The 57671-nt window shown below is 38.9% G+C and carries 55 protein-coding genes and 2 pseudogenes (1 of these 57 cut by a window edge); 52 read left to right on the forward strand and 5 right to left on the reverse strand.

Going from position 1 to position 57671, the window contains the following annotated elements; genetic code table 11:
* Positions 1 to 56 precede the first annotated feature (56 nt).
* The 7 genes from OCV72_RS07815 (at position 57) to OCV72_RS07845 (ending at position 6694) form a co-directional block, all read left to right on the forward strand.
* The gene (locus tag OCV72_RS07815) at positions 57 to 935 is read left to right on the forward strand and encodes a LysR family transcriptional regulator (protein WP_055282944.1); all 879 of its coding nucleotides are present in this window, start codon (positions 57 to 59) and stop codon (positions 933 to 935) included.
* Between the two features lie 125 nt (positions 936 to 1060).
* Positions 1061 to 1531, forward strand: coding sequence for a flavodoxin (locus OCV72_RS07820; protein WP_055282946.1), 471 nt, complete (start codon positions 1061 to 1063; stop codon positions 1529 to 1531).
* A 28-nt stretch (positions 1532 to 1559) separates the two neighbouring features.
* Positions 1560 to 2327: a carboxymuconolactone decarboxylase family protein gene (locus OCV72_RS07825; protein ID WP_055282950.1), complete on the forward strand. Its 768-nt coding sequence runs from the start codon at positions 1560 to 1562 to the stop codon at positions 2325 to 2327.
* 139 nt (positions 2328 to 2466) lie between these two features.
* Positions 2467 to 2949 (forward strand): P-loop nucleotide/nucleoside kinase family protein, encoded by a 483-nt coding sequence (locus OCV72_RS07830; protein ID WP_055282952.1) that lies wholly within the window; start codon positions 2467 to 2469, stop codon positions 2947 to 2949.
* A 951-nt stretch (positions 2950 to 3900) separates the two neighbouring features.
* Positions 3901 to 4278, forward strand: coding sequence for a hypothetical protein (locus tag OCV72_RS07835; RefSeq protein WP_015529293.1), 378 nt, complete (start codon positions 3901 to 3903; stop codon positions 4276 to 4278).
* A gap of 22 nt (positions 4279 to 4300) precedes the next feature.
* The gene (locus tag OCV72_RS07840; RefSeq protein ID WP_055282955.1) at positions 4301 to 4864 is read left to right on the forward strand and encodes a DUF4393 domain-containing protein; all 564 of its coding nucleotides are present in this window, start codon (positions 4301 to 4303) and stop codon (positions 4862 to 4864) included.
* 720 nt (positions 4865 to 5584) lie between these two features.
* Entirely contained in the window at positions 5585 to 6694 is a 1110-nt protein-coding gene (locus OCV72_RS07845) for an AbiH family protein (RefSeq protein WP_055282958.1), read from the forward strand.
* Between the two features lie 52 nt (positions 6695 to 6746).
* On the opposite strand, the gene mcrC is transcribed toward OCV72_RS07845, so the two are convergent.
* Together mcrC and OCV72_RS07855 are read right to left on the reverse strand one after the other, a co-directional pair.
* Positions 6747 to 7775, reverse strand: a complete 1029-nt coding sequence (mcrC, locus tag OCV72_RS07850; RefSeq protein ID WP_055282960.1) for a 5-methylcytosine-specific restriction endonuclease system specificity protein McrC — start codon at positions 7773 to 7775, stop codon at positions 6747 to 6749.
* On the reverse strand, positions 7772 to 9889 hold the full coding sequence (locus OCV72_RS07855; protein WP_055282962.1) for an AAA family ATPase: 2118 nt from the start codon (positions 9887 to 9889) through the stop codon (positions 7772 to 7774). Before OCV72_RS07855 ends, mcrC begins: the two co-directional genes overlap by 4 nt.
* Before the next feature lie 556 nt (positions 9890 to 10445).
* On the opposite strand from OCV72_RS07855, the gene OCV72_RS07860 reads away from it, so the two are divergent.
* The 25 genes and pseudogenes from OCV72_RS07860 (at position 10446) to OCV72_RS07980 (ending at position 35100) form a co-directional block, all read left to right on the forward strand.
* Positions 10446 to 10973, forward strand: coding sequence for a replication initiator protein A (locus OCV72_RS07860; protein WP_055282964.1), 528 nt, complete (start codon positions 10446 to 10448; stop codon positions 10971 to 10973).
* Positions 10973 to 11785 (forward strand): ATP-binding protein, encoded by an 813-nt coding sequence (locus tag OCV72_RS07865; protein WP_055282968.1) that lies wholly within the window; start codon positions 10973 to 10975, stop codon positions 11783 to 11785. Before OCV72_RS07860 ends, OCV72_RS07865 begins: the two co-directional genes overlap by 1 nt.
* A complete protein-coding gene (locus tag OCV72_RS07870) occupies positions 11782 to 11991 on the forward strand; it encodes a MerR family transcriptional regulator (protein WP_004844954.1) in 210 nt (69 codons plus the stop codon). The genes OCV72_RS07865 and OCV72_RS07870 overlap by 4 nt, the downstream gene beginning before the upstream one ends.
* Positions 11992 to 12126: 135 nt before the next feature.
* Entirely contained in the window at positions 12127 to 13326 is a 1200-nt protein-coding gene (locus OCV72_RS07875; RefSeq protein ID WP_055282971.1) for a site-specific integrase, read from the forward strand.
* A gap of 179 nt (positions 13327 to 13505) precedes the next feature.
* Positions 13506 to 13973: a low molecular weight protein-tyrosine-phosphatase gene (locus OCV72_RS07880; RefSeq protein WP_055283049.1), complete on the forward strand. Its 468-nt coding sequence runs from the start codon at positions 13506 to 13508 to the stop codon at positions 13971 to 13973.
* 280 nt (positions 13974 to 14253) lie between these two features.
* Complete coding sequence (locus OCV72_RS07885; protein ID WP_055283051.1) at positions 14254 to 15936, forward strand: Na/Pi cotransporter family protein; 1683 nt, start codon at positions 14254 to 14256, stop codon at positions 15934 to 15936.
* Positions 15937 to 16109: 173 nt separating this feature from the next.
* Positions 16110 to 16541, forward strand: a complete 432-nt coding sequence (locus OCV72_RS07890; protein WP_055282973.1) for a hypothetical protein — start codon at positions 16110 to 16112, stop codon at positions 16539 to 16541.
* 77 nt (positions 16542 to 16618) lie between these two features.
* A complete protein-coding gene (locus OCV72_RS07895; protein ID WP_028086823.1) occupies positions 16619 to 17224 on the forward strand; it encodes a GntR family transcriptional regulator in 606 nt (201 codons plus the stop codon).
* The gene (locus OCV72_RS07900; RefSeq protein WP_055282975.1) at positions 17221 to 17865 is read left to right on the forward strand and encodes a GntR family transcriptional regulator; all 645 of its coding nucleotides are present in this window, start codon (positions 17221 to 17223) and stop codon (positions 17863 to 17865) included. The genes OCV72_RS07895 and OCV72_RS07900 overlap by 4 nt, the downstream gene beginning before the upstream one ends.
* Before the next feature lie 424 nt (positions 17866 to 18289).
* Positions 18290 to 20533: a vWA domain-containing protein gene (locus OCV72_RS07905; RefSeq protein WP_055282977.1), complete on the forward strand. Its 2244-nt coding sequence runs from the start codon at positions 18290 to 18292 to the stop codon at positions 20531 to 20533.
* A gap of 19 nt (positions 20534 to 20552) precedes the next feature.
* A complete protein-coding gene (gene lepB / locus OCV72_RS07910) occupies positions 20553 to 21047 on the forward strand; it encodes a signal peptidase I (protein ID WP_055282979.1) in 495 nt (164 codons plus the stop codon).
* Positions 21048 to 21092: 45 nt separating this feature from the next.
* Positions 21093 to 22190 carry a DUF7601 domain-containing protein gene (locus OCV72_RS07915; RefSeq protein ID WP_155515214.1) on the forward strand — a complete coding sequence of 366 codons (1098 nt, stop codon included), beginning with the start codon at positions 21093 to 21095 and terminating at the stop codon, positions 22188 to 22190.
* A 60-nt stretch (positions 22191 to 22250) separates the two neighbouring features.
* Positions 22251 to 23006: a class B sortase gene (gene srtB, locus OCV72_RS07920; RefSeq protein WP_055282983.1), complete on the forward strand. Its 756-nt coding sequence runs from the start codon at positions 22251 to 22253 to the stop codon at positions 23004 to 23006.
* Positions 23003 to 23620 carry a Spy0128 family protein gene (locus tag OCV72_RS07925; protein WP_055282985.1) on the forward strand — a complete coding sequence of 206 codons (618 nt, stop codon included), beginning with the start codon at positions 23003 to 23005 and terminating at the stop codon, positions 23618 to 23620. The genes srtB and OCV72_RS07925 overlap by 4 nt, the downstream gene beginning before the upstream one ends.
* A gap of 317 nt (positions 23621 to 23937) precedes the next feature.
* A complete protein-coding gene (locus OCV72_RS07930; RefSeq protein ID WP_055215451.1) occupies positions 23938 to 25206 on the forward strand; it encodes an SLC13 family permease in 1269 nt (422 codons plus the stop codon).
* A 170-nt stretch (positions 25207 to 25376) separates the two neighbouring features.
* Positions 25377 to 26276, forward strand: coding sequence for a L(+)-tartrate dehydratase subunit alpha (ttdA, locus tag OCV72_RS07935; RefSeq protein ID WP_022416354.1), 900 nt, complete (start codon positions 25377 to 25379; stop codon positions 26274 to 26276).
* Positions 26276 to 26902, forward strand: a complete 627-nt coding sequence (ttdB, locus tag OCV72_RS07940) for a L(+)-tartrate dehydratase subunit beta (RefSeq protein WP_055282987.1) — start codon at positions 26276 to 26278, stop codon at positions 26900 to 26902. Before ttdA ends, ttdB begins: the two co-directional genes overlap by 1 nt.
* 209 nt (positions 26903 to 27111) lie before the next feature.
* A complete protein-coding gene (gene fliB, locus OCV72_RS07945) occupies positions 27112 to 28278 on the forward strand; it encodes a flagellin lysine-N-methylase (RefSeq protein ID WP_055282989.1) in 1167 nt (388 codons plus the stop codon).
* 12 nt (positions 28279 to 28290) lie between these two features.
* Positions 28291 to 29472, forward strand: a complete 1182-nt coding sequence (locus OCV72_RS07950) for a cation:proton antiporter (protein WP_055282991.1) — start codon at positions 28291 to 28293, stop codon at positions 29470 to 29472.
* 163 nt (positions 29473 to 29635) lie between these two features.
* Positions 29636 to 29905, forward strand: a pseudogene (locus OCV72_RS07955) (hydrolase); the annotation flags it as partial.
* 191 nt (positions 29906 to 30096) lie between these two features.
* Complete coding sequence (locus OCV72_RS07960; protein ID WP_022416350.1) at positions 30097 to 30531, forward strand: RrF2 family transcriptional regulator; 435 nt, start codon at positions 30097 to 30099, stop codon at positions 30529 to 30531.
* A gap of 174 nt (positions 30532 to 30705) precedes the next feature.
* Positions 30706 to 31581 (forward strand): pyridoxal 5'-phosphate synthase lyase subunit PdxS, encoded by an 876-nt coding sequence (gene pdxS / locus OCV72_RS07965; protein WP_055283053.1) that lies wholly within the window; start codon positions 30706 to 30708, stop codon positions 31579 to 31581.
* A gap of 1 nt (position 31582) precedes the next feature.
* Positions 31583 to 32158, forward strand: a complete 576-nt coding sequence (gene pdxT, locus OCV72_RS07970) for a pyridoxal 5'-phosphate synthase glutaminase subunit PdxT (protein ID WP_055282993.1) — start codon at positions 31583 to 31585, stop codon at positions 32156 to 32158.
* Between the two features lie 94 nt (positions 32159 to 32252).
* The gene (locus OCV72_RS07975) at positions 32253 to 34415 is read left to right on the forward strand and encodes an ABC transporter permease (protein WP_055282995.1); all 2163 of its coding nucleotides are present in this window, start codon (positions 32253 to 32255) and stop codon (positions 34413 to 34415) included.
* The gene (locus OCV72_RS07980) at positions 34405 to 35100 is read left to right on the forward strand and encodes an ABC transporter ATP-binding protein (protein ID WP_055282997.1); all 696 of its coding nucleotides are present in this window, start codon (positions 34405 to 34407) and stop codon (positions 35098 to 35100) included. The genes OCV72_RS07975 and OCV72_RS07980 overlap by 11 nt, the downstream gene beginning before the upstream one ends.
* 202 nt (positions 35101 to 35302) lie before the next feature.
* Here the strand turns inward: OCV72_RS07980 and OCV72_RS07985 are convergent, their stop codons facing one another.
* Complete coding sequence (locus OCV72_RS07985; RefSeq protein ID WP_055282999.1) at positions 35303 to 35686, reverse strand: LacI family DNA-binding transcriptional regulator; 384 nt, start codon at positions 35684 to 35686, stop codon at positions 35303 to 35305.
* A 359-nt stretch (positions 35687 to 36045) separates the two neighbouring features.
* Between OCV72_RS07985 and OCV72_RS07990 the strand changes: the two genes are divergently transcribed.
* The 3 genes from OCV72_RS07990 to OCV72_RS16620 all read left to right on the forward strand — a co-directional run bounded on the left by OCV72_RS07990 (position 36046) and on the right by OCV72_RS16620 (position 38688).
* Positions 36046 to 36429, forward strand: a complete 384-nt coding sequence (locus OCV72_RS07990; RefSeq protein ID WP_055283001.1) for a DUF6483 family protein — start codon at positions 36046 to 36048, stop codon at positions 36427 to 36429.
* A gap of 495 nt (positions 36430 to 36924) precedes the next feature.
* On the forward strand, positions 36925 to 37932 hold the full coding sequence (locus OCV72_RS07995) for a sensor histidine kinase (protein WP_172677216.1): 1008 nt from the start codon (positions 36925 to 36927) through the stop codon (positions 37930 to 37932).
* A 12-nt stretch (positions 37933 to 37944) separates the two neighbouring features.
* A complete protein-coding gene (locus OCV72_RS16620; RefSeq protein ID WP_055283004.1) occupies positions 37945 to 38688 on the forward strand; it encodes a LytR/AlgR family response regulator transcription factor in 744 nt (247 codons plus the stop codon).
* Positions 38689 to 38844: 156 nt separating this feature from the next.
* On the opposite strand, the pseudogene OCV72_RS08005 reads toward OCV72_RS16620, so the two are convergent.
* Positions 38845 to 39372, reverse strand: a pseudogene (locus tag OCV72_RS08005) (transposase); the annotation flags it as partial.
* 527 nt (positions 39373 to 39899) lie between these two features.
* Between OCV72_RS08005 and OCV72_RS08010 the strand changes: the two are divergent.
* From OCV72_RS08010 to OCV72_RS08090, 17 genes are all read left to right on the forward strand, one after another.
* A complete protein-coding gene (locus OCV72_RS08010; protein ID WP_055283006.1) occupies positions 39900 to 41174 on the forward strand; it encodes a radical SAM/SPASM domain-containing protein in 1275 nt (424 codons plus the stop codon).
* Positions 41164 to 41934 carry an ABC transporter permease gene (locus tag OCV72_RS08015; RefSeq protein ID WP_055283008.1) on the forward strand — a complete coding sequence of 257 codons (771 nt, stop codon included), beginning with the start codon at positions 41164 to 41166 and terminating at the stop codon, positions 41932 to 41934. Before OCV72_RS08010 ends, OCV72_RS08015 begins: the two co-directional genes overlap by 11 nt.
* 19 nt (positions 41935 to 41953) lie before the next feature.
* Positions 41954 to 42685 (forward strand): ABC transporter ATP-binding protein, encoded by a 732-nt coding sequence (locus OCV72_RS08020; RefSeq protein WP_044924641.1) that lies wholly within the window; start codon positions 41954 to 41956, stop codon positions 42683 to 42685.
* Positions 42672 to 43226: a hypothetical protein gene (locus OCV72_RS08025; RefSeq protein ID WP_028086799.1), complete on the forward strand. Its 555-nt coding sequence runs from the start codon at positions 42672 to 42674 to the stop codon at positions 43224 to 43226. The genes OCV72_RS08020 and OCV72_RS08025 overlap by 14 nt, the downstream gene beginning before the upstream one ends.
* Positions 43227 to 43244: 18 nt before the next feature.
* The gene (locus OCV72_RS08030) at positions 43245 to 44849 is read left to right on the forward strand and encodes an ATP-binding cassette domain-containing protein (protein WP_055283010.1); all 1605 of its coding nucleotides are present in this window, start codon (positions 43245 to 43247) and stop codon (positions 44847 to 44849) included.
* A 30-nt stretch (positions 44850 to 44879) separates the two neighbouring features.
* Positions 44880 to 45593 (forward strand): LytR/AlgR family response regulator transcription factor, encoded by a 714-nt coding sequence (locus OCV72_RS16625; protein WP_055283012.1) that lies wholly within the window; start codon positions 44880 to 44882, stop codon positions 45591 to 45593.
* Positions 45594 to 45911: 318 nt separating this feature from the next.
* Positions 45912 to 46844 carry a cysteine synthase A gene (cysK, locus tag OCV72_RS08040; RefSeq protein ID WP_006428369.1) on the forward strand — a complete coding sequence of 311 codons (933 nt, stop codon included), beginning with the start codon at positions 45912 to 45914 and terminating at the stop codon, positions 46842 to 46844.
* Between the two features lie 78 nt (positions 46845 to 46922).
* Positions 46923 to 48233 (forward strand): O-acetylhomoserine aminocarboxypropyltransferase/cysteine synthase family protein, encoded by a 1311-nt coding sequence (locus OCV72_RS08045; protein ID WP_055283014.1) that lies wholly within the window; start codon positions 46923 to 46925, stop codon positions 48231 to 48233.
* A 28-nt stretch (positions 48234 to 48261) separates the two neighbouring features.
* The gene (locus OCV72_RS08050; protein ID WP_055283016.1) at positions 48262 to 48708 is read left to right on the forward strand and encodes an RrF2 family transcriptional regulator; all 447 of its coding nucleotides are present in this window, start codon (positions 48262 to 48264) and stop codon (positions 48706 to 48708) included.
* A gap of 319 nt (positions 48709 to 49027) precedes the next feature.
* Positions 49028 to 50182 (forward strand): PP-loop family protein, encoded by a 1155-nt coding sequence (locus OCV72_RS08055; protein WP_055283019.1) that lies wholly within the window; start codon positions 49028 to 49030, stop codon positions 50180 to 50182.
* Positions 50183 to 50185: 3 nt separating this feature from the next.
* Positions 50186 to 51331, forward strand: a complete 1146-nt coding sequence (locus OCV72_RS08060; protein WP_055283020.1) for a trans-sulfuration enzyme family protein — start codon at positions 50186 to 50188, stop codon at positions 51329 to 51331.
* Positions 51332 to 51343: 12 nt separating this feature from the next.
* On the forward strand, positions 51344 to 52519 hold the full coding sequence (locus OCV72_RS08065) for a MalY/PatB family protein (RefSeq protein WP_055283022.1): 1176 nt from the start codon (positions 51344 to 51346) through the stop codon (positions 52517 to 52519).
* Positions 52520 to 52647: 128 nt separating this feature from the next.
* On the forward strand, positions 52648 to 53562 hold the full coding sequence (gene nadA, locus OCV72_RS08070) for a quinolinate synthase NadA (RefSeq protein ID WP_055283024.1): 915 nt from the start codon (positions 52648 to 52650) through the stop codon (positions 53560 to 53562).
* Between the two features lie 199 nt (positions 53563 to 53761).
* Entirely contained in the window at positions 53762 to 54817 is a 1056-nt protein-coding gene (locus tag OCV72_RS08075; protein ID WP_055283027.1) for an alpha/beta hydrolase, read from the forward strand.
* 179 nt (positions 54818 to 54996) lie between these two features.
* Positions 54997 to 55551, forward strand: a complete 555-nt coding sequence (locus OCV72_RS08080; RefSeq protein ID WP_055283029.1) for a prolyl-tRNA synthetase associated domain-containing protein — start codon at positions 54997 to 54999, stop codon at positions 55549 to 55551.
* 5 nt (positions 55552 to 55556) lie between these two features.
* Positions 55557 to 56189 carry an endonuclease III domain-containing protein gene (locus OCV72_RS08085; protein WP_055283031.1) on the forward strand — a complete coding sequence of 211 codons (633 nt, stop codon included), beginning with the start codon at positions 55557 to 55559 and terminating at the stop codon, positions 56187 to 56189.
* Between the two features lie 124 nt (positions 56190 to 56313).
* On the forward strand, positions 56314 to 56604 hold the full coding sequence (locus OCV72_RS08090; protein WP_006428383.1) for a hypothetical protein: 291 nt from the start codon (positions 56314 to 56316) through the stop codon (positions 56602 to 56604).
* On the opposite strand, the gene hcp is transcribed toward OCV72_RS08090, so the two are convergent.
* On the reverse strand, positions 56601 to 57671 hold the 3' portion of the coding sequence (hcp, locus tag OCV72_RS08095; RefSeq protein WP_334291736.1) for a hydroxylamine reductase. 498 nt of this gene lie beyond the right edge of the window; the window shows 1071 of its 1569 coding nt (coding positions 499-1569); the start codon falls outside the window, past its right edge; its stop codon occupies positions 56601 to 56603. The two genes, OCV72_RS08090 and hcp, sit on opposite strands and share 4 nt — an antisense overlap.

Consider the following 57671-nt stretch of genomic DNA (forward strand, 5'->3'; position numbering starts at 1 on the left):
CGCGCACCTCGCAGCAAGAATGGATACAATAAAAAATTTGTAGGAATATTAAAGATATGGAATTAAGACTATTACGCTATTTTCTGACAGTAGCAAAAGAACAGAGCTTTACAAAAGCAGCAGAACAATTGCATATTACCCAGCCAACGCTTTCAAGACAGATGGCGGCATTTGAAGAGGAGCTTGGAGTAACATTATTTATTCGAAGCGGGAAGAAAATTTCGCTTACTGATGAGGGAATTTTATTAAAAAGGCGTGCCCTGGAGATTCTTAATCTTGAGGAAAGGACGCTGGAGGAACTGAAAGGAAAAGAAGAGGTTGTAGAGGGAACTATAACCATTGGATGCGGTGAATTTGCGGCAGTGGAGACATTGGCGAAGATATGTAAAACGTATAAAGAAAAATATCCGCTGGTTCAGATTGTATTGCATACTGCAACAGCAGATGCAGTGTATGAGATGATGAACAAAGGACTTGTAGATATTGCATTATTCATGGAGCCGGTGGACACCGAAGGGCTGGATTATATCAGAATCACAGATTGTGATCACTGGTGTGTCGGAATGCGGCCGGATGATCCGCTGGCAGAGAAAGAGTTTATAAAAAAAGAAGATCTTATTGGAAAACCATTGATACTGCCCGAAAGAGTGAATGTTCAAAGCGAACTTGCCAATTGGTTTGGAAAAGATTTTTCAAAACTGCAGATTGCTTTTACAAGTAATCTTGGAACCAATGCCGGAGTCATGGCAGCAAATGGACTGGGGTATCCAGTATCCATCGAAGGTGCTGCAAAGTATTGGCGAGAGGATATTCTTGTACAGCGAAGAATTTCTCCTGAAATCACGACCAGCACTGTGATTGCCTGGCGACGGAATATCCCATATTCGCTGGCAGTCCGTAAAGTGATCGAGGAGATTAATGCTTTCCAGGCATAAAACAAAATTCGATATAAGCATTAGACATAATGAAGTGATAGAGCTTAAAATAGATGTGTAAGATGAATGTAAATCTTATACATCTATTTTTTGTGAAAAATATGCAAAGAAAGGGGCTTTTTATTATGAGTAAAAAATTAGTGGCATTTTTCAGTGCAAGCGGAACAACAAAAAAAGTAGCAGAGATGATCGCAGAGGAAGTAAAAGCGGATTTGTTTGAGATTGAGCCGAAAGTTCCATATACAAAGCCTGATCTTGACTGGATGAATAAAAAATCCAGAAGCAGTGTGGAAATGAGTGATAAAGAATATAGACCGGCGATTATGAAAAAAGAGATGGATATGAGTTCTTATGACGAGATCCTTTTGGGATTCCCGATCTGGTGGTATGTGGCTCCGACAATCATCAATACATTTTTAGAAGCTTACGATTTCAGTGGTAAAAAGATTGTGCTTTTTGCAACATCCGGAGGAAGTGGATTCGGGAACACTGTGAAAGAATTGCAGCCATCTGCACCAGATGCAGTTATTACAGAAGGCAGACTGTTAAATCGTGGAACAAAACAGGAAATCAATGAATGGGTAAACTCTTTATAAACAACAGTATTATGGAGGTATACAGAAAATGGGAAAAATAATACAGACAGCAGGAAGAAATGCACTTGGCGAATTTGCACCGGAATTTGCACATTTTAACGATGATGTACTTTTCGGCGAAAATTGGAATAACCAGGATATCGACGTAAAAACAAGAAGTATCATCACAGTTGTTGCTCTGATGGCTTCCGGAATTACGGATTCTTCTTTAAAATATCATCTTCAAAATGCAAAAGATCATGGTGTGACACAAAAAGAGATTGCTGCAGTGATCACACATGTTGCATTCTATGCGGGATGGCCAAAGGCATGGGCTGTTTTCAATCTTGCAAAAGAAGTATGGGAGACAGGAGAAGGAGATTTACCATATGAAGAGGAAGCAATGCGTGCGCATGCTAAAGAGATGGTATTTCCAATCGGTGCACCAAATGATGGTTTTGCACAGTATTTTTCTGGCAGAAGTTTTCTTGCACCGATTTCTACTTCTCAGGTTGGAATTTTCAATGTAACATTTGAACCAGGATGCAGAAATAACTGGCATATTCATCATGCAAAAAGTGGAGGCGGACAGATCCTGGTATGTGTTGCCGGAAGAGGATATTATCAGGAAGAAGGTAAAGAAGCTGTAGAAATGAAGCCAGGTGATTGCATCAATATTCCTACAGGTGTTAAGCACTGGCATGGAGCCGCACCGGATGAATGGTTTTCACATCTGGCAATAGAAGTGCCGGGCGAAAATAGTTCCACTGAATGGCTTGAACCGGTAAGTGATGAAGAATATAGAAAACTAAAATAGGACCAGAAATGGCAAAGTGCTTCTGCCATGAATTGGAACATTTAGACGGAGAAATATTTTTAGACAAAGCTGTTGAAGAAATAACGCTTTGATAGTATCAATAGAAGGCTGCATTGATTAGTAAAACAAGGAGATTTTTATGATTAAAGTTATTATGATGTGTGGAATATGCGGTTCCGGGAAAACAACTTATGCAAAGCAGAAAGAAAAAGAAGGCTATGTTCGCTTGTCCATTGATGAGGAAATGTGGAAAACTTACGGGAGAAAGGGGATTGATTATCCAAACGAACAGTATGAGAAACTTTCAGAAATAGTGGAAATGGCACTCCAGAAGGAACTCCTGTCTCTCATTCAACAAGGAAAACATGTAGTCCTTGATTTCAGCTTTTGGAATAAGGCAAACAGAGCGTATTATAAAAGGCTTATAGAAAAAGCTGGCGGTACACCAGAACTTGTTTATATGAAGGCTAGTAAAGGAACCTTACAAAAAAGATTGTATAAAAGGAATCAGTCTTTGAATGCTAATTCTCCATTCATAATAACAAATGAGATACTAGAGCATCATTATAACGATTTTCAAGAACCATGTGGCGAAGGAGAAAAAGTAATTTTACAGGAATAAGATTGTGTTGGGGCAGCCATTGATAGCCCCGACCACCGAGGTACTGCGCGGAAAAAATTAAAATCTTTTTTAGATGCTGCGAGGAATTCTGGTAAGGACATTAATATCCCTACCAAAACGACAGTTCTTGGTGTTTTTGATTTTCGTGCATTTTTAAATATGGCTATGCTCTTATCTGAGAACGAAAAAGCAAGAGCACTTCGCTAGTTAATGTTAGATATTGTTATCGATCTTATTAACCGAAAAACCGGTGGAGGAACAAAGTATATTAATCAGAGAGATAAAGATTTTCTGTTTTCCTCATTACAGGAAGATAATTATCGTAGACAATTTACCGATGCACTTAAGAATTATGTTGAGGATAATCGTTGTAAATATGCACACTTCACTGATATATGTGAGCATATTTAAGGAAAAGGCGAAAGAATATAAAAAATTCTTGATTTAAAGGCAAATGATAAAGTTAGAGATACCTTTTATAGTGAGATATACCTTATTTATTTTATACTTTTTGAAAATGGAATCGATAGTTAAGACGTAGGGAAAACTTATGTCTTTTTTTGTTGAAAAGATGTTGTATATCGGCCAAAAAACAGTACTGTGTTAATGGAGTTGAAAACGGATATTTCATTATAATGTGATATGCTTAAGCAATAAGTTGTTTTTGTTTCAATGTTTCAAAAAAGAGGAGTAGCCTCATTTGGCTTGGTCTCAATGTATGACTACTATACCGAGAGGTTTGTTAAATGTTAAGTTGATTGAACCGCCGTGTACCGAACGGTACGCACGGTGGTGTGAGAGGTCGGCTAATCAACTAATGATTAGCCTCCTACTCGATTATGGAGAATTGTTGACGGGTATGCTACAATGGTAATTGGATTATTGTGCCTGTTACATAATTTTAATGGTAGAAGTTGCCTTGTTTCAGAGATACATAGGAGGATCAATTATATGAGTAATTTGGGATGGTATCAAGTAATGACTACTGCCGCAAAAAAAGTAGGCGGACCTTTGAAACTTGCTGGATTGGTTTTGGGTAGTGGAATTGTTATAGGTGGTGGCACTGTTTTGGGTGGACAGGCTGTTGCAAAGAAAATTGGCAAGAAACTGGATGAAAAAAAGAGAGAAGCAGAGTCGGCGGTTATTTATAGAGTTCACACCGAAGGAAAGAGTAATGAAGGGCTTCTGTTTTCTGTAGATGATACATTCAAAGTACTTGAAATTGACGGAGATGCTGCGCTGATTGAAAAAATTGGCGATGAGAATAACCCGTATTTCGTATCAGGATGTTTTCTAGAAAGTATCTCGGACTATAAGCATAAAGCTTAACGATAAACAAGGAGGAAAAAGAATGAGTGATATAAAGAATTCAGTTTTACCTGAAATTATTGAACCAATATCTAATGCTATTCAACAAAATATTCCAGAAACGGCAAAGGCAATGGATAATCGAAAAGTTCATCAGGTCCACCGCTCTTATGTGGATGCGGTTAAGCAAATGGAACCGTTAGATGCACAGGTTTTGCGTAGAATATATGATTATAATGAAGTTACGACTTCTCATGTAAGGTTATATAAATCTGGAAGTCAGCAATATTATCTTAATGCAATGCCGTATCATTATAATGACATATTATGTGATCTTGGAGATCCATTTCAAATTTCAGCCTCAATCAGTAATTTAATTAGATTGGGTTTATTGATTTCTACCGCTGGTTTTTTAAAAGAAGGTGTAGCAGAGCGAATTGAAAAAGAACCATACATACAGGAAAGATTTGGAATTTATAATCAGCTACAAGGTGGTGTAACAATCTCGGTGCCCGTTGACTGTGAAATTATTTCACTTGATAGTTATGGAAGGTATTTTGTTGATGTATGTATGTCCAAGAAAAAGTTAGGGAGTAATACCGATTAAGTGTGTTTTGTTTGTATGAAGTTGGTAATGTAACGTTCCTTTATATGAGACAAAATGAAAATTTACGGTAGTAAAACACCGTGATTTTTACTACCATTTTACTACTACAGCCTGCCGTAACTTGCTCCATTTTGCACTGTTTTGGGAAATCTGTGACAGAGTAACGCTGTTACGCCCCGAAAACAGGCGGGATAAATCGGAGCAAATCGGGGCAGAATAGTTCATTTTAGGAGGATTTACATTTTGATAAAAGTATTATTTATCTGCCACGGCAGTGTTTAAGGGACGGGGTGAAAAGCCTTGAGTTTATTGGGTTTCTTGGACGGCAACGTAGAAATTACACCTTATTTATACCTTTGGAAGATCGAATCGGAAAAGCTGAAATAATAATATAAATGCGTGGGAGAAATCCTACGCTTTTTACATATAATCGCACAATTTGAACGAAAAAATCCTCATGATCATGAGGGAAAATGAAAGTAAAACTTATTAGATGATATAATGTATTAATTTGTAATTTGAAAGAATATATGGGGGTTATAGGAATCTATCTGACTGTATATACCTACCATATAGTAGTTATAAAATAGAACGGTACAAATGGATAGTTAGGTAAGAAGATAAAGGTTGTTTAATTGTTAAAAGCTCTTGCGGAAAAAAGCATTTTAAAATAATATATGATTTTAAGAGATGTATAATTTTTACAATGGAGAATAAGATATGTTTGGTAAGTATGATAAAAAGACATTTAATGAAATAAAATCACAACATAATATTATGGTTTTGGTTGGGAATGGATTTGATATTGCTTTATTGAATAAATATAAAACAGGAAAAATGAAAGGGAAAACGTCTAGTTATAGTGATTTTTATGAATATATAAAATATTATAATTTATGTGATGAGAAAAACATATTATTTAAGAAAATGACCGAACAAATGTCTTATGATTCTAATTGGAGTGACTTTGAATTAATCATTAATGCATTAGTTTTGGAGGGAAAAATACAACAAAATAAAATTGAGAAATCAATTGATGAGTTTCAAAACTGCTTTACAAGATTTTTAAATGATCTTGTTGATGCAGATTTATTATTGAAAATTAATTCTGATGTGCAAGAGAAAAAATTAGCAACGCAAAGTTTGGGACATTTTTTAAATGATTTAGAGAGTTCATGTGATATAGAGTTTCCTTCGAAAACTAATTATTATGACTTGTATAATTTTGTGTTTTTTAATTTTAATTATACAGCATTATTGGATAATTATTTATATTTAGATAAAACACAGTTTGATCCTCATTATTGGAAAAATGCAGACAGAAATTTTCAATTTTATCCAGAATGTGGAGGCTCTTCTGGGAAAAATCCTACTAATTGGTCGTCATATTTGCTTACAGACATTATCCATCCACACGGGATACAGGAAATTCCAAGATCTATTTTATTCGGAATAGACATGGATGTATACGATAAGGGAAGGTCAAAGGAAAAACGATTTGTTAAGTCATATTGGGCGCAATATGATATAAAATATCAGTCTTATTTTGATGAAGCAGAATTGTTTATAATATTTGGAATGTCATTATCGATAACTGATGGATGGTGGCTAGACCAGATATTTGATACAATTTTAAGTGAAAATGCAGAATTGATTATATATAAATATAAAGCTGAGAAGGAGGAAGATGTTAAAAATATTTTTATTCAATCATGCATAAGGCATAGAGATTCCAGAAAAGAAGATATAGAGTTGGTTAAAAGACGTATATATGTTGTGTCATTTGAACATAATAATACATATTTTTTAGGACTAGAAAAGAAAGAATAGTGGATTTAGAAAGACTGGGAGAATTATGATTAGTTCTCCCAGCTTTATTCAATTAGAAATGAACTTTTACAATAGAATCCAAATCTTTTGTGATTTCCGAAAAATTTTGATTTAAATTCAATGCACGCACAGAAATCTGATTTCCGCTCATCTGGTATGTATTATTGGGAATAACATCTTCATCAGTCTGTGCATAAAGGAGCATTCCAGAGACGGTATGTTCCAGCTCTCTTAATTCAAATTCTTTGTTTTTCACATATGTAAAAATTTGATAGAGGTTATTGGAATGCAAGGTGTTTGTTCCATATTGTTGCTGAGTCATATGTGAATAATATTTTGCATCGATAATAAGTATATTGTTTCCCTGAGACAACATAATATCAGTTTGCATTTTGGGAAGCAATTGGTTCTCAGAATCATCAAGTTGCCATGCAATCTGTGATGCATTGGCAGATAGTTCTGGATGTTCTTTACGATAGTATTCAAGCAAAAATTTTTCATATAAATGGCACATACGCTGTTCGTCAAAAAAATCCATTATTTTTGTGGTACCGTTGTTTTGTGTCTGTAGAAGTCCGTTATAAATCAGATAACAGATTCCGATTAGCATTTGATAACTTTGATTGGAACGATTATAATGTTGATTCCAATTTACAAAGCGTAAATCAATTTCATTAACATCAGAAAAAAATAATAACAGATTCCGTAGACTCTTTTTGCGAGTATTTGTAATATTGGCTTTAAGAAGCAATAACAGTGTAGATTTGATGATTCGGTTAAATTGTGTATTAGTTGAAAATTCATCGTATGTACAAATCATTTGCTTCTTCAGCAGAGTCTGAGTTTTAATGGATTCAGAAATATTGAGCTTTCCCTGTAGCGTAGAAAGAGATTCTGATTTTGGCAGATAATCTCTTCCTAAGCCTCGTTTTAGCTGTACGCTAATGCCCTTATCAAGAATGGCTGCACATAATTCAGCGGTATTATGAAAATTTTCTGTAGCCAGATCTTTGTAGTTTTGTGCTTGTAATGCTTGAAAAGCGTAGGACAGCATATAATAAATATTTTGTACAGGAATCATTTAACAGCACTCCTTAGACGATCAGACCAATCTACGATTTTTGCGGGCTCATCAAACCAATATTCTTTTAAAAGTGGAATCAATTCGTATTCTACAATGGATGACAAAGTTTGTGCGTTGGTTGTCTCTGGTGTTAAACCACAAAAATAACTGTGACCAATACAGAATCCTTCACCTAGTGATATATCTTCTGCTATCTTGGAATTGAGCTGTTTCACACAAGCAATTAATTTGTTAAAGGCATCACTTTTTAGAGAGTCTTGGTAAGCTTGAAAACCAGGCGTATTAAATCCCGGTTTCATAGTAAAAAATGAAAAACGTCGTCTTAAAGCATAATCTAACATAGCAAGACTACGATCAGCAGTATTCATCATACCAATAATGTATACATTTGCAGGTACAGAGAAATTCTCGTCAGAATATAACAACTGCAGTTCAATCCCCCGCTTATCTTTTTCAATCAGCATAAACAATTCACCGAATATTTTACTTAAATTACCACGATTGATTTCATCAATGATAAAGAAATAATCATTTTCATCATCATCTTCAGCCAGTTTACAGAATTTGTAAAAAGAGCCCTTTTTAATTGTGAATCCATTTTCGGTCGGTCGGTACCCTTCAATAAAATCCTCGTAGGAGTAACTCTGGTGGAACTGGATCATTTGAACACGGTCAGGATTTTTTGCACCTATAATGGAATAAGCAAGTCTCTTGGCAGTAAATGTTTTTCCAACGCCAGGTGCGCCTTGTAAAATAATATTTTTCTTCATTTTTAAGACATTTACCAGTGTTTTATAATCTTGTTCATTCATATACACATCTGAGAGAAAATCTGCAGAAGAGTAAGCAGGATAGTCTATTTCTGGTTGTGTATCTACATCATCTAGTTCATCTGGAGCAAAGATGGAAGTAAGCTTTTCAATATAATCTGTGTATGGAGTGATATCAGTTAAACGTTTTGCAACTGCATTACCAGGATGCTCCCATTCACCAACTTGAAGCCATTTTACAGCACGGACATTTTTATATTCCTGACGAAGATCGTCAAAGACATAATTTCCAGTGACAATACCTTTACCAACAAGAGTGTTGCTGCGTTTTGCAAAAATCACATCATTAACTGATACTGTATTCGCAAAATTCCATGCCATCAAAGCCTGATTTTTTCGTGAAGTGCTACTATCGTACACATCTATTAGTTCTTGACGGAGAGCTTCCTTGGAAGCAAATTGGGAATAATCACCGATATCGTCCATACCTAAAACCATGATTCCCTTTTGTTGGCATTCATTCCAACTTTTATCATCAAAGACGGTATACATCCAGTAGTGCGTTTTGCGTTTTTTATCGGAAAGAGTATTTGTATCAGAATCATCAATATCATCAGTATATCCAACATTTTTCCCATAAATATGAGCAAAGACAACTCCTGGAACATTGCATTTTCTTGCATATAATGAAATTTGTCCCATACGGATGAAAGGGATATCGCTTGGTGTTTGATTTAGAAAATGTAATACTCTCAGCTGAATATCTTGACCATAAAATGGAGCAAATAATGTTGGAAAGAGCATTTGATAATATTTCATGCGCCATACCATATTGATTCCTGGGATATGTTCCAGTTGTATATAGAGTTGTTTGTAATCTTCTTCAGAATCTAAAGAACCAAAAGAAGATATTATTTCAGCACCTTCAACCAGGTCGTTGCGCATTTCATCTGCTTTTTGTATTGCTTCATCTTCAGTAAGAAGCACAGGCTTTAATGGTGAGCCACAGGTCCAACTTTGATTTTTCTTATGATAGAATAATCCAAATTTATAAGCTGCTCCGCCGGAAATACTTCCAAATACTTCGCGAATTTCTTTGTCCATTTCAAGCATATAGCAGAGATTGGTTTTATTCCCTTCGTCATTATAAAATAAAGAAGTTAACAAATCTTTTCCGGAAAGAGATTTTAAGTGTTCTATTCCAAAAAGATTTATAAAATTTTCTCGTAGTTCATCAGCCTTGTGAGCAAATGAAATCCATTCTGGAGTTTGAGATTCGCTATAAAACCACTCAGGAGAATATTTCCCTGATTCATTTTCTGTTATCTGAATGTTCGACATAATATACCTCCGAATTTATAAACTAGAATTAGTATATCATTTAACTGCAACACTGTCATAGATTATCGAAAAATAGAATTATATTGATATTAAAAGAGAAGAGCAAGATCCACCCGTGTAAAACAGTATTGTCATTTTGACAATTTTGTATTACTTACGAGTAGCAGACCTTGATGGGGATTACGTCCCCATACCCACGTGAAAATATAATTGCTGGCAATTACATTTTAGCAGACACGCAAGCGTTTCTGAGTAAGTGTCACAGACAACAAAATAAGGAAATTTTGATAAGGCATTCACCTGGAATAGGTGAGTGTTTTTTGTTTTCAAATATTCAATTAACCGAAAAAATTAAAAAAATTTCATCAGGGGGCTGTAAAAATGCCTCTCAGCGTTTCGTTTTATGAAAGGGTATTTTAGACAGGAAAAAATAAAAAAATTTTATCAAGAACCTGTATTTATGCTCTTCATCTTTTGAATATGTGTAAGGACATTTTTGAGCCGGCATAAAAATGATTTTTACAACAGTTAGAAACAGAAACGAGGCGAGAAAAGAATGAAATATGAATACATGAAGGAGTCAGAGCAGATGCTTCAGTACTTCCAGTTTCCGAAGTTTTTGCTGAAGCTGCGCATTTCTCAAACTGCAAAATTTCTTTATATGATTTTGTATGACCGGGCACGGATATCGAGAAAGAATAGCTGGATAGATAAGTATGGAAATGTTTATCTGATATTTCCAATAGAAGAATTGTCTGTTCAAATCGACAAATGCAAATCTTCTGTAAAAACAGCGTTGAAGGAATTAGATGATGTGGGACTATTGGTTCGCAGATCCGGTGGTTTTTCAAAACCCAATCATTTATATGTAAAAATTCCATCTGATGAGATAGTTTTACAGCCGATTGACAATAAAGCGGTTGAAAAGATGGCTGTAATAGAGTCGGAAAAGCCCCCATCATCTGGTCGTAAAAATGGCTGTGCAGGAGTCGGAAATGTGGCACCTAGTAAAGTAACTGAGAAATATAAAAGTAATAAATATCATGAAGTAAATTATTGCTATGGGGAAGGAGAGAGTTTGTGATGAGAGAAGAAGATACCGTATGTGTAGGCAGTGATGGTTTGCAATACTGCAAAGTCTGTGGGGAAGCGAAAGAAGCATTTTTTCCTGAGGGAGGTTTTATGGGAATGAAGAAACATTCCAGGCAATGTGCCTGTGACAGAAAAGCATATGAAGAGGAACAAAAATATTTTAAAGACAAAGAGCACCGGGAATTAGTCAACAGAAATACGAGCATCTGTTTTGACGAGAGCAGAATGGAAGAGTGGACATTTGAAAATGCAGATATGTCAGATGCTGTAATGCATACGGCAAAAAATTATGTTGATAACTGGGAGAAAATGAAAAGAAATCATATAGGCTGTTTGTTCTGGGGACCGGTTGGAACTGGGAAAAGTTTTATTGCTGGGTGTATTGCCAATGAACTTCTTAAACAGGAAGTAACGGTAAAAATGACAAATTTCAATACCATTATTGATGATATATTTCCACTGGCAGACAAAACGGAATATATCAATGCATTGGCTTCTTATCAGCTTCTAATTATTGATGATCTTGGAGTAGAACGAAATTCAGAATATGCGTTAGGAATTATTTTTAGTGTCATAGACCGCAGGATCCGTTCAGGACGACCTTTGATCATTACAACGAATCTTCCACTGAAAGAAATAAAAAGCGAGACCATGTTGGATAAAAGGCGTATCTATGACCGTATTTTAGAAATGTGTACGCCTATGTATGTTGGAGGCACAAGCAAACGAGAAGCGATCGCAAGTATGAAAATGGAGAAAGCGAAAACTCTGTTGAATACAAACAGAGGGGAGGAATGCGAATGAATCATACAGAAAAAACAATACCTGTTTGGAAGAAATATTCTTTAAATGTTTCCGAAGCAGCTGAATATTACGGAATTGGCGAAAAGAGATTAAGACAGATCGCAGGTGAAAATGAAGGAGCAGATTTTATTCTGGAAGTTGGTTCGCATATCCGATTCAAAAGGAAATTGTTTGAAGATTATCTGGATACAGCCAGCACAGTTTAAGTAACAGAATAGAAAAAATAGTAATGAAAATAATGTTCATTTTATCTTAGCGAAGAGAAGGTCTTGTGATATAATGAATAAACCGAGACGGTCTTCCAAGTTAAATGAACATTTGATGAAGGAGACTAAAAGATTATGAGTGAAAAAAGGAGAGATCATAGAGGACGTATATTACACAATGGAGAAATACAGTTATCTAATGGCAGATATCGATTTAAGTATGTCGATGAGATGGGAAAGGAGCGCTGCGTATATAGCTGGCGCTTAGACCATAACGATGCAACTCCGAAAGGAAAGCGCCGTACTTTGTCGCTTCGGGAGATGGAGAAGAAAATCCAGGCGGACCATTTCGAGCAGATTGCAACAAATGGCGGAAACATGACAGTGCTGGAACTGGTTGAAAAATATACATCAACAAAAACCGGTGTCAGACCTACTACAGTTGCAGGATACGGAACAGTTATCAATTTATTGAAGAAAGATCCATTTGGAAAAAGAAGGATTGATACGGTTCGGATTTCGGATGCAAAATGTTGGCTGATACATCTTCAGCAGGTAGAAAAGAAAAGTTATAGTTCCATACATTCAATCCGAGGAGTTCTTCGTCCGGCATTTCAGTTGGCAGTGGATGATGACCTGATCAGGAAAAATCCATTTCAGTTTCAGCTAATGGAAGTGGTTGTGAATGACAGTGTGACAAGAGAAGCAATCAGCAGAGCGGAGGAACGTAAGTTTCTACGATTTGTGAAAGAGGATCCTCATTTTTGCAGGTATTATGAAGGAATCTACATTTTATTTAAAACAGGCCTTCGCATCTCGGAATTTTGTGGTTTGACGATTTCTGATATTGATTTCAAGGAGCATACGATCAACATTGATCATCAATTGCAGAAAAAATCAAAAATTGGATATTATATTCAAGAGACTAAAACAACCAGCGGAACGAGAAAGATACCTATGACTGCAGATGTAGAGGAATGCTTTCGGAAAATAATAGAAAAACGAAACCCGCCAAAAGCAGAACCTATGGTAGATGGAAAAAGTGGTTTTTTATACTTTGATAAAAATGAAAGTATCTGTTATTCCCTGCACTGGGAGCATTATTTCCAACACATCATTCAGAAGTATAATAATACTTACAAAGTACAAATGCCTGTCATTACCCCGCATGTATGCCGGCACACCTATTGCTCAAATATGGCAAAATCCGGAATGAATCCAAAAGCATTGCAATATTTGATGGGCCACTCAGAGATCAGCGTAACGTTGAATACATATACGCATGTAAATCTTGAGGATGCCAGGGAAGAAATTGCCCGGATTCAGGTTGTGTAATTACGATTTTTAATTAAAAATAGCAAGGTGTAAAATAGAAAAACATACACCTTATTTTACACCTTTTGCTGACGATATTATGCGAAAATAAACCAGATTATGCCGGAAAGCAAAAATTTACAAAGGCTTACAAAGCCCGAAAAACCAAGAAAAACTAAGAAATGCGAGGTTATGCAACAATGATAAAAATACTTTTCATCTGCCACGGCAACATCTGCCGCTCCACCATGGCAGAATATGTAATGAAAGATTTAGTAAAAAAAGCGAATCTGGAGTCATCTTTCTACATCGACTCTGCCGGAACCAGTAACGAAGAAGATGGCAATCCGGTACACTATGGGACACAGAACAAATTAAGAGAAGAAGGAATCCCGTGTGGGAATCACAGAGCACGTCAGATGACGCGAAAAGATTATGAAGAGTTCGATTACCTGATCGGCATGGAACAGTGGAACATTCGCAACATCAACCGCATTATCCGGAAAGATCCGGAGCATAAAGTACATCTGTTACTGGAATATGCAGGAGATGCAAGAGATATTGCAGATCCGTGGTACACGGGGAATTTTGATGTGACTTATGACGATGTGAAAGAAGGCTGCGAGGCATTCTTGCAATATCTGATGGAGAATGAACCATTATATTAGAAACAATAGGAGTAAACAATAAAAAGGAATCATCTTAAGTATTCAGATAATTTTGCATACATTTGATGATTCCTTTACATTTTTTCGAAAATAATTTCATAGAATTTAATGTAATATAAACTCCGGGTACAATTTTACATAGATTTAACATAGATTTGATATAGGCTGCATACACCTTCGTTACAATAAGCCCGTAACGTCGAGGGAACATCATGTGTTCGAAAGAAACTGCCGGCGGCAGGTTCTACAGAAGACGAATGAAGGAGAATGGGAAAATATTATGAATGAAAAATTGCAGATAATATTCGGGCTTTTAGGAGGCCTGGCAGTCTTTATTTATGGAATGAATATGATGAGTGAGTGCCTGCAGAAAGCGGCAGGAGAAAAGATGAAAAGCATCCTGGCACTTCTGACTAAGAACCCGGTACTTGGGGTTATCGCAGGAGCACTTACCACAGCGGTATTACAGAGTAGTAGTGCGACAACCGTTATGGCAATCGGATTTGTCAGTGCTGGACTTATGAGTCTGCCGCAGGCAATCTCAATCATCTTTGGTGCGAATATCGGTACGACAATGACGGCGCAGATTATTGCATTTAAGATCAGCGATTACATTTATATCATTATTTTTATTGGATTTATTATTTCGTTTATTGCGAAATCTGAAAAAGTGAAAAGTATCGGTCAGACAATTTTTGCATTTGGTCTGTTATTCCTTGGAATCGAGACCATGGGAGATGTCATGAAACCGCTGGCATCCAGCCCGGTGTTCACGGACCTGATCGAAAGAGTAGCACATATTCCGGTACTTGGCGTATTTGTTGGAACGCTTATGACACTGGTGGTACAGAGTAGTAGTGCAACGATCGCAGTATTGCAGAACTTTGCATCACAGCCGGGACCTGACGGCGTGACAAGTATGCTTGGACTTGCAGGAGCAATCCCGATCCTGCTTGGAGATAATATCGGTACGACAATTACAGCACTTCTGGCAAGTATCGGTCAGACAAAAGATGCGAAACGTACCGCAGTTGCACACTGTATTTTCAACATTTCCGGATGTCTGTTATTTATCTGGTTTGTGAAACCATTTGCAGTACTGATCCAGCACATTTCTCCGAAAGGACCGGAGATTGAAGTGATCTCAAGACAGATTGCAAATGCACATACATTATTCAACATTACAATGACACTTATCTGGGTCTGTCTGATCAATGTGATGGTAAAGATTGTTATGACGTTGATTCCGGATGGAAAAGCAGTCGATATGAATCCTGCAAAACCTGTATTTCTGGATGACAAGATCATCAGCCAGCCGGCAGCAGCACTTCAGCTGGTTGCAAAGGAAATCCTTCGTGTGAGTGAAATGGTGAAAGTGGTTGTGGCAGATACGATCACAATCGTCAAAACAGAAGACCTGAATGAACTGGAACCATTGCAGGAAAAAGGAGTACAGATAAAGAAACTGACGGATCAGATCACAGAATATCTGGCCTCCCTATTCTCGGCCGGAACAATGACAGAGCAGCAGGCAGCACAGACGGCGAGTCTCATGTACATCTTGAGCGATGTGGAACGTATGGGAACGCTGAGCGTAGAAGTTGCAAAATGTGTACGGGAAAAGGTAGACAATCGGTATAAATATACGCCGGAAGCGATGGATGAACTGCAGAAGAGTCTGAAGACACTGGAGAAGATGTTTAATGATTCACTTAAGGCATTACAGGGAGATGAGTCAGTGCAGATTGAGAAACTGATAAAACGGAAAGATAAGATCATGGATCTGGATCTGAAGATGAGAAAAGCGCATGTACAGCGTGTCAATAAAGGAAAATGTAAAGCAAGCCTGACAGCACCATTTACAAATATCCTGCATCTGATCGACCGTATGGGAAACAGTTGTGTTAACCTTGCGGATGTTGCGTCAAATGAAATCAGTCTGAATTATTTTATGGTAAATTAAGAATATGAGAGAAAAAAAAGCCTTTGCGGATATAAAAATGATATCTGCAAGGGCTTTTTTAGTCTAAAGACATAAAAAATAAAATTTGAGAAATACTATAAAAGAAAGATCATGTAATGAAGAAAGAAAAACTATAAAAAGATAGCAGACTATCTAAAAAAGGAGGAAGTATTATGGACACATCAACATATGAGATCATGAAAGAGTGTAATTCGGGCTGCAGGATGGCAGTGAACAGCATCGAGCAGCTGGTAGCATATCTGAAAAACCAGGAATTGCAGGAGTTATTATCTAAATATAAAGAAGATTATGAAAAAATGGAGAGAGAATCGATAAGATTATCAGAAGGAAAACTTCAGGAAGAAAAGTTTTCAGAAAAGGCAGCAGAGACATTTGCATGGATCAGTGCCGAAGTAAAGATGATGTTCAATGACGACACTTCGAAAATAGCAGAAATGATGATTGATGGTGCCAATATGGGAATAAAATCCATTACAGAGAAATTAAATCGTTATTCGGAGGCAGAAAAAGAAAGCATTTCACTGGCAAAAAAATTTGAAAAGACGTGTGAAAAACTGATTCAGGATATGAAAAAATATTTGTAGAAAGACAAAAAGCCCTTTACAATTTGTGTGATTTTGGATACATTATTGTTATAAGAATATAATTTAAAGGGGAAATTATGAAAGATATATCAGAAAAAAGATTAAGCGATTATATGGCAGAACAGATTGCAGACGAGATCTTATCTGGAAGAATTCCCGGGGGAAGCCAGTTAAAACAGGAAGAACTGGCGGAAGCATTCGAAGCTTCCAGAATCCCAATCCGGGAAGCATTTCAGATTCTGGAGAATCAGGGCCTGATTATCCGTCTGGCAACCAGAAGAATTACCGTAACAGAACTGGATGAAGAACAGATCTGTCTGATCTACAGCATGATTTCAGAGATGACAAAGAAAGCTCTGAACAGTCTGAAGCATAGTAAAAAGACGGAAGAATTGTACGAAAGGCTTACGACACCGGGATTACTGGGAGAAGTGCAGCCGGCAGAAGCAATGTGCGACCTGGTGGAAAATGAATATATTAAGCGACTTTTGAGAAATGCAAGTGACAGTTATATCCGTTTTGCGCTATCAACGGGACGTCATAAAGAAGAGATAAAAGAAGAAAGAAACAAGCTGACAGAACTTTTGAAAAATGGGGAATTAAAGAAAGCAGAGAAAGCTCTGGATGCATATTTCAAACTGCTGGCGAAAGCAGTTAACGAAGAGAGAGGGATGAATGAATGAACGGATTAAAACCGATTAAAATGCCGTCTGCCAAAGAAAAAGTAGCTGCGGAACTCAGAAAGGCAATCTTGTCCAGACAGATGCAGGAAGGCGAAGTTCTTTCGCTGGACAGCGTCGCCACTCAACTAAATGTATCAGCAATGCCGGTAAGGGAAGCCTTTCAGATCTTAGCGCGTGACGGACTGATCCAGCTTCGTAAGAATAAGGGAGCTGTCGTACTTGGAATAACCGAAACATACATAAAAGAACACTATCAGCTCCGCGCAATTCTGGAAAGTTCAGCGGCAGCACTGGCGGCAGACCCGGAAGCAGATATATCTGAGATTGAATCTGTTTATGAAGAAGCCGCAGAGGCTCTGCTGGAAGGTAATTTAAGACAATACACAGACTTGAACCGCGCATTCCATAGCGAGATCTGGACTGCAGCCGGTAATCAGAAGATGAAAAATATGATCTCTGAATTATGGAATGGATTGTCCATGGGAAGTATGGTATCCGAGGAAGATTATGCGAAAGTGTCGATTAAAGAACACGGAAAGATATTGAAAGCAATCCAGAAGCATGACAAAGAGGCTGCGCAGAAAACAATGTACGATCATATTATGCGCAGCCGGGATGATATGCTGACATATTATAAATAAAATTTCTATTCACTAAGCCAGATTCCCGAACCGTAATAAAAGATTACAGTTCTCCATTTAATTATTATGGCATGCGAAACCGCAGGAATAAACTTACAAGGTCCTATCTTGTGCATACGGACTCATGGTTGGTAATTCTTAAGTAAAAAAGTTGACCGCTTGCTCACAAAAAATCCACTGTCTGAGACGAATGTCGAGTTTGGATTTTTTGTGAGCTCGTTTTTAGGTCAACTTTTTTGCTTTAGAATTTCCCCATGTTGGAGTCAGCACAGGATAGGACCTTGTAAGTTTATTCCGATCGGTGACAGTCGCCATAATGCATTAAATAGAAATTCTGGAATAAAATCCCATCCTCCTACATAAGAATACTATGAGGGTAAAGAAAAACAGCCACATTCAAATGAAACAGAAATGGAGGAGCGTTATGGGACATACTATCAGCCGGAAGAGCATAAAGAAAATCATTACCATACTGACGGCTGCGATCCTGGTACTGTTGCCAGTGGGAGGGAGTATCAGGGAGGTGCATGCTGAGGGAGAAGAGTCGTCGGATTCGGGCATGTCTCTGGAGCATGAAAAGACAGTGACAGAGAATGCAGATGGAACCTACGATCTGAAATTAACAGTAAAAGGAAAAGTAAACAGTGAGTCTTCGAAAGCGCCGCTGGATGTCATCTATGTCTTGGACAGATCCGGAAGTATGGCTTATCCGATGGATCATGACAGTCAGAATAGCTGGGAAAATAACGGGGAAAGAAGGACTGCGGCAAGTCAGGCAATTAACAGCATGACGAATACACTGGCGGCTAATGAGAATCTGGATGTCAGATTTGCGCTTGTGACGTTTAGTGGAAATAAGAGTGACTATCGGCCTGGTGGATACAGGGATGAGGCATGGAATGATGCAGAGATTGCTGTAAACTGGACGAATCAGGCATCTGCGATCACGAATCGGACTTCTCCGAAATCGGACGGCGGAACCAATTATCAGGCCGGGATCAGAAGTGCGGAAGGATTGCTGAATGGGAAAAGACAGAATGCCAAGACAGCAGTGATCTTCGTATCTGATGGAGATCCAACCTTCCGATATAGATCAGACGGTTATACAGAAGGCAATGGAAGCAGCGACGAAGATGGAAAGAGTCTGAAGGCAGGAAAAGATGCAGTCGCTGATATGCAGACCGATTATTTTTTCACGGTCGGTGTAGGACCGTCAGGGAATTACAAAAAACTTACCGACCTTGCCAATTCAGCAGTCAAAGCCGGAAAACATGCATCTTATGCCGGAACAACGCTGGCGAATCTGAACAAGGCATTCGATGACATTCAGAAACAGATCACAGAACTGGCATGTACAAATGTCACGATTTCCGATCCGCTGAGTGATAATGTTGAGATGGTGAAGGGAGCAGATGGAAATGTCCTTGCACCACAGGTACAGATCTTTGATGCATCCGGAAACCCGGTTAATGCAGCAGATCTTGGAATCACGGCTTCTTATGATTCTGCATCAAAATCCGTTAAAATGCAATTTCCGGCAGACTATAAACTGCAGGAAGGCTATACCTATGAAGTCATTGCCAAGATCCAGCCGACAGAAACGGCATATGAAAAATACAGAACATCAGGCTACACAGATCAGGCAGATGCAGGAACCGGAACATATGCAGGAGGCACCGGATTCTATTCGAACCAAAATGAACATGCAGCACTGATGTACAAGTATGGAGAACAGAACTATACAGAATATTACAAGAAACCAGTCATAAAAGTGCATCCGGGCAATTTAAAAATTTCGAAAGCTATTACAGGATTGGAAGATAACCAGGAAGCATTGCAGAAGGTATTACAGAACCTGTCCTTTACCTGTGAGTTGACGAAACCAGACGGAAAAACAGAGACAAAAGAACTGAAGTTGAATACAGACGGACTGGTATGGAATGCAGAAAACAACGCATACGAATATATATTTACCAATCTGACACCGGGAACAACATATAAGGTAAATGAAAATGATGCCGTACCTGATGGATATGATCTGACGGTATCACCGGATACAAAGGAAATATCCGGGCAGATTGCAGGAAGTACAACATCGGAAGCAAAATTCGTCAACCGGTATATCCGGAGTGACCGCGTACTGACGATCGCAAAGAGAGTCGGCGGCAACATGGGAGACCGTACCCACGCCTTTCGGTTCCAGGTGCAGACAAAGCTGAACGGGAAATCCTATACAGGTGGAATCAGTTATGTGAAATATGACGCACAGGGCAATCCAGTCAGTGAGGAAGAATTAAAAAATGCAGTTGCGGTAGAAAATGGAGTCTATACATTCCAGCTGAGGCATATGGAAAAAATCGAGATGACGATGCCATATGGTGTAGAATATATCGTTTCTGAAGAACCGGAAGACTATGATGTGCAGATTACAAAGAAAGTTTCGGAAGAAGAGGAACAGAAACTGGACAATGGTAAAAAAGAACTTTCGGATATTCTATCAGAAAATACAGATCTGACATTTACGAATACGAAAGAAGTACAGCCGGCAACCGGAATCCGGCAGACGTCGGCGCCGTATATGGTCATGACAGGGGCAGCATTCGGAATGCTGGCATTTTTCGGACTGGTATACGGAATTCGCAAATGGGGAGATCCGACAGGAGAATAACATCTGACAAGGAGCATATATGAAAGAAAAAAGAGAGATCATACTGTTCTTTACCCGTTTACTCATGCTGGCAGTGATGCTGGCGGTCCTGTTTGGCGTGATTTTTGGAATGACTTCTGCAAAGAATCAGGATATGTCCCCGAAAATATGTGCCGGAGATCTGCTCTTATATTACAGGCTGGAACGGAAATATTCCGACCGAGATGTCGTGGTATTCCAAAAAGAGGGGACATTGTATACAGGGCGTATTGTGGCGAGAGAGAAAGATAAGGTAGAGATTACAGACAAAAATGAACTGAAGATCAACGGAAGCATTGTGAATGAGCCGGATATTTTTTATAAGACACCGGCCTATGTGGATGGCATATCCTATCCGGTGAAAGTAAAGGAAGACCAGTATTTCATTCTGTGTGATTTCCGGGAAGGTGCAAAAGACAGCAGATACTTTGGTGCGGTCAATGCAAAGGATATAAAGGGAAGAGTGATTACCGTCCTTCGCAGATCGAACCTGTAAAATCAGTAACATGATTGCAGAACATGGAAAAAGAAAGGAAAAGAAATGATGGAAAAGAGAATGTTAAAAAAAGTATCCACTGTTACGGCTGCCGGAATGATGATGACAGCAATGCTCGGAATGCAGGTGTCAGCGGCAGAAAGTTCAAGTGCCGAAGCAGCAGTTAAGAAAAATCCGATGATCACAAAACAGATTACGAAGGAAAGTAATATATATGCACCGAAGACTACATTTAAATTTACCGTTGCTCCAGGAACGGCAGTGCCGGCAGGTGAGAATCAGGAGGCAATATATGCAGGACCGGCAAATGGGGTAACTTTGGATAAGGATGTCATTGCATCGGTACCGGCGGACAGCGATATTGGAAATGAGAAAATTACAGTAGGAACGACAAAGCTTAATGTTAATGAATCTGTATTCACAAAAGGAGAGGATGCAAAACCCGGAATCTTCCGCTATGTAGTAAGTGAGGTTGCAACGGACAAGGACGGAAATGTGTATGAAGGTGTTGCTTATACCACAGAACAGAAGTATTTTGATGTGTATGTAACATCCGATGATGTAGGAAATCTGGAAGTCAGCTCTTATCTGTTTGTAGATAAGACTGATTCGAAGTCAAAGGATGGGGGAGTTTTCACGAATGATTACAGCAGTCGTCACGATACGTTGAAAGATCTGACCGTAAAGAAAGAGGTTACCGGTAATCAGGGAAATCGTAATAAAGACTTTAAATTTACTATAAAAGTAGACGGAGCAGCAGGAGAGCAGTATTATGTAACATTTTCAGATGGAAAAGCTCCGACCACACTGGTGTCGGGAGAGGCTAAGACAATCACATTGAAAGATAATGAGACAGCAAAGATCTTTGGATTGTCAGAGACAGATGAATATACGGTAACAGAGGCTAGTTATGCAGATGATGGATATAAAACAACTATTGATAATGTAGAAACACTGACAACAACAGGAACAATTACAGGGAATAGTGACAAGAACATTACCGTTGTAAATGATAAAACAACAAACTCTCCAACCGGAATCTTCCTTCATGTTGCTCCATATATCGCACTGATCGGTGCAGCAATTGCATCCAGCCTTCTGTTCTTCAGAAGAAAACGTGCAAAAGATATGGATATTGACTAATCGGTTGGGCGAAAAAAGCAGATAGAAGATATAAGAAAGCATTAGAGAGGAAGTGGCGAAATGAAAAAGGCAGCGATGGCAGCAAGAGTAGGTAATCGGATACTCAGTATCATGGCAGGAATCCTGATCCTTCTGATGCTTTCTTATGGAATGTATTCGTTATGGGATACTTATAAGATCTATGCCAATTCATTTGCAGATGAAGAACTGTTGAAGTTTCGGCCGACAGATGACGGAGAGGATAATCCGACGCTGAAAGATCTGAAAAAATTGAATCCGGATGTGAAAGCCTGGATTCAGGTGCCGAAGACCAACATCGATTATCCGGTGGTGCAGGGGCAGGATGATATGGAATATATTAATAAGAATGTATATGGGGAATTCGAACTGTCGGGAGCAATCTTTCTGTCATGCCTGAACAAGGATGATTTCTCCGATCCATATAATCTGGTCTATGGACACAACATGAAAAATGGTGGAATGTTTGCGGATGTGGCAGATTTCACGAATAAAGAATATTTTGAAACGCACCAAAAAGGAAAGCTCTATCTGACAGATGCAACACGGAAAATCCGGTTCTTTGCCTGTATGAAAGTGACTGCAGCGGATGCAAAGATTTACCATCCGGATGGATACCACAAGGAGAATCTGAAGGATCTGCTTGATTATATTCAGGCGAATGCAGTCCAGTATCGTGATGTAAATGTGGCGGATGAGAATTCGCTGATTGCTTTATCAACGTGCTCGGAGGCAGAGACGAATGGTCGTGTAGTTCTGATTGGGAAATTAGAGAGGGAGGTGGCAGAAAAACAGTGAAGATTCTAAGATATAGAAGTGTGAAGAAAATAGCAGCTGCGGGCGTAATGTTATTTATGTGGATAGGCAGTACAATGGCAGTTCCAGTGTATGCCGGAACACCGAATGTGGAGATCCAGATTCCGGTAAGTGTACAAGGTGCGGCAGGAACAATCGTGCTGGAGCCGGAGAAAGCTGGCATACCAGTGCCGGACCGGACAGAACTTCAGATCGGAAAAGATGAGAAGCAAAGCTTCGGACCGATATGCTATGAAGAACCGGAAGATTATCACTATAAGATTTATCAGAAGTCCGCTAATGTGACAGATGTTACTTATGATACGGCAGTATATGATGTGACGGTACGGGTGACCAGTACAGAATCCGGAGAACCGAAAGCAGTAGTCTGGGGGGAAAAAGAAGGAACAGAAGGAAAATCGTACGAGATTATATTTACGAATTCGGTAAAAGAACAGGCGCCGGAGATAGCTCCGACGGGAAAAACGGCCATTTACCGGAACTATCCGGTTAAGACAGGAGATGTAGCACCGATTGCAGTTCTTGCAGCAATGTCCGGTATATCGGCCGGAGTTCTGACTGCAGTAGAGAGATGGAAGCGGAAAAAAGAAAATTAGGGAATCGTGGAAAAGAACAGGTCAGGTCAAAGTGCCGGAGCTGTTCTTTTTCGTACGGGATTATAGCTGTCAAAAACCGAAAAATACGTACAAAGTATACAATGAAAGTATCCTCTTGTGATTTTGAACAAAAGTAGATAAACACTTTTATAACATATGCCAAAATGTCAAAAAGCCTATTGACATTTTTCTCAGTAAGGAGTATTTTATAATCAAGCTTTGGATACAAAATCACATATCAAACATCAAATATCAGACAAGAAAAGAAATTTGTATCAGAGTAAATCGAACGAAATAATTACAAGGAGGTAATGAAGATGAGTCAGATAACAATTACATTACTGTTTCTGGCATTTGCAATCATCATGTTCATGCTTGAAAAGATTCCTCTTGGGGTAACATCGATGATTGTCTGTGTAGGACTGGTAGTCACAGGGGTATTGGACTGGCAGACTGCATTCTCGGGATTCATCGACAGCAATGTAATCTTATTTGTTGCAATGTTCATTGTCGGTGGAGCACTGTTTGAGACGGGAATGGCGAACAAGATCGGAGGAGTGGTTACACACTTTGCCAAGACAGAAAGGCAGCTGATCATTGCGATCATGGTGATCGTCGGAGTGATGAGTGGCTTCCTTTCCAACACAGGAACAGCCGCAATCCTCATTCCGGTAGTTATCGGTATTGCTGCAAAATCAGGATATTCAAGATCAAGACTGTTAATGCCGCTGGTATTTGCAGCAGCCATGGGAGGTAACCTTTCACTGATCGGTGCACCTGGTAACATGATCGCACAGTCATCCATGGAGAAGATTGGACTGAAATTCGGATTCTTCGATTATGCGAAAGTAGGTCTTCCAATTTTGGTCGTAGGAATTATTTTCTTCGCACTGTTCGGATACAAATTCCTGCCGGATAAAGTGGACACAAGCGGTGAGGGAATCTTTGATGAGACAAAAGATTTCAGCAATGTTCCAAAGTGGAAACAGACCCTTTCACTGATCATCCTGTTATTAACACTTCTGGGAATGATTTTTGAAGATCAGATTGGTATTAAGTTATGTGTCATAGGATGTGTGGGAGCACTTGCACTGATCGTTACAGGCGTTATCAGTGAGAAAGACGCACTCCTTTCCATCGACTTGAAGACGATCTTCTTATTCGGAGGTACGCTTTCCCTTGCGTCTGCACTGGAAGCAACCGGTGCCGGAGAACTGATCGCAGATAAAGTAATCGGAATGCTGGGAGATAACCCTTCACCATACATATTAACATTTGTAATCTTCATGCTCTGCTGTATCATGACAAACTTTATGTCAAACACAGCAACGACAGCACTGATGGCTCCGATCGGAGTATCCATCGCACAGGGCATGGGTGCAGATCCAAGTGCCGTACTGATGGCATGTGTAATCGGAGGATCCTGTGCATTTGCAACACCAATCGGAATGCCGGCCAACACCATGGTAGTAACGGCAGGAGGATATACGTTCAAGGATTATGCGAAAGCAGGTATTCCTATGATCGTAGTAGCAACCATAGTGAGTATGATCTTGCTTCCAATCTTCTATCCATTCTTCCCATAAACATAAGGAAGTATTTGACCTCTAATCTCCATAAAAACGGAAGATGTAAGCAGACATACCTCTCATGACAGTTTGTGATAAAAGTTTTCGCTGTCTTTCATCACAATACTGTTGTGGGAATATAGATAGGAACTAAAAATTTTTAATAGAATTTCAAGGAGGATATGAAAATGTCTAAAGAACAACAGGTAACACAACTTACAGATTATATGGCAAAATTTATTGCACATATCGCAAAGAAACTGCCAGATGATGTCATTGAAAAATTAACAGAGCTGCGTGAGAAAGAAGACAGCCCGCTTTCAAAGGTAATTTATGACACCATGTTCAAGAACCAGGAACTTGCTGTAAAACTGAACAGACCAAGCTGTCAGGATACAGGTGTATTACAGTTCTGGGTAAAATGTGGAACAAAATTCCCACTTATCGACGAACTGGAAGGACTTCTGAAAGACGCTGTTGTGAAAGCAACATTTGAAGCACCTCTCCGTCACAACAGTGTAGAGACATTTGATGAATACAACACAGGAAAGAACGTAGGAAAAGGAACACCGACTGTATTCTGGGATATCGTTCCAAACTCAGACAAATGTGAGATCTATACATACATGGCAGGGGGCGGATGTACTCTTCCTGGAAAAGCTATGGTTCTGATGCCGGGTGAAGGATACGAAGGAGTTACAAAGTTCGTTATGGACGTTATGACAACATACGGATTGAATGCCTGCCCTCCGCTTCTCGTTGGTGTAGGTGTGGCAACATCTGTTGAGACGGCAGCACTTCTTTCTAAGAAAGCACTGATGCGTCCGATCGGATCACACAATGAGAACGAAAGAGCAGCCAAGATGGAGACCCTTCTTGAAGACGGAATCAATGCAATTGGCCTTGGACCACAGGGTATGGGCGGAAAATATTCTGTAATGGGCGTTAATATCGAGAATACAGCACGTCACCCATCTACAATCGGTGTAGCTGTTAACGTAGGATGCTGGAGCCACAGAAGAGGACATATTGTATTTGATAAGGACCTGAACTACACAATCACAACACATACGGGGGTAGAATTATAATGGTAGAAGTAAAGAACGGTAAAAAAATCTTAACAACACCTATTTCAGCAGAAGACTTAAAAGACATCAAGATCGGCGACATCGTATATCTGAACGGAAGCATGACAACATGCCGAGACGTTGCACACCGCCGTCTGGTAGAAGAAGGAAGAGAACTTCCTGTAGATGTAAGAAACAACGCAATCTTTCATGCAGGACCGATCATCCGTCCACTGGAAAATGACAAATTCGAAATGGTATCTGTAGGACCGACAACAAGTATGAGAATGGAAAAATTCGAGTACGAATTCGTAAAAGAGACTGGTGTACGTGTGATCATCGGTAAAGGTGGTATGAAAGAAAATACAGAGCGTGCATGTAAAGAATTCGGAGCAATCCACTGCGTATTCCCTGCAGGTAACGCTGTAGTAGCTGCTACAGAAGTAGAAGAGATCGTAAGAGCTGAGTGGAGAGATCTTGGTATGCCGGAGACACTCTGGAACTGCCGCGTAAAAGAATTCGGACCATTGATCGTTTCTATCGATGCAAACGGAGACAACCTCTTTGAAGAAAGAAAGGTTGAATACAATAAGAAGAAAGATGCTGCTACAGAAGAGATCTGTAAGCATGTAAGTTTTATTAAATAAACTGAGATAATAATAAAAATAAATTCTTGAGAATCCATTTATATACTAATGTAAGTTATGCGATTCCCCCGGGCTTTTCCTCCTAAAGTGCCCGGGGGCTTTTTTGTGCTTTTTGCACCTGTTCAAACGAAATGGCTGTTTTAGAAAAAATTATGTGGTATAATGCTCAAAGTTGAATTGATTTTGTATAAAAACTGGAGGAAGAATCAATGTTATATACAATTCCGGATTATTATCATGAATTTTCCTGTATTGCAGGAAAATGTGAAGATACCTGCTGTGCCGGCTGGCAGATCGTAGCAGATGAGGCGGCACTGAAAAAATACAAAAAAGTAACCGGATCTTTCAGAAAAAGATTAAGACGGTCCATTAACTGGAAAGAGGGAACATTTAAGCAGGACAAGAATAAGCGATGTGCCTTTTTAAATGATGAGAATCTCTGTGATATGTATACTGCGCTCGGAGAGAAAAGCCTGTGCCGGACCTGCAAGATGTATCCGAGACACGTAGAAGAATTCGAAGATGTCCGGGAGATGACGCTGTCTGTATCCTGTCCGGAGGTAGCAAGAATTCTGCTTGGTAAAAAGGAACCGGTGCGTTTTCTGACTTATGAAAGTAACAAGGAAGAAGAATATGATGATTTTGACCCGTTTCTGTATTCAAAACTGGTAGATGCAAGAAAAGTGATGATCGATATTCTTCAGGATCGAAGTAAGAGGCTGGAACTGCGGGTTGGTCTGGTACTGGCAATTGCACATGACTTGCAGGTGCGGATCAAAAGAGAGGATATCTTTTCAATTGATGATGTATTTGAAAAATACCAGACAGAGAAGGCAGTACAGTTTGTAGAAGCAAAATTATCAGAAGATGAGAACTATGCATTTATTAAGAAAATGTTCCGGAATCAGTATCTGATGGAACGCTTAAGGGATGACTGGGAACCGCATCTTCTTGAGGCAGAAAGTTTACTTTACGGAGATATTGGTTGTAGCGCCAGTGAAGAACAATGTACAAAGTACAAAGAACAGTATACAAAGAACAAGCAGGAATTCCACACATGGCTGAATACACACATGCCGGATTATGAGATCTGGTATGAGCAGCTTTTGGTATATTTCATCAGTACCTATTTCTGCGGTGCAGTCTATGACGGAGAGGCATATGTGAAGGTACAGATGGCCGTAGTCAGTGTACTTTTGATCCATGAACTTCTGATGGCACAGTGGCTGAAGAACGAGAAGATGCTGGAGATGGAAGATGTGGTAGATACGGTATACCGCTATTCCAGAGAGTTGGAGCATTCGGACCCGAATCTGAATCTGATGGAGAAACTGATGCGGAGAGATCTTTTGTCCTGGTTTAAAAAAGATGAATAAGAAGGAATTTTTATGTTATTAAGTATTGCACTGATCCTGCTCTGTGGTATGAGTATGAGCTGGATTTGTAAAAAATTAAAATTGCCGGGACTTCTGGGAATGTTACTAACCGGTATCGTACTCGGACCGTATGTACTGGATTTGTTAGATCCGAATATTCTGAACATCTCATCAGAACTCAGGAAGATGGCCCTGATCATTATCCTGATGCGGGCAGGACTGGGACTTGATGTGTCCGGACTTAAGAAGATTGGGCGTCCGGCGGTAATGATGTGCTTTGTACCGGCAAGTTTTGAATTACTTGGGATATTGCTTCTGGCACCCCGCTTACTTGGACTTTCGTTATTGGAAGCGGCGATCTTAGGTTCTGTTCTTGCCGCAGTTTCCCCGGCTGTTGTTGTGCCCCGTATGGTGAAATTAATGGAAGAAGGATATGGGACTGAGGAAGGAATCCCACAGTTGATCCTGGCCGGAGCATCCGTGGATGATGTATATGTGATTGTGCTGTTTACGACATTTACGGGGATTATGCAGGGAAAAAGCGTATCGGTTATGAGTTTCCTGAATATTCCGATATCTATTATCCTGGGAATGATCATTGGATTACTTGCCGGATGGCTTCTTGCACGGTATTTTGAGAAAGTACATATCCGGGATACCGTAAAGGTATTAATCTTACTCAGTATTTCATTTTTACTGGTAGTGGCAGAAGATCATATGACAACTGCAATTACGTTCTCGGCGTTAATTGCATTGATGTTTCTGGGAGTGGGCTTACAGAAATACAGGGAAGTGGCTGCAAAAAGGATTGCAGTAAAATGTGGAAAGATGTGGGTGGCAGCAGAGGTATTCTTATTCGTACTGGTTGGTGCGACTGTAAATATCGGATATCTGTCTCATGTAGGACTCAAGGCAGTCGTTTTAATCTGTGGCGCACTGATCTTCCGAATGGCAGGGGTCTTTGTATGTCTGCTTGGAACGGATATGAATGGAAAAGAAAAGTTATTTACAATGATGGCATACACACCAAAAGCAACCGTACAGGCTGCAATCGGAGGAATTCCACTGGCGCTTGGATTTGCGTGTGGCGATGTGGTTCTGACGGTAGCAGTGCTTGCAATTGTACTGACTGCACCGCTTGGAGCATTTGCGATTGATAGCAGTTACAAAAAATTTCTGACAAAAACTAAGTGATTCCATTGCAATGTATTCTCTGTATAAAATAAAGTAGATCCAATATCTGATTGACAAATGGCAGTTCTGTGATATCATATGAAACATATAGGAAAAGAAAGAAAACTATGTTCATATAATAAAGGAACACAAAAATAACATGAAATAAACGGAGGACTGCCATATGACAAGAGAAGAAGCATGGGAATTATTAACCGAATATAACCAAGATGAATTTCATCTCCTGCATGCACAGACGGTAGAGAATACGATGCGTTATTTTGCAAGAGAGCTCGGGTTTGCGGATGAGGAAGATTTCTGGGGAATCGTAGGACTTTTACACGATCTGGATTTTGAAAAATATCCGGAAGAACACTGTATCAAATCGCAGGAGATCATGAAAGAACGGGGAATCGATGAGAAGATCATCCATGCAACGGCGAGTCACGGTTATGCTTGGATGGACACTGGAAGATCTGATTCAGAGAACAATTGATGCTTTGAAGACATTCCAGGATTAAAAAAGGCGAAAAAGGATAACGGACGAATGGTTCGGAGGATTGGCATTTGTCAAAAAATGTGATATCATAGTAATTAAGTAGGAGATGAACCGGGAGAAGAGACCCGGATGAAAGGTGAAGTACTATGAAGATATCAACAAAGGGCAGATATGCACTGAGAATTATGATTGATTTGGCGGAGAATGCAAATGGGGAATATATTCGTCTGAAAGACATATCGGCAAGACAGGGAATTACATTAAAATATATGGAACAGATTATGCCGATGTTGACAAAGGCCGGATATGTAAGAAGTTATCGTGGCAATAACGGTGGTTATATGCTGGCGAAAGAGCCGGAAGAATATACAGCCGGAGATATTATCCGTACAACGGAAGGAAGCCTTGCGCCGATTGCGTGTCTGGATGACGTGCCGAATCGCTGCGAGAGACAGGATCAGTGTTCCACACTTGAGTTCTGGGAAGGACTTAAGAAAGTAATCGACCAGTATGTGGATAGTGTGACACTTGCAGATTTGGTAAATAATCATGAAGAGAAGTGCGGCAAGCTGGATCTGTAAATGTAAATGAATAAAAAACAAGAAAATGTACAGCAGGCAAAAGTCTGCTGTATTTTTTATGCGAAACTGGCATGTACAAAAGTATGAAAACTGGCTGTTTAAAAAATACCAGATGAGCGTATGATAGGACTCAAAGAAAATTCACAGAAAACAGATAGGAAAGGTACAGGAATTATGAAAGAGAACAGATATGAATTAAATAAGCAGCTGGCACAGATGTTAAAAGGCGGAGTTATCATGGATGTAACAACTCCGGAGCAGGCAAAGATCGCAGAAGAAGCAGGTGCATGTGCAGTCATGGCACTGGAAAGAATCCCGGCAGATATCCGTGCAGCAGGCGGCGTATCCCGCATGAGCGATCCGAAGATGATCCGCGGCATTCAGGAAGCGGTATCCATTCCGGTTATGGCAAAATGCAGAATCGGACATTTTGTAGAAGCGCAGATCCTGGAAGCAATCGAGATTGATTATATCGATGAAAGCGAAGTACTTTCACCGGCCGATGACATTTACCACATTAATAAAAAAGAGTTCAAAGTACCATTTGTATGTGGTGCAAGAGATCTCGGCGAGGCACTCCGCCGTATCGCAGAGGGTGCATCTATGATCCGTACAAAAGGTGAGCCAGGAACCGGAGATGTTGTACAGGCAGTACGTCATATGAGAGCCATGAATGCGGAGATCCGCCGCATCCAGAACTTAAGAGCAGACGAATTATTCGAAGCAGCAAAACAGTTACAGGTTCCGGTTGATCTTGTGGAATATGTTCATGAAAATGAAAAGCTTCCGGTCGTAAACTTTGCAGCAGGCGGAGTTGCGACACCGGCAGATGCGGCACTGATGATGCAGCTTGGAGCAGAAGGTGTATTCGTAGGGTCCGGAATCTTCAAATCTGGTAATCCTGCAAAGAGAGCGGCTTCTATTGTGAAAGCAGTTACGAACTACACAGATGCCAAACTGATTGCTGAACTTTCAACAGATCTTGGCGAAGCAATGGTAGGAATCAATGAACAGGAAATTGAATTATTAATGGCAGAAAGAGGAAAGTAAAATGACAATTGCAATCTTGGCAATGCAGGGAGCATTCTTAGAACATGGACAGATGCTGGATCGCCTGGGCGTGGAACATTTTGAAATCCGGAAAAAAGAAGATCTGGATCGTTCTTTTGACGGACTGATCCTTCCGGGCGGGGAAAGCACCGTTATGAGAAAGCTTCTGATCGAGCTGGATATTTACGATATATTAAAAGAGAAGATTGAAGACGGACTTCCGGTATTCGGAACCTGTGCCGGATTGATTCTTTTGGCAGATCAGGTAGAAGATGGTGTTCCATGTTTCGGTACAATGAACATTTTGGCAAAGCGGAATGCATATGGAAAACAGCTTGGAAGTTTTTACGCAGAAGATGAGATGAAAGGACTTGGAAAGATTCCAATGACATTCATCCGTGCGCCATATATTGCTGATGTCTATGGAAATGCAGAGACACTGGCCGTAGTAGATGGAAAAGTGGTAGCGGCCAGACAGGAAAATCAGCTTGCGACAGCATTTCATCCAGAGCTGAATGATGACACAAGTGTACATGAATATTTTGTGCAAATGATAAAAGAAAGTAAGACACAGTGATTGTCTGTTCCGGGGTTCTCTGTATATTCTATTGACATTCAAGTAACTTGAAGGCTTACAATCCCATTAAGAAAATAACAAGGGGGATTGGAATATGCAGAGAATAAAAGATCTACGGGCGGAAAAGAAACAAAATAATTTATTCCAGACAGTCATCTGGAAAAACATGCTGTATAACAGAAAAGAAACAATATTGTTAATTATCTGTGAGATGCTGATAGTTGCAATTGCATATTCCGGAAGTATGTGCTATCAGATCCTTTCGGCGAAGCATTCCAGTGAGGTATTGTTTCTACAGGAGGATGGAATCAGCCGTCAATTTGTCTATGCGGGAATGTTGTTATTATTTTGTGCTATCGTTCTGATCATTACGGTAATGGTTTCTTATCTTGGAAAACGTATTCCACAGTATATGCTATTAAAAAAAATGGGAATATCAATGTCAGATACCAGGAAGATGATCTGGACAGAAGCAGGTATCTGCTATGTGGCTGCAACGTTCATAGGTTTCTTTGTTGGAAAAGGGATGTTCCTGATATTCCGGAAATTTATTACAAATACGGTCGGTATAGAAGGGAAGGCCGGCAGTTATTCAAAGCTTACGTTTCCGGTGATCTGTCTGTTTTCTCTTGGAATTTACGGACTGAGTTTTCTGCTTATGAAAGAACTGGAAGCAGATTTTAGAATCATAACCAGTACACAGGAAAGTGTAAGAAAAGAAAAGCTGACCGGAAAGTTTACGGGTGGAAAACTGGTAATAGGAATCTGTTGCTGTAGTTATGCCGTAGTACAATATGGAAAAATTTATAATTATGAAAGTGTATATTTGCTTGGTCTGTTCTTTGCCGGAACATATCTGATATTGCGAAGTGGTATGGCATTGATATTAAGTTATATACGGAACAAGCAGGAAAGAAACTACTACCGTCATCTGCTGCAACGCAATAAATTGTATTACCGGTCTAAAACGGTTGTAAGATATGGAGTCTTGTTTTTTATACTGAATTTTCTGGTTTGTTTTTATTTTGGATTCCAGGTAATCAGTACGGCTACCGCAGAGCCGGTCTCATCATTATATCCATATGACTTTATGTGTATTGCAGATGATAAGGATGAAAAGCTTTTAAAGAATTTGAAAGAAACATATAAGTCAGATATCCATATTGAGGAATATCCGATGGTGCGTGTTGCAACGGCAGATAAAACAGAACGTGTCGAAAGGGGAGCGGAACAACGGATTCAGGGACAGGAGATTGGAATTTCAGAGACGACATATCACAGGTTAAAAAAAGCAATCTATAAAGAGGATAAAGCCAAAAAGATGGATCTGGACGCAGAAGGGAAAAAGGTTTACCTGGTGCACCAGCAGGATCGCTCCGTAAAAGCACAGCCGATGGACTGGTTTTATGGGAAATCCCGGCCAAATATTCACATAGGTGTACCAGCCGCAGAGTATGACTGGAGAGATAAGAAAAATACTTATATAGAAAGAGTGGTAACGGGAGAAGAAATAGGGAGTCTGACCGGATGCTATAGTACAGAAAAAAGTGAGAACATCGTTGTATTTTCGGATAAATACTTTGAAAAGGCAGAAAAAGAATGGAAAAAAACAGATGCAATCTGGGGAATTCCAGTCGAAGATGCAAAGAGCTATTACGGAGAAGCAACGATAATTCAAGGACCGATAAAACTGGTGTTGATATCTGTAAAATCAGGAATAAATAATAGAAATAAGATGCTGGAACGGATAGACCAGTTGCTGGAAAAGAAAGAAGAGGCACACCAATATATAGGAAACTATGATTCTACCGTAAGATTTCATTATGATTCGGAGAGTGCAAAAGCAGATATCATATCAGAAAGGGCCGTAAAAATTCTGATCAACAGTTATCTGATGATTATGGTCATAATCGTAGATATGATCATTTTCTATACGATGTGTCAGATGGAATTAAAGGAAATTATTTTACGAGAAAGATTTCTTAAAAACCTGGGGATGAGTGGAAAAGAAAGAAGAAAGGTTTATCGGAAAGAGATTTGGTTCTATTATGTTTCCCCGACATGTATCATGCTTGCAGCAATGGTATTATTCCTTAGAGCTGTTTTGAGAGCAAGGATGTTTCCAGAGACCATAGCAGAAATGTGTATACGAATGGAAGGGGTGTTAACAGCTGGTGTACTTCTCTTAAGAATGTTGTATGTTGTGGCAGTATATCAGGTATTTTCCAGAAAGGCAGGGATGAGAGATGAAAGATAATGTATTATTAAGAACGGAAAATATGTCCCGGAAATATGTGATTTCGGATCGGCGGGAGACAGAAATTGAAGTACTAAAAGACATCAATCTGGAAATCAGAGAACAGGAATTTATCTCTATAATGGGAAAATCCGGATCCGGTAAGACGACATTGTTAAAGTTACTTGGACTGATCGACCGTCCGACATCAGGAAAATTGTATTTTAAAGGAGTCGACAGCGAAGAACTAAGAGGAGACCGTCTTGCGAGGATCAGACGTCAGGACATGGGATTCGTATACCAGGATTATTATCTGCTGGATTCATTGTCTGTGTTTGAAAATATTATGCTTCCGATGATCCTTGATCATAAAGATGATAAAGTATGTAAAGAAGAAGCGGAAAAACTGGCGGTTTCTTTTCAAATCCAAAATCTTCTGGGAAAATATCCATATGAATTATCCGGAGGAGAGAAACAGAGAACGGCTATCTGCAGAGCACTGGTAAATCAGCCGGATGTGATCTTTGCAGATGAGCCGACCGGAAACCTCGATTCCCGGTCAACAGAGATTGTAATGGATGTATTCAGCACGATCCATTCTAAAATGCACAAGACGATCATCATGGTTACACATGATATCAGTGTGGCGGAATATTCGGAAAGAATCCTTTATATAGAAGACGGTAAGATCACAGAAGACAGATAATACCGGTTTCTATTAGGACAGTTATCCTGCAAAATGGAATCGATAATCTCGGAAGGTTCCATTTTTTCCATATCATAAACATGATCCGGAGTCAGAGAAATATGATGTTTGTCTAAGGTGTCTGTAAATCCCTGGTAACGTTTGGTGATAACACCTCCGATCGTTGTAAAAGGGCCGACAAATCCCAGTGTTTTGTGTCCCTTTAAAAAAAATAGTCTGCTGCGAGCTGTCCTCCTTTATAATCATCAATACCAATATTAATAAGCTGGCGTACATTACTGTAGCTGTCGATGAAGATCAAAGGGATCCGGTTGCTGTTTTGAATCTGTTGAACTTCTTCGTCAAACAGTCCAAGAAAAATGGCACCTTCTGCATTCCAGGAACGGAGACGGAAGGTAATGATCTGGGAGGATCTGGCTGCCAGACTTCTGGCTGATGAATTTGGAATATATCCCATTTCATCGGCGAGTGTACGGATCCTTTCAGCTGTCTTTTCTGACACTTTTCCTTCTTTTCCATTCATAACACGTGAGACGGTCATCATACTGACTCCGGCACGTTCTGCAATATCTTTTAATGTAACCATAATCATTCTCCTAATAGGGTTAGCGTTAATCTCAAAATTATAAATCTATCTATAGTGGAAAAACGGATACAAAACTACGATTGCTTCCGGAATCCTGGAAACATTCATCAGATCATTGCAAAAGGACCGGATGAAGAAGCATGGCTGCTTCCACATCGAAGAGAGAAACTTTCAGAAAATAAAATATAAGAGATTAGAAAAATAAAAAAGCTGTCAGGTTATGAAGGTATGCTAACCAGACAGCTTTTTGTGATATAAAAGTGTACACGGGAAGATACCGGGATGTATAATATTTACTAGTATTAAAATTTCGGAACATCCAGTTTTGGAATGATTTAATAATCGGAGGAGTGAAATATATGTATGAGCAGGATTATATAATAAGAATGAATAATGAAGTTATAAGAACAATGGTGAAGTTATTATTAAACAAGGATACAGGTGTACCTGTAGATATTTCAGATGGAGCAATTAAAGGTGAAAATAAAAAAATGTTAGATGCTGCGAACGGACAAAGCGGTATAGACAATATTAAGAAGATGGAAGAGGAAATACTAACACTTGTAGATGCGAATAAAGAAGGAGCTTTAGAAAAAGCGCTTGTATTTTATGGATATCTAAATGAATTGACGGAAGATGAATTATTGTCCGGGAATTATAGTCACGAAAAAATAAAAAAAGGACTGAAGATGATTGCAGAGCGTTATGGAATATTAAATGTTATTGATTTGATATACAGATAAAGCTTTTATAGAAGTAAAAGTAGAATGGTTGTTGAATATTGTAAGGATAATTTTTAGTTGCTTTTGGGGGACTTGAAAAATATAAATATATTGATTTATAATATAGATATTGTTCACATGTTGTCCAAACAGTAAGATAATATAGTCTGCAGAAATATAAACTTAGAAAATTAAGAGGTAAATATGCAACAGATAATCTACAATGGAATAACGATTATATGCGCAGTATATTTGGCATTTGTTTATGTGGCTTACTTAAATATCACATTAGATAAAAGCAATAAAAAGAGAAAACCATTATGGCTGTGTGGAATCATATTGGCTGTTATTTATTACTTTAGTAGTTGGGGAGTTATTTCAGCATTTAAATTATTATACATGCCATTTGTTTATTTCATATTGTGTAATATTTTTTTTAATGGAACGAAAAAGACTATGATAGTAGCCAGTTTATTTTTTTATATATTGAATTATGGATTGCAACTGGCTCTGGCTATGTTAATGTTAATGAAAGAAATTCCTGAAAATATCATGGATTATGTTAGTGTCGGTATTATGATACTCAGATGTGTTTTGCTGACATGTATTATAATCCTGTTAAAAAGATATATATCAAAGCATGTAGAAGTATTAGATAAAATCTTTTCCAGAATTATCGGATGGATGACTTTGATATGGTTTGTATATATGGGGATAATTGCTGGAATTACGCTTTATGTATCCGGAAGATCAGGCTTTTCAATGAAAGAAGCAATGCTGGGAAGTATCATTCTGTGTTTGCTGATATTACTGGTTATGCTTGCATTTCTGGCTTTTGTAAAGGTTGAAGAATACACAGGGCGGATAAGAATGCAGGAAAGAGAAATGCAAAAAGCTATCTATTCGACGGATTATTATCGGAAACTTGAAAAAGTCAATGATGAAAACCGGAAATACATCCATAATATAGAACATTACATGAAAGCGATAGCCGGACTTGTGAATGAGAATAACAATCGCGAAGTTATCAATATTATAGAAGAAATGGAAAAGCAGGCATTGTATGTTACTAAGGAAATTTTTTGCACGGATAAAATAGTAAACGGTGTAGTAAGCGAAAAGAATGGAGAAGCTAAAAATAAAAATATAGAGTTCAGAGTTAATATAGAGCCAACCGCAGATCTGACTTTTTTGGATGATATCGACAAAATTGGAATTCTCGGTAACCTTTTAGATAATGCGATGGAGGCGGCTGGAAAATGCAGAGATAATAAGAGTGTTGCATTAGATATATATACCTCGAATAACAATCATTTTATCGTATTGAATATTCAAAATACAAGCGAAACAGCACCGCTGAAAAAGGGAACAAGGTTTCTTTCAACCAAAAAAAATCAGGAAAATCATGGAATCGGACTGGAATATGTAAAAAATGTTGTTGCGAAATACCAGGGATTCCTGAATATCAAATATGAAGATGGCGTCTATTATGTAAGAGTTATTATTCCCAAATACAAGAGATAAAAGGAGCAGACAGTGTATAAAATAGCAATTTGTGATGATAATTTGTTCTTTATAAAACAATTAAGAACTATGTTGAAGGAGAAAATCAGATCAGACGACCAGATTGAAATTTATGAATACCATTCTGGGGAACAGTTATTAATGGAAATGGATCATTTCTTCGATGTAATTTTTATGGATGTTGTTCTGCCGAAAAGAGACGGGATGTCAATTGCAGAAGAATTATATAGAATGAATCCATTAATTCTGTTGATTTATTGTTCCGGTACCATACTGCCGACAACGGAGGCATTTCAGGTACAGCCATATAGATATTTGCTAAAGCAGGAAATGAACCAATCCTGGGATCGGAATATAGATGATATATTGCATGAAATGAAATTACGGAATCAAAAAATATTGAAAGTTACATGCGAAAAAGAAGAAAGATGGATTCATAGTGACAATTTGTTATATGTAATGACAGAAGGAAAACATTCAAAAATAACATTTTATGAGAATGAGGAAAAGCAACGGAAAATAAAAACAATTACGGTTAGAGAAAATATCAGGGAAATTGAAGAAAAAATGGATCAGGAAACTTGCTATAGAGTACATAGAAGTGTGATCGTTCAATTTAACTACATTGTTCAGATAAAAAATAATATAATTACAATGGAAGATGGTCAGAAAATACAGATTTCCAGAATGAAAGCAAAGAAATTTCATGAGAAATTTTCTGATTATATGGGTGTGAAATATAGAAGAGAAAAATAAAGGATAAGTAAAAAAGAAACAGTTGCAAGCAGCTGTTTCAGACTGTAGACAAAACGCTTTTGGTCAGCACTCCAGAAGCGTTTTTCTTGTTTTCGGTTCAAAAAGTGTGTACTTGATCAATAATAAACACTTTTGGGCTCCCCTTTTTCCCTTCCTGGCTATCATCTTTGCCAGTTTTTTCAGATTCATGCAGGCAAACGTAAGCCCGACTTTCATTTCCATCCGTGCTTTTACATGGGTGGCATCCACGAAGACCTCGGAAGGATCGATCAGTCTGTATTTATAGCATTCCTGCAGGATACGGGAAAAGATCTGTTCAAAAAGATCAGTATCCTTAAAGCGTCTGGTATAATTCTTTCCAAACGTAGAGAAATGGGGAACCTTGTCCATCATTTCCAGACCGAGGAACCATCGGTATGCGACATTGACTTCGATTTCTTTTACTGTCTTGCGCATGCTTCGGATGCCGTACAGATACTGGATGAATGGAATTTTAATGAGCATGACCGGATCCATACTGGGGCGACCATTGTCTGCACTGTATTTATCGATCACAAGTTCATAGATAAAACTCCAGTCGATTGCCTGGTCAATCAGGCGCAGCAGATGCTCCTGCGGAACAAGGTCATCCATGCAGAACATCTGAATCTGTTCTCTTTTCTTATCTGCATTCTGTGTCATCATAGGAAACACCGCCTTTATTTTGATACTTTCGTTATACCAAAAAAGTAGTGAAAAGTCCCGTAAATACGGCATTTTCACTACTTCTTATATGCTTGTAAGTACATAATTTTTGCAGTCATGACACAAGAAAAGCTCCCTCACAGGAAGGAGCTTTGTCTACAGTCTGAAACAGTTGCAAGCAGCTGTTTCTTTTTTTGAGCGGAATTAAAAAGTTACATACATTTTATGTCCACATTGGCGAACGTAAATGGCACAGCCATGTGGTTTCTTCTTAGAATTTACAGGTGTTACTAACCATTTCATTTGTATCACTTCCTTTCGCAATAAAGAATAATACAGTAAGACTTGAAAATGCATGAAACAGATTTAATGGTAAAGATTTAAACGAAATTAGTATGATGAAAGAAAATAAGTGATACAAACGAATAAAATTGTCTATTTATAGTACGTTTAAGAAAATAAAAGAGTTTTTAGGATATTTGTAATGATAATAAAAGAAATGATTGGAATAGGAGGCATTTATTAGAATGAGATTATCAAAATTTAATGAAATAATAAAATGCGGAGATGAATATTTATTATACAATTTATATAGTGGCGCAATTCTGGTTTTAGATGAACATTATAAGGAAAGATATGAGCAGATAAAAAAAGAGAAAAAAGATATAGATAAAGAATTGTTAAGCAATTTGCAAAAAGGAAAAATGTTGACTGATGATAGAAATGAAGTGAGAAAGATTATGGAAGAAAGTGATTTTATCAGAAAAGAAAATAAAACACTAAATCTTACAATTGCTCCAACAATGAAATGTAATTTTAGATGCCCCTATTGTTATGAAAAGGGGGTTGAATATAGAACAATGGATCAACAAGTGATCAATGGAACTATTGATTTCATACAGAGAATGAAGGAAAAATCTGAGAAATTAGAAGTTACATGGTATGGTGGGGAACCATTATTAGCAATGGATATTATAGAAAGAATAAGCGAAAAAGCAATAAAAATTTTCGGAAAAGAAAATTACAATGCAAATATGGTTACTAATGGATATTTATTGACAGAAGAAATTGCAGAGAAATTAGAAAAGTTGCAGATAGGACGGTTGCAGATTACTTTAGATGGAGAACCGGGAATTCATAATAAACGGCGAAAGCTTGCAAAAGATGAAAATACCTTTGAAGTTATAATAAAAAATATTAAAAATATTATAGAATCTGATCGAAATTTTCAATTTATAATAAGAATAAATGTAGATAATGACAATGCAAAATCCATTGGAAAAATTCTCGATTATTTTGATGAATTAGGATTGAAAGGAAAACTGGATGTATATTTAGCACCGGTAAGAACAATGAATGGGAAATGTAATAATGAAAAGTGTTTTGCAGAAAAAGAATTTGCAGATACAGAGATAAATTTTATAAAAATTGGCTTGGAAAAAGGATATGATTTTTTAGAATTGCCAGAATGTAATCTGGGGATATGTGGAGCAGTTTCACAGAATTGTTATGTGATAAATGCAAAAGGAAATATATTTAAATGTTTAAATGACATTGCAAAAGATGAATGCAAAATAGGAGATGTTTTACATCCTTTGGATTGTGAAAATGAAAAATTTGTAGAATGGATAAGTTATGAAATTCCGGATGAATGTAAAGAATGTAAAATACTTCCAATATGTATGGGAGGGTGTCCGGTATTACGGAGAAAAGAAAAAAAGGCATGTCCGGCTGTAAAGTATAATTATCAGAAGTTATTACAACTGGTAAATGAATGGAGTAAAAAGGAATATGAAAAGTAATGAAATAAAACAATATACACCGCTTTTGATTGAATTATTAAAAAGAGATATAAAAGTAAAATATCGAAAATCGGTATTAGGAGTATTGTGGAGCGTATTGAATCCCCTTTTTATGATGATAATATTGTCAGTTGTTTTTTCAACTCTCTTCAAAAATAATGTTGAAAATTACCCGACATATATTTTCAGTGGGCAGTTAATTTATAATTTTTTCTCTGAGGCAACAACATCGTCAATGTCTGCGATTGTGGATAATGCGTCGTTGATTAAGAAAATATATGTGCCGAAATATCTGTTTGTTCTTGCGAGGATATGTTCAAGTATGATTAATCTTATGGCGACGCTAAGTGCTTTGTTTTGCGTTATGCTGGTTTTAAGAATTGATCTGAGCTATAGACTTTACGAAGGAGTTGTAGCATTGATTTTATTAACATTATTTTCAACGGGAGTGGGACTGATATTATCAGCTATCGCAGTTAAGTTTAGAGATATGATGCATTTGTATTCCGTTTTTTTGACTGCGCTTATGTATTTGTGTCCGATTATTTATACCATGTCCTTTTTACCGGAACGGGTTCAAAAGATTGTTATGTTGAATCCTCTGACACACTTTTTAATTATTTTCCGTGAATGTGTATTGTATGAAGAAAATATTTCGATAAAAATTCTTGGAGTTGGTGTGTTGGAAACATTTATTATGCTGGGAATAGGAATTTATGTTTTTGGAAAGAGACAGGATAAATTTATTATGGATATATAGCAAATAAGCAGGAGTGAACATGAAAGAGACGATTGTTGAAGTAAAAGATGTATCAATAAAATTCAATATGTCATCCGAAAAATATGACAGTTTCAAAGAATATATTATAAAGATGATAAAGCAGCAAATTACTTATCATTCCTTCTGGGCATTGAAGAATGTCAATTTTGAAGTGAAAAAGGGTGATACGCTAGGACTTATAGGACTGAATGGAAGTGGGAAAAGCACGATATTGAAGATCATTGCAGGGATACTGAGGCCGACGCAGGGAACAGTAAAAGTCAAAGGAAAGATTGCGCCGTTAATTGAACTTGGAGCAGGGTTTGATGGGGATCTGACAGGGGAAGAAAATGTTTATTTGAACGGAGCACTACTTGGGTATTCTCAAAGTGAGATGAAGAAAAACTATAGAGATATCGTTGAATTTTCAGAATTAGAAAATTTTATGAATGTTCCAGTAAAAAATTATTCTTCGGGTATGTTATCAAGATTAGCATTTGCTATCGCAACAATTGGAATACCAGATATTTTGATTGTAGATGAGGTACTGTCTGTTGGGGATTTTAGATTCCAAAAAAAATGTGAAGATCGAATAAAGAAAATGCAGGAAAGTGGGACAACGGTTTTATTTGTGTCACACAGTATTGAACAGGTGAAGAAAATCTGTAATAAAATTGTGTGGTTGGATCATGGAAAAGTGAGAATGTATGGAAATACAAGGGAAGTATGTGAAGAATATGAGAAAATATAAAGGAACTATTATCGTGCTTATTGTGTGTATGATATTTGCATATTTATATGCGCATGTTGACAAGAAGGAATACTTTTACAATAGAACAGTAGATGTGGGAAAATATGCAAATACTGGCGTTATATGTGAAAAAAAACTTACTCAGGATGTATATTCTACTGAAAAATCGTTGGATGGAATACAGGTTAAAACACAGAATGTCGGAGACTGCACTAATATAAAAATAAAAATTACAATATTAGACAAAAAGACAAAGCAAAATCTGAGACAAAAGGAAATTTCGGTAAGTGATTTTGAAAACGATAAATTTGCAACGATAAAGTTCAAAAAAATAACAAATTGTAAAAATAGAATGTTGCAGTTGCTTATAGAAGAAATTGGTGCAGATTATGGAAATGGAGTGACCTTTTATCAGGAAAATGGAAATTTGATTGGAAGATTGATTTCTAGAAAAATAGATATGGAAACAATGATAGTAAGCTTTTCATTGTGTTTGTATCTGTATCTTTTCTTTAAATGGTTATATGGAATGTTTAAGTAATAAAGTAAAGGAAAAATAATGATAAAATGGACGTATAAGCAGATAAAATTATTTAGATGGAAATATATTTTTTATATAGGATGTATTATTGTATACACTTTGATTAGTTTGTTAACTCCGATTATTGGAAAATATATTATAGATATACTAATTCCAAATAAACAATTGAAAATGTTAGTAGGAATTTCATGTGTGTGGCTTGTAGTAGAATGTTTTAGGAACAGTATAAATATAATATCTGAAAATATTTACAATTTCTTGAAAATTAATTGTTCATATAGTATACAACAAAAAATAATAGAAACAATGCAGCATACTCCGTGGAGCTTTCTGGTAAAACAAGACATGTTATATTTAAGTACAAGGATATATAATGATAGTAATATAGTTACTGAATTTGTATTAGGATTAACTGGAAATATATTATCAAAACTATTAATGACAATAGTTGCTATAGGAATATTGATTTACATCGCTGGTGGATTGGGAATATTTCTTTTGGCAGTTATAATTATATATGTATATGTACGATACTTGTATCAGAAAAAATTATATAATGTAATTCAGAAAGATAGAGAAAATCAGGATACATTTTTAGCTGAATTTTTGGCCCAATTTCTAAACATGAAATTTGTTCAACAGTATGAAATAGCCAAAGAACTAATAAGAAAATTGAATGAAAAATTTCAGAAATACGAGAAGAATAGTATTGATGTGCAAAAAACATATTCGGTATTTGATGGTATTGATGAAATGATATCGTCAATAGGAAGAGTTATTATTTATTTGTTTGGTGGATATTGTATTGTAATGCATAAGATTACGATTGGAGAATTTGTTATAGTTATTGATTATTTCCAAATGATTTTGGGGAGTATCCAAGAGTTTACAGAGTTGGATAAAAAATATAAAGAAAGCAAAGTATCATATGCGAGAATAAAAGAATTATTGAATAAAAAGGAACAAGAAAACGGAATACAATATTGTCATAAAGTGAATAGCATTGCTTGTGATAGAGTGTTTTATAAAGTTAATAATCAAATGATTATTCAGAATTTCTCGTACAAATTTAAAAGGGGAAATATATATTGTATTTGGGGAGAAAATGGATCTGGTAAAACAACATTGCTGGATATATTATTAGGATTATACAATGATAAAATAGATGGCAAGATTAAATACAATGATATAGATATCAAATATTTGGATATGAGAAAAATGCGAAGAGAACAAATTTCTTTTGTGGAACAGGAACCATATTTGATTCAAGGAAGTATAGAAAATAATGTTTTTTTGACAGAGCATTATAGTAGAAGAAGCTTGAAAAGTGTTATAGAAAAATTGAAGTTTGATTCTATAGATACAATGATGAAGGAAGAAAGAAAAATCATTGATGGTAAAAGTGAATTTTCAGGTGGAGAAAGACAAAAAATTGCATTGGTACGTTTGTTTATTAAAACTGCAGATATTCTTTTGTTAGACGAGCCTACGTCAGCGTTAGATGTTATGAGTAAAGAAAGGGTTATGGACTATTTGCAAGATATTAAACAAGATAAAATTATCATAATTATTAGCCACGATTGGGAAATTGCGGAGTTATGTGATAAAGTGGTAAAAATATAAGGTTGATTATGCAGTGAAGGGGAACATAGAGTGATAAAAATAGGAATTTGTGATGATGATAAAAACTTCCGGACATTGCTTGCAGAAGCTATCCGAAGAGAAGATAGTGAAAGCTTTATATATGAGTATTCGACAGGTGAAACATTAATACAGGATGAAGAAAATGATCTGGATTTACTTTTTTTAGATATTCAGTTACCGGGAATTTCCGGGAATAAAGCATCTGAAATAATGAAGAAGAAAAATAAAGATTTAATTCTTGTATTTGTAAGTGGCATATACCTGCCTACACCAGAAAGCTTCTGTGTGCAGCCATACAGATATTTATTAAAACAAAGTAATCCGTCAGAAATTCAAAGAGAACTTGGAACAATACTAACATATACAAAAGAACATAAAGGGAAAAAATACTTTATTGCGGAAGATGATGGTATGTATCAGAAAATAGATATAGATGAAATCCTGTATTTTTCAATTATCAGACGAGGATGTGAAATACATATATTGCAGAAGGGTACCGGCAAAATATTAAGAACAAGAAAAAGAATCCAGGAAATAGAAGAAGAATTAAGAAGAGAATATTTTTGCAGAATCCATAAAAGTTTTCTTGTAAACCCAAGGTATATTACAGAAGTGAAAAAGTCAGAAATCAAGATGGATAATAATGAAATCTTGTCTGTATCAAAGGCAAGGAGAAAAACATTTGAAGATATGTTTGCCGAATATCTGAGTTACAGGAAGTAGAGAGTGTGTGATAAAACTTCAAAACATACTTGACAAATATGACATAGCGGTAATATAATAAAACCAATCCATAAAACCTATCGAAATAATAGGAAATATAAGGATTGGCTTTATTTAGTTTAAAGAACGGAAGGGAGCGTGCAGGATAATGACAAAAGAAAAGCGAATGTGGGGACGAATGCGATGTTGTTGCGCTTGCGCGCATGTAAAATAAAAATATAAAAAACATACTAAACATAGTTGACAAATAGGAATTAAGGTAGTATAGTAAATTCATTAAGAAAACATACCAAAAAAGTAGGAAAGGTAGGAAGCAAAATGTCAAAGATTTATAAAGGAACATTAGGACTGATCGGAAATACACCACTGGTGGAAGTAGTAAACATAGAAAAAGAACTTGGTCTGGAAGCAACACTTCTTGTAAAGCTTGAGTACCTCAACCCGGCAGGAAGCGTCAAAGACAGAATTGCAAAAGCAATGATCGAAGATGCGGAAGAAAAAGGAATCTTAAAAGAAGGTTCTGTGATCATTGAACCAACATCCGGTAATACAGGAATCGGTCTTGCATCTATTGCAGCAGCAAAAGGATACAGGATCATTCTTACGATGCCGGAGACGATGAGTGTGGAAAGAAGAAACATCCTGAAAGCTTACGGTGCAGAGATCGTACTTACCGAAGGAGCAAAAGGAATGAAGGGAGCCATCGCAAAGGCAGATGAGCTTGCAAAAGAGATTCCGAATAGCTTCGTTCCGGGACAATTTGTAAACCCTGCTAACCCGGCAGCACACAAGAAGACAACAGGTCCTGAGATCTGGAACGATACAGACGGAGCAGTCGATATCGTGATCGCAGGTGTCGGAACAGGCGGAACACTTTCCGGAATCGGTGCTTACTTAAAAGAGCAGAAACCGGAAGTTCAGATCGTAGCATTGGAGCCGGCTTCTTCACCGGTACTTTCAGAAGGAAAAGCAGGCCCGCATAAGATTCAGGGAATCGGAGCCGGATTCGTTCCGGATACATTAGATACCAAGATCTATGACGAAATCTACAAAGCAGAAGCAGACGAAGCATTTGAGACAGCAAAACTTCTTGCTAAGAAAGAAGGAGTTCTGGTAGGTATTTCATCAGGAGCTGCACTTGCAGGAGCTATCGCACTTGCAAAACGTCCGGAGAACAAAGGTAAGACGATCGTAGCATTACTTCCGGATTCAGGTGACAGATATTATTCAACACCATTATTTACAGAATAAAAAGATATAGAATCCGAAACAGAACGGACAGTATCAACAAATAACGATAAAATTATGAAGAAAAAGGAGATCAACCCAATGAGCGAAAAAATCACAAGAGAGAATAGAGAGTTAAAATTTGAAACATTACAGTTACACGTAGGACAGGAAAGTCCGGATCCGGTTACAGACGCAAGAGCAGTGCCGATCTATCAGACATCTTCTTATGTATTCCGCAACAGTGATCATGCAGCAGCACGTTTTGGACTGGCAGATGCAGGTAACATTTACGGACGTCTTACAAACCCTACAGAAGACATTTTCGAAAAACGTATTGCAGCACTGGAGGGCGGAGTTGCAGCACTGGCAGTAGCATCCGGAGCAGCAGCAGTAACATACACGATCGAGAATCTCGCACAGAACGGAGATCATATCGTAGCAGCTAAGAATATTTACGGTGGATCATTTAACCTGTTAGAGCACACACTTCCACAGTACGGAATTACAACCACATTCGTTGACATCTTTGATTATGATGCAGTAGAAGCAGCAATCCAGGACAACACGAAAGCACTCTATATCGAGACACTTGGAAATCCAAACTCAGACGTTGTAGATATTGAGAAGATTGCAAATATCGCACATGCGCATAAGATTCCGCTCGTTGTAGATAATACATTTGCAACACCTTACCTTGTAAGACCGATCGAGTACGGTGCAGACATTGTTATCCATTCAGCAACAAAATTCATCGGTGGACACGGAACAACAATCGGCGGCGTCATCGTTGACAGCGGTAAATTCGACTGGGAAGCATCAGGAAAATTCGCTTCTCTTACAGAGCCAAACCCGAGCTACCATGGAATCAGCTTCACAAAAGCAGTAGGACCTGCAGCATTTGTTACAAAGATCCGTGCGATCCTTTTAAGAGATACAGGAGCAACCATTTCTCCGATCCATTCATTTATCTTCTTACAGGGACTCGAGACATTATCATTACGTGTAGAGCGTCATGTTGAGAATGCACTGAAAGTAGTAGATTACCTGAACAACCATCCACTGGTAGAGAAGGTTAACCATCCGGCTGTATCTGATAATCCGGAGCAGCAGGCATTATATAAGAAATATTTCCCAAATGGCGGAGGATCTATCTTCACATTTGAGATCAAAGGTGACGCACAGAAAGCAAAAGATTTCATCGATAATCTGGAACTCTTCTCACTGCTTGCTAACGTTGCAGATGTAAAATCTCTGGTTATCCATCCGGCAACAACAACACACAGCCAGTGCACAGAAGAAGAATTACTGGATCAGGGAATCAAGCCTAATACAATCCGTCTGTCAATCGGAACAGAGCATATTGATGACATTATCCAGGATCTGGATGAGGCATTCAAAGCCGTAGAATAAGAAATAATGAAGGAGTGTGGAGATATATATGAAACTTTCAATGAAAAGCAGATATGGTCTGAGAGCGTTGATCGACCTGGCCATCAATTCAAAAACTGAACAGGTGGCGCTCAATAGCATTGCAGAGCGGAACAAGATATCTCCACAGTATCTGGAACAGGTATTTGCAAGTCTTAGAAAAGCAGGAATCGTAAAGAGTATAAAAGGCTCCCAGGGCGGCTATTTCTTAAGCCGTCCGCCACAGGAGATTACCGTTTCTTCTATTATAGAAGCTTTGGAAGGTGACTACCGCATCGAAGATGAGGAACTTCCGAAAGAAGGAAAATATACCGGGAGTGTCAAAGCAATCCAGAAACTGGTGATCGACAGGGTAAATGACAGCGTGACAGAGATCCTCCGGTCAGTAACCTTGCATGATCTGGAGAAAGAGTATCAGGAATACATTGATTATGGACAGGATATGTATTATATATAACATCAGTTCACACAAGCGTTGAAAGACTTGCAATTTGTGCTTGCACAAGGATTGCAGGTCTTTCTAACGCTTGGAGGGAGCGCCCGTCCGGAGAAAACAACAAAACATACTGTATTAGCGGGAAACCACTGGTACAGTATTCTTTTTTGTGGTAAACTTTTCTAGCGTATATTTGAAAGATAAATGTTTTTAAAACACATTTCAGTTCCTTGACAGACAGGGAAAAACGTCATATAATACCAGATAAATAACAAAACCTATCTGGTTAATAGGAATAGATGCTGCATGAACAGTAATCCACAAAGAGAGGTTAAAAGATATGAAGACAATCACGATAGAAGAGTTATTACAATTAGATCAGGATACAATCACAGTGCTGGACGTCCGTCCTGCAGATGCATATACCAGAGGCTCTGTACCGGGAGCGGTCAGCATCCCGCTTGCAGAAGTAGAAGAACGTATGGAAGAACTTCCGAAAGAAAAGTCGGTGTATGTATTATGCCATACCGGTGAATGGAGTGTCGATGCTGTTTATGAACTGGAAGCAGCCGGATATGATGCGGTGAATATTGAAGGCGGATATCGTTCCTTTTTAAGAAAGAAACTAAGTGAGTTCGTACAGGATGAAAATACTACCGGAGAGAAGCAGAAAGAGATTGAACGCAGTATCATCAAGAAATTCCGCAAGGGAATCTGGAGAAAGTTCACGAAAGGAATCAGAGAATACGATCTGATCCAGGACGGAGATAAGATTGCAGTCTGTATTTCCGGTGGAAAAGATTCCATGCTGATGGCAAAGCTGTTTCAGGAACTGTTAAAACATGGAAAAGCGAATTTTGAATTAGTATTTCTGGTAATGAATCCGGGATACAATGAAGATAACTGGAAGATCATTCAGGATAACGCCAAAGTACTTGGAATTCCGCTTACGGTATTTGAGACACAGATATTTGATACGGTAGCAGATATTGACAAGAATCCATGTTACCTTTGCGCGAGAATGAGAAGAGGCTATCTATACTCTCACGCAAAAGAACTGGGATGTAATAAGATTGCGCTCGGACATCATTTCGACGATGTGATTGAGACGATCCTTATGGGGATGTTCTACGGCGGAAAGGTGGAGACGATGATGCCGAAGCTCCATAGCCAGAATTTCGAGGGTATGGAGCTGATCAGACCAATGTATCTGATCAAGGAAGATGACATTATAGCATGGAGGGATTACAATCAGCTCAACTTCATTCAGTGCGCATGCAGATTCACAGAGAACTGTGTATCCTGTGGCGGCGGAAGAGGTTCCAAACGTGACGAGATGAAGGAGCTGATCAAGGAATTCAGAAAACAGGGAGATACCATAGAAAAGAACATTTTCCGAAGTGTTCATAATGTCAACTTAAGAACCATTATCGGATACCACAAAGACGACATGGAATATAATTTCCTTGATGATTACAATGAAAGAGGTAAATAAATAATGAATTACGGATTTGAGACACGATGTATACATGGAAACGGAACAGATGAAAAGACACATTCTTACGGTTCGGTAGCAGTACCGATCTACCAGGCAGCAACATTTGCCCATCCTGGAATCGGCAAGTCTACAGGATATGACTACACAAGAGAGAGTAACCCGACAAGAGCAGAGCTTGAGCATACGATGTCAGCACTGGAAGGTGCAGTAGATACAGTTGCGTGCGCAAATGGTATGGCTGCGGTAGGGCTTTGTCTGGAGTTATTCAACCGTGGAGATCATATTCTCTGCACAGACGACCTGTACGGTGGATCTGTCAGGATATTCGAATCTGTCGGTGAGAAGAGAGGACTGGAATTCTCTTATGTAGATACTGCAGATGCAGATCTCGTAGAAGCAGGTATCAGAGAGAATACAAAAGCACTTTACATTGAGACACCGAGTAACCCGACCATGCGTGTCACAGATCTCAGAAAAATGAAAGAGATTGCAGATAAACATGATCTGAAAATCATCGTTGATAATACCTTCCTTTCACCATTATTCCAGAGACCGATCGAACTCGGGGCGGATCTGGTCATCCACAGCGGAACCAAGTTCCTTGGCGGACATAACGATACACTGGCAGGATTCCTGTGTTCTGCAGATGAAGAGACTGCAAAGAAGATCCGTTATACATATAAGACCGTGGGAAGCTGCCTTGCACCATTTGACAGCTATCTGATCTTACGTGGAATCAAGACGTTATCTGTGAGATTGAAAGCACAGCAGGACAATGCAATGAAGATTGCAAACTGGTTAAAAGGACACGAGAAAGTAAAACAGGTTTACTATGTAGGCTTAAAAGAGCATCCGGGATATGAGGTAAATGCATCACAGGCGAGCGGATTCGGAAGCATGATTTCTTTCAAAGTAGACAGTGAAGCAACAGCAAGAAAGCTTCTGGAAAGTGTAAAACTGATCGCTTATGCAGAAAGTCTCGGAGGCGTAGAGTCACTGATCACTTACCCGATGCTTCAGACACATGGAGATCTGCCGGTAGAAGTGAGAGAGAAACTTGGAATTACAGAAGATTTCTTAAGATTGTCAGTTGGAATTGAAAATGCAGATGATCTAATCGCAGATCTTGAGCAGGCACTTGCGTAGGAGGATGCACAGATGAAGTTCGATTTTGATAAAGTAGTGGACAGACATGGAACAAAATGCCTGAAATATGATTTCGCAAAAGAAAGAGGGAGAAGTGATGATATGCTTCCGCTCTGGGTGGCAGATATGGATTTTCAGACAGCACCGGGAATCCAGAAAAGCTTAAGTGACGCAGTCGCACACGGAATCTACGGATACAGCGAAGGAAAAGATGATTACTTCCAGGCAGCAGCCGGATGGTATGAGAAGCATTTCGGATGGAAAGTAGAAAAAGAATGGCTGATCAAGACACCGGGCGTGGTGTTTGCACTTGCGATGGCAGTGAAGGCTTACACAAAAGAAGGTGATGCAGTTCTTCTGCAGCAGCCGGTTTACTATCCGTTCAGCGAAGTGATCACAGATAACCACAGAAGGCTGATCAATAGTCCGCTTCAGCAGATAGACGGACATTACGAGATTAATTTCGAAGAATTCGAGCAGAAGATTGTCGAAGAAAATGTAAAATTATTCCTGATGTGCAGTCCGCACAATCCGGTCGGACGTGTGTGGAAGGAGTGGGAACTTCGTAAGATAGGAGACATTTGTCTGAAACATAACGTGCTGGTAGTCAGTGATGAGATCCACAGTGATTTTACATATGGAGAGAATATACATCATGTATTTGCATCTTTAGATGAAAAATACGCTGCGATCACTACAACGTGTACCGCACCAAGTAAGACATTTAACATTGCCGGACTTCAGATTTCCAATATATGGATTTCAAATCCGGAACTTCGTGCGAGATTCCGGGCGGAAGTGACAGCAGCCGGTTACAGCCAGGTGAATCTGATGGGACTGGTTGCATGTCAGGCAGCTTATGAGACCGGTGAAGAGTGGTTAAAAGAATTGAAAATTTATCTGGAGGGAAATCTGGATTATGTCCGTACATTTTTAAAAGAGAATCTTCCGGAGATCAAACTGACAGAGCCGGAAGGGACTTATCTTTTATGGTTGGATTTTAAGAGTCTCGGCATGAAAGAAGAGCAGTTAAAAGATCTGGTGGAGAACAAAGCAAAACTCTGGCTTGACAGTGGAGCAATGTTTGGACCGGACGGAGAGGGATTTGAGCGTATAAATATTGCATGCCCACGAGAAATTTTAAAGCAGGCATTGACACAACTGGCTGAATCGGTGCATGATAGGTAAGTGAGAATACGTTAAAGAAGGGAATTTGACCGTACGATGGGCGGGAAGCTGTCATTTTATTTAATGAAAAGACAAGACTTACGGAAGAAGAGACCATTGAATACTTTATTTAGAGGTGAAAGTCGGAAATGAACGAAGAAATCAAAAATGAAATCCAAAAACTGAAAAAGGAAAAAGATGCTGTAATCCTGGCACATTATTATGTAGATGGGGAAGTGCAGGAGATTGCAGACTATGTAGGAGACTCTTATTATCTTGCAGAGATTGCAACCAAAGTTCCGGAGAGCACGATTGTTTTCTGTGGAGTCTCTTTCATGGGAGAAAGTGCGAAGATCCTGAATCCAAAGAAGAGAGTCGTAATGGCAGACGGTCATGCAGACTGTCCGATGGCACACATGGTAGACGTGGATAAGATCAGAGAAGTGAGAAAAGAGTACCCGGATGTATCTGTAGTCTGTTATGTGAACTCGACTGCAGAGATCAAAGCAGAGTCTGATGTCTGTGTAACATCGTCCAATGCGCTGAAAATCGTAAAGAACCTTCCGAATAAAGATATCTTCTTTATCCCGGATGAGAACCTTGGTCGTTTCGTGGCAAGCCAGCTTCCAGAGAAGCACTTTATTTTCAATGATGGATTCTGCCATGTACATAAGAGTATTCACAAAGAAGAACTTCAGAAAGCCAAAGAAGCACATCCGGAAGCACTCGTACTGACTCATCCGGAATGTACAGGAGATATTCTGGAATTATCTGATTTTATCGGAAGTACTTCGCAGATTATCGATTATGCTACAAAATCAGAAAATAACACATTTATCATTTGTACAGAGATGGGAGTATTCTATGAATTGCATCAGAAAAATCCGGAGAAGAAATTCTACTCCGTAGGGCACAGACAGTTCTGTCCGAATATGAAGATGGTGCGTCTGGAAGGTGTGAAGGAAGCACTTGAGACCATGCAGCCGGAGGTAAATCTGGATGAGGAGATGCGCCAGAAAGCGGCACTTCCACTTGAAAAGATGCTGAAATTGGCAGCGCAGTAAGCCAGGGGGACAGGTAAAGTGGCTTTTTTAGTGTCCCGGGTGGCTCAAGTAAAAGAGAGATTTGATTAACAGAAAGACTTCGTGTCTGCCATAGGACTCGAAGTTTTTTTGATACACTCCAGAGCCGACTGGAAGCCAGCGCCAGGAGGGACAGGAAAAAAGCCAATTTACCTGTTCACGTGAGGAGAAAAAGAGCGATATGATAAATGAAAGAATTGAAATCTGGAAAAAAGAAGAATACCATTATCCGGCAGCACACGGATTCATACCTGTGATGTTCAGCTACATCCATGAGGATGAAAAGAAGCATCCGGCAATGATCATTGCGCCGGGTGGAGCATACCGGGAAACATCTCCGTCAGAAGCACACCTGCCGGCTATGGAATTCTACCAGGCCGGCTATAATGTATTCGTTCTGGAATACACGGTAAACCAGCTGGATGAAGCACCACTGAAGCTACAGCCGTTAAATGACATATCAAGAACCATCCGGATGATCCGTTCCCGTGCAGAAGAATACCATATCAGACCGGATCAGGTTGCAGTCTGCGGATTCTCGGCAGGAGCGCATCTGTGTGGGAGTCTTTGTGTACATAACAAGGATGTAAAAGATCCGGAAGAAACATATCAGAACATATCCAACTGCCCGGATGCAGCAATTCTGGCTTATCCGGTCATTAGTTCGGGCGAATATGCGCATAGAGATTCATTTGTCGCACTGTTTGGAAAGAATCCGACAGAGAAGGAACTGGATTATATGTCGCTGGAGAAACATGTGACAGAAGATACACCGCCGTGTTTCCTGTGGCAGACTGTAAAAGACCAGACCGTTCCGGTGCAGAACAGCTATCTGTTTGCACAGGCATGTGCGAAGGCAGGCGTACCATTTGCACAGCATGTATTTTCAGAGGGAATCCATGGACTTTCGGTGGCAACCGAAGAATGGTTAGAACAGAATATCGGCCAGGAAGAAGGAAAAAGATATACGCAAGAACAGGTGCAGCTGCTTGCGGAGGCAATTAAAGCCGGTGAGACGCTGTTCCCAAAGGAAAAGGGAGAAGAACTTCTGGTGAAATTCGGTATCGGACGTAAAAAGCCGGCAAGATGGACAGAAAAGCAGAAAGAGGAAATCCGCAAAACTTTGAAGGAAGTACAGAGCTGGACATATCTTGCAGAAGAATGGCTTAAGAAGTGGAGCCACGGGGACGGGAAAAGTGGCTTTTTTAGTGTTCCTGTTGGCTCAAGTAAAAAGTGAAATTTAATTAACAGAAAGACTTTGTATCTAACATAGGGCGCGGAGTTTTTCGATACACTCCAGAGACAGCTGGAAGTCAGCGCCAAGAGGGACAAGGAAAAAGCCAATTTACCCGTCCCCGTGGTTCTTAATAGTGAGAAAAGAAGGAACAAGAAAATTGATATAGGATAAGAGATAAAATGGAGTTATACAATGGACGCCCGGAAGACACATCCGGACGAAAAGAAAAAGAAATAAAAGTTTACGATATACTGGACAGTCTGCATATCCCCTACATCAGAGCGGATCACGAAGCGGTCATGACAATGGAAGCCTGTGAAGAGATTGATAAAGCGCTGGGAATGGAGATCTGTAAGAATCTGTTCTTATGTAACCGGAAGAAAACGTCATATTATCTGCTTTTGATGCCAGGAAACAAAGCGCTCAAGACAAAAGAACTGTCACAGCAGATCCCGACCACGAGATTATCCTTTGCATCGGGAGAAGACATGGAAACATATCTGAATGTAACGCCGGGCTCAGCTACTGTCATGGGACTGATCTTTGATCAGGAGAATAAAGTGCAGCTTCTGGTGGATGAGGAACTTCTGGAACAGGAAGAATTCGGATGTCATCCATGTGTGAACACTTCCAGTATCAAGATGAAGACAGCGGATGTATTTGATAAATTTCTGAAAGAAATCCATCATGATTATATTATGGTAAAGCTTTCGGATGGAAATGAACAGGAGTAATAAAAATGGATAAACAAGAACTGGCACTGGTGGTCATCGACCGCCTGAAAAAAGAATACCCGGATGCGGACTGTACGCTGGATTATGACGATGCGTGGAAACTGCTGGTCAGTGTACGTCTGGCAGCACAGTGCACGGATGCGAGAGTCAATGTAGTAGTAGAAGGCTTATATGCAAAGTACCCGGATGTCAACGCATTGGCAGAAGCAACACCGGAAGAGATTGAAGAAATCGTAAGACCATGTGGACTTGGAAAGAGTAAGGCGAGAGATATCAGTGCCTGTATGCGTATACTCCGTGATGAATATGGTGGAAAAGTTCCGGATGATTTTAATAAATTGTTGAAACTTCCGGGAGTCGGAAGAAAGAGTGCGAACCTGATCATGGGGGATGTGTTTGGCAAACCGGCGATTGTTACGGATACGCATTGCATCAGACTCTGTAATCGGATCGGTCTGGTAGATGGAATCAAGGAACCGAAGAAAGTAGAGATGGAACTTTGGAAGATCATCCCGCCGGAAGAAGGCAGTGATTTCTGCCACAGGCTGGTATATCACGGAAGAGACGTCTGTACAGCGAGGACGAAGCCGCATTGTGAGAAATGTTGTCTGGCAGATATCTGTGGGAAACATATTTAAGTAAATGCATTTATGAAAATAAAGCTTGCGCAAGTAAAATGAAATTCATATAATAGTTTTAGAGACGAGGGAGTAGCATAGGAAATGTGTTACTCTCTTTTTTAGCAGGAAAGGATTGAGGATTATGGCAGACGTAGTAAGTATATTAGACGAATTACAAAACAAAGCATTAAAAGACGAAAAGTTAAAACAACAGCTCCTCGCAACCAGAACAGAAGCAGACCCGCTATCTGCCTTCTGCAAGACCTGCCGGAATCTTGGTTACGAATTATACGAAATGGAATTAATTGCGGCAGGAGAAGAATTCCATGCCGCAATGAAAAGAAGCACCAATGGCGGAGGGGAGAACTCGCCGATGATCGAGGCTGAAGATGATTTCTATGAATTGTTCTTCGCAAATCTTGAAGATCATTAACCAAGGATTTTCTTCATATCCTCTTCCACAGTACTGATCTTCTGAATATTATAATTCTCCACCAGTATCTTCCATACATTTTCAGAGACGAATGCAGGAAGTGTTGGACCAAGCAGGATATTTTTCACACCGAGAGATAATAACGTAAGCAGGATACATACGGCCTTCTGTTCATACCAGGAAAGAACCAGGGTGAGCGGGAGGTCGTTTACGGTACAGTCAAAGACTTCTGCAAGTGCAAGAGCAACTTTAATAGCGCTATAAGCATCATTACATTGCCCCATGTCCAAGATCCTTGGAATACCGTCGATGGAACCAAGATCCAGGTCATTCAACCGGTATTTTCCGCAGGCAAGAGTCAGAATCAAGGTGTCCATAGGTGCAGCTTTGGCGAAATCCGTATAATAGCTGCGTCCTGGAGCGGCACCGTCGCATCCGCCGACCAGAAAGATATGGCGGATCTTGCCGGCCTTTATAAGTTCCACGATATGCCCGGCATTAGAAAGAACAGCATTGTGGGCGAATCCGGTTGTGACTGTAGACCCGCCGTTGATTCCGGTCATTGGATGATCTTCCGGATATCCCTTGCATTCCAGAGCTTTCTCAATAACCGGAGTGAAATCTTTGTCCTCTCCGATATGCACCAGATCCGGATATGACACGATGGAGGTGGTAAATACCCGGTCGCAGTAACTCTGACGGACCGGCATCAGACAGTTGGTAGTAAATAAAATAGGTGCCGGAATGTTGTGAAATTCCGACTGCTGACTCTGCCAGGCAGTTCCAAAGTTTCCTTTTAAATGAGAATATTTCTTTAATTCCGGATATCCATGTGCCGGAAGCATCTCACTGTGGGTGTAGATATTGATTCCTTTTCCTTCCGTCTGCTTTAATAACAGTTCCATATCATGAAGATCATGTCCGCTGACAACGATGAAAGGCCCCTTTTCGATGGTCAGAGGAACTTCTGTCGGTACCGGATTGCCATAAGTGCCGGAGTTTGCATGATCCAGAAGCTCCATGCAGCGAAAATTAATCTCGCCCGTTTTTAATACGAGTGCAAGTAA

The sequence above is a fragment of the Dorea amylophila genome, assembly GCF_025567265.1.
GTDB lineage: Bacteria > Bacillota > Clostridia > Lachnospirales > Lachnospiraceae > Dorea_A > Dorea_A amylophila.

What these genes read in the sequence shown, in the direction of transcription:
- OCV72_RS08075 (WP_055283027.1), top strand. Translation starts at nt 53,762, where the DNA reads ATGATAAATGAAAGAATTGAAATCTGGAAAAAAGAAGAATACCATTAT.
- ttdB (WP_055282987.1), top strand. Translation starts at nt 26,276, where the DNA reads ATGGTAGAAGTAAAGAACGGTAAAAAAATCTTAACAACACCTATTTCA.
- OCV72_RS08050 (WP_055283016.1), top strand. Translation starts at nt 48,262, where the DNA reads ATGAAACTTTCAATGAAAAGCAGATATGGTCTGAGAGCGTTGATCGAC.
- OCV72_RS07830 (WP_055282952.1), top strand. Translation starts at nt 2,467, where the DNA reads ATGATTAAAGTTATTATGATGTGTGGAATATGCGGTTCCGGGAAAACA.
- fliB (WP_055282989.1), top strand. Translation starts at nt 27,112, where the DNA reads ATGTTATATACAATTCCGGATTATTATCATGAATTTTCCTGTATTGCA.
- OCV72_RS08080 (WP_055283029.1), top strand. Translation starts at nt 54,997, where the DNA reads ATGGAGTTATACAATGGACGCCCGGAAGACACATCCGGACGAAAAGAA.
- OCV72_RS08085 (WP_055283031.1), top strand. Translation starts at nt 55,557, where the DNA reads ATGGATAAACAAGAACTGGCACTGGTGGTCATCGACCGCCTGAAAAAA.
- OCV72_RS08055 (WP_055283019.1), top strand. Translation starts at nt 49,028, where the DNA reads ATGAAGACAATCACGATAGAAGAGTTATTACAATTAGATCAGGATACA.
- OCV72_RS08010 (WP_055283006.1), top strand. Translation starts at nt 39,900, where the DNA reads ATGAGATTATCAAAATTTAATGAAATAATAAAATGCGGAGATGAATAT.
- OCV72_RS08060 (WP_055283020.1), top strand. Translation starts at nt 50,186, where the DNA reads ATGAATTACGGATTTGAGACACGATGTATACATGGAAACGGAACAGAT.
- OCV72_RS08020 (WP_044924641.1), top strand. Translation starts at nt 41,954, where the DNA reads ATGAAAGAGACGATTGTTGAAGTAAAAGATGTATCAATAAAATTCAAT.
- OCV72_RS07990 (WP_055283001.1), top strand. Translation starts at nt 36,046, where the DNA reads ATGTATGAGCAGGATTATATAATAAGAATGAATAATGAAGTTATAAGA.
- OCV72_RS07915 (WP_155515214.1), top strand. Translation starts at nt 21,093, where the DNA reads ATGATGGAAAAGAGAATGTTAAAAAAAGTATCCACTGTTACGGCTGCC.
- cysK (WP_006428369.1), top strand. Translation starts at nt 45,912, where the DNA reads ATGTCAAAGATTTATAAAGGAACATTAGGACTGATCGGAAATACACCA.
- ttdA (WP_022416354.1), top strand. Translation starts at nt 25,377, where the DNA reads ATGTCTAAAGAACAACAGGTAACACAACTTACAGATTATATGGCAAAA.
- OCV72_RS07890 (WP_055282973.1), top strand. Translation starts at nt 16,110, where the DNA reads ATGGACACATCAACATATGAGATCATGAAAGAGTGTAATTCGGGCTGC.
- OCV72_RS08030 (WP_055283010.1), top strand. Translation starts at nt 43,245, where the DNA reads ATGATAAAATGGACGTATAAGCAGATAAAATTATTTAGATGGAAATAT.
- OCV72_RS07860 (WP_055282964.1), top strand. Translation starts at nt 10,446, where the DNA reads ATGAAATATGAATACATGAAGGAGTCAGAGCAGATGCTTCAGTACTTC.
- OCV72_RS07960 (WP_022416350.1), top strand. Translation starts at nt 30,097, where the DNA reads ATGAAGATATCAACAAAGGGCAGATATGCACTGAGAATTATGATTGAT.
- OCV72_RS07930 (WP_055215451.1), top strand. Translation starts at nt 23,938, where the DNA reads ATGAGTCAGATAACAATTACATTACTGTTTCTGGCATTTGCAATCATC.
- OCV72_RS07875 (WP_055282971.1), top strand. Translation starts at nt 12,127, where the DNA reads ATGAGTGAAAAAAGGAGAGATCATAGAGGACGTATATTACACAATGGA.
- OCV72_RS07840 (WP_055282955.1), top strand. Translation starts at nt 4,301, where the DNA reads ATGAGTGATATAAAGAATTCAGTTTTACCTGAAATTATTGAACCAATA.
- OCV72_RS07995 (WP_172677216.1), top strand. Translation starts at nt 36,925, where the DNA reads ATGTTAATGTTAATGAAAGAAATTCCTGAAAATATCATGGATTATGTT.
- OCV72_RS07895 (WP_028086823.1), top strand. Translation starts at nt 16,619, where the DNA reads ATGAAAGATATATCAGAAAAAAGATTAAGCGATTATATGGCAGAACAG.
- OCV72_RS07820 (WP_055282946.1), top strand. Translation starts at nt 1,061, where the DNA reads ATGAGTAAAAAATTAGTGGCATTTTTCAGTGCAAGCGGAACAACAAAA.
- OCV72_RS08015 (WP_055283008.1), top strand. Translation starts at nt 41,164, where the DNA reads ATGAAAAGTAATGAAATAAAACAATATACACCGCTTTTGATTGAATTA.
- pdxS (WP_055283053.1), top strand. Translation starts at nt 30,706, where the DNA reads ATGAAAGAGAACAGATATGAATTAAATAAGCAGCTGGCACAGATGTTA.
- OCV72_RS07900 (WP_055282975.1), top strand. Translation starts at nt 17,221, where the DNA reads ATGAACGGATTAAAACCGATTAAAATGCCGTCTGCCAAAGAAAAAGTA.
- OCV72_RS08045 (WP_055283014.1), top strand. Translation starts at nt 46,923, where the DNA reads ATGAGCGAAAAAATCACAAGAGAGAATAGAGAGTTAAAATTTGAAACA.
- srtB (WP_055282983.1), top strand. Translation starts at nt 22,251, where the DNA reads ATGAAAAAGGCAGCGATGGCAGCAAGAGTAGGTAATCGGATACTCAGT.
- OCV72_RS07870 (WP_004844954.1), top strand. Translation starts at nt 11,782, where the DNA reads ATGAATCATACAGAAAAAACAATACCTGTTTGGAAGAAATATTCTTTA.
- OCV72_RS08025 (WP_028086799.1), top strand. Translation starts at nt 42,672, where the DNA reads ATGAGAAAATATAAAGGAACTATTATCGTGCTTATTGTGTGTATGATA.
- OCV72_RS07985 (WP_055282999.1), bottom strand. Translation starts at nt 35,686, where the DNA reads ATGGTTACATTAAAAGATATTGCAGAACGTGCCGGAGTCAGTATGATG.
- lepB (WP_055282979.1), top strand. Translation starts at nt 20,553, where the DNA reads ATGAAAGAAAAAAGAGAGATCATACTGTTCTTTACCCGTTTACTCATG.
- OCV72_RS07975 (WP_055282995.1), top strand. Translation starts at nt 32,253, where the DNA reads ATGCAGAGAATAAAAGATCTACGGGCGGAAAAGAAACAAAATAATTTA.
- OCV72_RS07845 (WP_055282958.1), top strand. Translation starts at nt 5,585, where the DNA reads ATGTTTGGTAAGTATGATAAAAAGACATTTAATGAAATAAAATCACAA.
- OCV72_RS07885 (WP_055283051.1), top strand. Translation starts at nt 14,254, where the DNA reads ATGAATGAAAAATTGCAGATAATATTCGGGCTTTTAGGAGGCCTGGCA.
- OCV72_RS07835 (WP_015529293.1), top strand. Translation starts at nt 3,901, where the DNA reads ATGAGTAATTTGGGATGGTATCAAGTAATGACTACTGCCGCAAAAAAA.
- OCV72_RS07815 (WP_055282944.1), top strand. Translation starts at nt 57, where the DNA reads ATGGAATTAAGACTATTACGCTATTTTCTGACAGTAGCAAAAGAACAG.
- mcrC (WP_055282960.1), bottom strand. Translation starts at nt 7,775, where the DNA reads ATGATTCCTGTACAAAATATTTATTATATGCTGTCCTACGCTTTTCAA.
- OCV72_RS07880 (WP_055283049.1), top strand. Translation starts at nt 13,506, where the DNA reads ATGATAAAAATACTTTTCATCTGCCACGGCAACATCTGCCGCTCCACC.
- OCV72_RS07825 (WP_055282950.1), top strand. Translation starts at nt 1,560, where the DNA reads ATGGGAAAAATAATACAGACAGCAGGAAGAAATGCACTTGGCGAATTT.
- OCV72_RS08090 (WP_006428383.1), top strand. Translation starts at nt 56,314, where the DNA reads ATGGCAGACGTAGTAAGTATATTAGACGAATTACAAAACAAAGCATTA.
- OCV72_RS07980 (WP_055282997.1), top strand. Translation starts at nt 34,405, where the DNA reads ATGAAAGATAATGTATTATTAAGAACGGAAAATATGTCCCGGAAATAT.
- OCV72_RS07865 (WP_055282968.1), top strand. Translation starts at nt 10,973, where the DNA reads ATGAGAGAAGAAGATACCGTATGTGTAGGCAGTGATGGTTTGCAATAC.
- OCV72_RS07855 (WP_055282962.1), bottom strand. Translation starts at nt 9,889, where the DNA reads ATGTCGAACATTCAGATAACAGAAAATGAATCAGGGAAATATTCTCCT.
- OCV72_RS07950 (WP_055282991.1), top strand. Translation starts at nt 28,291, where the DNA reads ATGTTATTAAGTATTGCACTGATCCTGCTCTGTGGTATGAGTATGAGC.
- OCV72_RS07905 (WP_055282977.1), top strand. Translation starts at nt 18,290, where the DNA reads ATGGGACATACTATCAGCCGGAAGAGCATAAAGAAAATCATTACCATA.
- pdxT (WP_055282993.1), top strand. Translation starts at nt 31,583, where the DNA reads ATGACAATTGCAATCTTGGCAATGCAGGGAGCATTCTTAGAACATGGA.
- nadA (WP_055283024.1), top strand. Translation starts at nt 52,648, where the DNA reads ATGAACGAAGAAATCAAAAATGAAATCCAAAAACTGAAAAAGGAAAAA.
- OCV72_RS08065 (WP_055283022.1), top strand. Translation starts at nt 51,344, where the DNA reads ATGAAGTTCGATTTTGATAAAGTAGTGGACAGACATGGAACAAAATGC.